General features: G+C 67.8%; 50 protein-coding genes and 2 tRNA genes (1 of these 52 cut by a window edge). 39 read left to right on the forward strand and 13 right to left on the reverse strand.

Going from position 1 to position 57,238, the window contains the following annotated elements:
- The coding region (locus K8556_RS30170; protein WP_223743568.1) for a DEAD/DEAH box helicase family protein at nt 1–1,600 on the reverse strand (1,600 nt) is incomplete at its 3' end.
- A gap of 248 nt (nt 1,601–1,848) precedes the next feature.
- Nucleotides 1,849–3,231: a PD-(D/E)XK nuclease family protein gene (locus K8556_RS30175; RefSeq protein ID WP_223743569.1), complete on the reverse strand. Its 1,383-nt coding sequence runs from the start codon at nt 3,229–3,231 to the stop codon at nt 1,849–1,851.
- A 151-nt stretch (nt 3,232–3,382) separates the two neighbouring features.
- Here K8556_RS30175 and K8556_RS30180 point away from each other — a divergent pair, with 151 nt between their 5' ends.
- Nucleotides 3,383–5,500, forward strand: a complete 2,118-nt coding sequence (locus tag K8556_RS30180; RefSeq protein WP_223743570.1) for a hypothetical protein — start codon at nt 3,383–3,385, stop codon at nt 5,498–5,500.
- A 24-nt stretch (nt 5,501–5,524) separates the two neighbouring features.
- Here K8556_RS30180 and K8556_RS30185 read toward each other — a convergent pair whose 3' ends face one another.
- The gene (locus K8556_RS30185) at nt 5,525–7,816 is read right to left on the reverse strand and encodes a virulence-associated E family protein (RefSeq protein WP_223743571.1); all 2,292 of its coding nucleotides are present in this window, start codon (nt 7,814–7,816) and stop codon (nt 5,525–5,527) included.
- Nucleotides 7,817–8,511: 695 nt separating this feature from the next.
- Between K8556_RS30185 and K8556_RS30190 the strand changes: the two genes are divergently transcribed.
- Both K8556_RS30190 and K8556_RS30195 read left to right on the forward strand, forming a co-directional pair.
- Nucleotides 8,512–9,183, forward strand: coding sequence for a sigma-70 family RNA polymerase sigma factor (locus K8556_RS30190; protein ID WP_223743572.1), 672 nt, complete (start codon nt 8,512–8,514; stop codon nt 9,181–9,183).
- On the forward strand, nt 9,183–9,506 hold the full coding sequence (locus K8556_RS30195; protein WP_223743573.1) for a hypothetical protein: 324 nt from the start codon (nt 9,183–9,185) through the stop codon (nt 9,504–9,506). Before K8556_RS30190 ends, K8556_RS30195 begins: the two co-directional genes overlap by 1 nt.
- Before the next feature lie 250 nt (nt 9,507–9,756).
- On the opposite strand, the gene K8556_RS30200 is transcribed toward K8556_RS30195, so the two are convergent.
- Nucleotides 9,757–10,263, reverse strand: a complete 507-nt coding sequence (locus K8556_RS30200) for a hypothetical protein (protein ID WP_223743574.1) — start codon at nt 10,261–10,263, stop codon at nt 9,757–9,759.
- A 197-nt stretch (nt 10,264–10,460) separates the two neighbouring features.
- On the opposite strand from K8556_RS30200, the gene K8556_RS30205 reads away from it, so the two are divergent.
- The 3 genes from K8556_RS30205 to K8556_RS30215 are packed head-to-tail and all read left to right on the forward strand — an operon-like array spanning nt 10,461 to nt 13,637.
- A complete protein-coding gene (locus K8556_RS30205; RefSeq protein WP_223743575.1) occupies nt 10,461–10,916 on the forward strand; it encodes a hypothetical protein in 456 nt (151 codons plus the stop codon).
- Nucleotides 10,906–12,315 (forward strand): terminase large subunit domain-containing protein, encoded by a 1,410-nt coding sequence (locus K8556_RS30210; protein WP_223743576.1) that lies wholly within the window; start codon nt 10,906–10,908, stop codon nt 12,313–12,315. The genes K8556_RS30205 and K8556_RS30210 overlap by 11 nt, the downstream gene beginning before the upstream one ends.
- Nucleotides 12,316–12,326: 11 nt before the next feature.
- A complete protein-coding gene (locus K8556_RS30215) occupies nt 12,327–13,637 on the forward strand; it encodes a phage portal protein (protein ID WP_223743577.1) in 1,311 nt (436 codons plus the stop codon).
- Nucleotides 13,638–13,657: 20 nt separating this feature from the next.
- On the opposite strand, the gene K8556_RS30220 is transcribed toward K8556_RS30215, so the two are convergent.
- Entirely contained in the window at nt 13,658–14,575 is a 918-nt protein-coding gene (locus tag K8556_RS30220; protein ID WP_223743578.1) for a hypothetical protein, read from the reverse strand.
- A 113-nt stretch (nt 14,576–14,688) separates the two neighbouring features.
- Between K8556_RS30220 and K8556_RS30225 the strand changes: the two genes are divergently transcribed.
- The 16 genes from K8556_RS30225 (at nt 14,689) to K8556_RS30300 (ending at nt 29,809) form a co-directional block, all read left to right on the forward strand.
- Nucleotides 14,689–15,375 (forward strand): HK97 family phage prohead protease, encoded by a 687-nt coding sequence (locus tag K8556_RS30225; protein ID WP_223743579.1) that lies wholly within the window; start codon nt 14,689–14,691, stop codon nt 15,373–15,375.
- The gene (locus tag K8556_RS30230) at nt 15,372–16,595 is read left to right on the forward strand and encodes a phage major capsid protein (protein WP_223743580.1); all 1,224 of its coding nucleotides are present in this window, start codon (nt 15,372–15,374) and stop codon (nt 16,593–16,595) included. The genes K8556_RS30225 and K8556_RS30230 overlap by 4 nt, the downstream gene beginning before the upstream one ends.
- Nucleotides 16,596–16,623: 28 nt before the next feature.
- Nucleotides 16,624–17,058, forward strand: a complete 435-nt coding sequence (locus K8556_RS30235; RefSeq protein ID WP_223743581.1) for a hypothetical protein — start codon at nt 16,624–16,626, stop codon at nt 17,056–17,058.
- 4 nt (nt 17,059–17,062) lie between these two features.
- Complete coding sequence (locus tag K8556_RS30240) at nt 17,063–17,722, forward strand: hypothetical protein (RefSeq protein WP_223743582.1); 660 nt, start codon at nt 17,063–17,065, stop codon at nt 17,720–17,722.
- Nucleotides 17,722–18,045 (forward strand): hypothetical protein, encoded by a 324-nt coding sequence (locus K8556_RS30245; RefSeq protein ID WP_223743583.1) that lies wholly within the window; start codon nt 17,722–17,724, stop codon nt 18,043–18,045. Before K8556_RS30240 ends, K8556_RS30245 begins: the two co-directional genes overlap by 1 nt.
- A gap of 363 nt (nt 18,046–18,408) precedes the next feature.
- Nucleotides 18,409–19,620, forward strand: coding sequence for an HNH endonuclease (locus K8556_RS30250; RefSeq protein ID WP_223743584.1), 1,212 nt, complete (start codon nt 18,409–18,411; stop codon nt 19,618–19,620).
- 107 nt (nt 19,621–19,727) lie between these two features.
- Nucleotides 19,728–20,129 (forward strand): minor capsid protein, encoded by a 402-nt coding sequence (locus K8556_RS30255; protein ID WP_223743585.1) that lies wholly within the window; start codon nt 19,728–19,730, stop codon nt 20,127–20,129.
- A 14-nt stretch (nt 20,130–20,143) separates the two neighbouring features.
- Nucleotides 20,144–20,569 carry a phage tail tube protein gene (locus tag K8556_RS30260; RefSeq protein WP_223743586.1) on the forward strand — a complete coding sequence of 142 codons (426 nt, stop codon included), beginning with the start codon at nt 20,144–20,146 and terminating at the stop codon, nt 20,567–20,569.
- 36 nt (nt 20,570–20,605) lie between these two features.
- Nucleotides 20,606–20,989 (forward strand): phage tail protein, encoded by a 384-nt coding sequence (locus K8556_RS30265; protein WP_223743587.1) that lies wholly within the window; start codon nt 20,606–20,608, stop codon nt 20,987–20,989.
- 203 nt (nt 20,990–21,192) lie between these two features.
- Nucleotides 21,193–23,859 carry a hypothetical protein gene (locus tag K8556_RS30270; RefSeq protein ID WP_223743588.1) on the forward strand — a complete coding sequence of 889 codons (2,667 nt, stop codon included), beginning with the start codon at nt 21,193–21,195 and terminating at the stop codon, nt 23,857–23,859.
- A 41-nt stretch (nt 23,860–23,900) separates the two neighbouring features.
- Nucleotides 23,901–24,683: a hypothetical protein gene (locus K8556_RS30275; RefSeq protein WP_223743589.1), complete on the forward strand. Its 783-nt coding sequence runs from the start codon at nt 23,901–23,903 to the stop codon at nt 24,681–24,683.
- 3 nt (nt 24,684–24,686) lie between these two features.
- Nucleotides 24,687–27,089, forward strand: coding sequence for a fibronectin type III domain-containing protein (locus K8556_RS30280; RefSeq protein ID WP_223743590.1), 2,403 nt, complete (start codon nt 24,687–24,689; stop codon nt 27,087–27,089).
- A 40-nt stretch (nt 27,090–27,129) separates the two neighbouring features.
- A complete protein-coding gene (locus K8556_RS30285) occupies nt 27,130–27,696 on the forward strand; it encodes a M15 family metallopeptidase (protein WP_223743591.1) in 567 nt (188 codons plus the stop codon).
- A gap of 48 nt (nt 27,697–27,744) precedes the next feature.
- Entirely contained in the window at nt 27,745–28,248 is a 504-nt protein-coding gene (locus K8556_RS30290) for a hypothetical protein (protein WP_223743592.1), read from the forward strand.
- Nucleotides 28,245–28,541 (forward strand): hypothetical protein, encoded by a 297-nt coding sequence (locus K8556_RS30295; protein WP_223743593.1) that lies wholly within the window; start codon nt 28,245–28,247, stop codon nt 28,539–28,541. Before K8556_RS30290 ends, K8556_RS30295 begins: the two co-directional genes overlap by 4 nt.
- A 98-nt stretch (nt 28,542–28,639) precedes the next feature.
- On the forward strand, nt 28,640–29,809 hold the full coding sequence (locus tag K8556_RS30300; protein ID WP_223743594.1) for a serine/threonine-protein kinase: 1,170 nt from the start codon (nt 28,640–28,642) through the stop codon (nt 29,807–29,809).
- Between the two features lie 4 nt (nt 29,810–29,813).
- Here the strand turns inward: K8556_RS30300 and K8556_RS30305 are convergent, their stop codons facing one another.
- A complete protein-coding gene (locus K8556_RS30305) occupies nt 29,814–30,173 on the reverse strand; it encodes a helix-turn-helix transcriptional regulator (RefSeq protein WP_223743595.1) in 360 nt (119 codons plus the stop codon).
- Between the two features lie 414 nt (nt 30,174–30,587).
- Between K8556_RS30305 and K8556_RS30310 the strand changes: the two genes are divergently transcribed.
- Nucleotides 30,588–32,396 carry a serine/threonine-protein kinase gene (locus K8556_RS30310; protein ID WP_370639985.1) on the forward strand — a complete coding sequence of 603 codons (1,809 nt, stop codon included), beginning with the start codon at nt 30,588–30,590 and terminating at the stop codon, nt 32,394–32,396.
- A gap of 43 nt (nt 32,397–32,439) precedes the next feature.
- Nucleotides 32,440–33,330, forward strand: coding sequence for a DUF2381 family protein (locus K8556_RS30315; protein ID WP_223743688.1), 891 nt, complete (start codon nt 32,440–32,442; stop codon nt 33,328–33,330).
- Between the two features lie 218 nt (nt 33,331–33,548).
- Here K8556_RS30315 and K8556_RS30320 read toward each other — a convergent pair.
- Both K8556_RS30320 and K8556_RS30325 read right to left on the reverse strand, forming a co-directional pair.
- Nucleotides 33,549–33,621 (reverse strand) — tRNA-Glu (locus K8556_RS30320).
- Nucleotides 33,622–33,633: 12 nt separating this feature from the next.
- A tRNA-Lys gene (locus tag K8556_RS30325) sits at nt 33,634–33,706 on the reverse strand.
- 185 nt (nt 33,707–33,891) lie between these two features.
- Between K8556_RS30325 and greB the strand changes: the two genes are divergently transcribed.
- The 5 genes from greB to K8556_RS30350 all read left to right on the forward strand — a co-directional run bounded on the left by greB (nt 33,892) and on the right by K8556_RS30350 (nt 38,147).
- Nucleotides 33,892–34,431, forward strand: coding sequence for a transcription elongation factor GreB (greB, locus tag K8556_RS30330; protein ID WP_223743596.1), 540 nt, complete (start codon nt 33,892–33,894; stop codon nt 34,429–34,431).
- A 9-nt stretch (nt 34,432–34,440) separates the two neighbouring features.
- On the forward strand, nt 34,441–35,436 hold the full coding sequence (locus K8556_RS30335; RefSeq protein ID WP_223743597.1) for a deacetylase: 996 nt from the start codon (nt 34,441–34,443) through the stop codon (nt 35,434–35,436).
- Between the two features lie 190 nt (nt 35,437–35,626).
- Nucleotides 35,627–36,946: a PhoH family protein gene (locus tag K8556_RS30340; protein ID WP_223743598.1), complete on the forward strand. Its 1,320-nt coding sequence runs from the start codon at nt 35,627–35,629 to the stop codon at nt 36,944–36,946.
- Nucleotides 36,947–36,980: 34 nt separating this feature from the next.
- Entirely contained in the window at nt 36,981–37,298 is a 318-nt protein-coding gene (locus K8556_RS30345; RefSeq protein ID WP_223743599.1) for a YbeD family protein, read from the forward strand.
- Nucleotides 37,299–37,385: 87 nt separating this feature from the next.
- A complete protein-coding gene (locus tag K8556_RS30350) occupies nt 37,386–38,147 on the forward strand; it encodes a cyclopropane-fatty-acyl-phospholipid synthase family protein (protein ID WP_223743600.1) in 762 nt (253 codons plus the stop codon).
- 66 nt (nt 38,148–38,213) lie between these two features.
- Here K8556_RS30350 and K8556_RS30355 read toward each other — a convergent pair whose 3' ends face one another.
- Nucleotides 38,214–39,302, reverse strand: a complete 1,089-nt coding sequence (locus tag K8556_RS30355; RefSeq protein WP_223743601.1) for a diacylglycerol kinase family protein — start codon at nt 39,300–39,302, stop codon at nt 38,214–38,216.
- A gap of 405 nt (nt 39,303–39,707) precedes the next feature.
- Here K8556_RS30355 and dnaK point away from each other — a divergent pair, with 405 nt between their 5' ends.
- The 6 genes from dnaK to K8556_RS30385 all read left to right on the forward strand — a co-directional run bounded on the left by dnaK (nt 39,708) and on the right by K8556_RS30385 (nt 48,629).
- A complete protein-coding gene (dnaK, locus tag K8556_RS30360; protein ID WP_223743602.1) occupies nt 39,708–41,621 on the forward strand; it encodes a molecular chaperone DnaK in 1,914 nt (637 codons plus the stop codon).
- A 220-nt stretch (nt 41,622–41,841) separates the two neighbouring features.
- Entirely contained in the window at nt 41,842–42,702 is an 861-nt protein-coding gene (locus K8556_RS30365; RefSeq protein ID WP_223743603.1) for a hypothetical protein, read from the forward strand.
- A gap of 28 nt (nt 42,703–42,730) precedes the next feature.
- The gene (locus tag K8556_RS30370) at nt 42,731–43,138 is read left to right on the forward strand and encodes a thiol-disulfide oxidoreductase DCC family protein (RefSeq protein ID WP_206883843.1); all 408 of its coding nucleotides are present in this window, start codon (nt 42,731–42,733) and stop codon (nt 43,136–43,138) included.
- Between the two features lie 54 nt (nt 43,139–43,192).
- Nucleotides 43,193–45,724, forward strand: a complete 2,532-nt coding sequence (locus K8556_RS30375) for an AAA family ATPase (protein WP_223743604.1) — start codon at nt 43,193–43,195, stop codon at nt 45,722–45,724.
- Nucleotides 45,725–45,759: 35 nt separating this feature from the next.
- Nucleotides 45,760–48,042, forward strand: a complete 2,283-nt coding sequence (locus tag K8556_RS30380) for a vWA domain-containing protein (RefSeq protein ID WP_223743605.1) — start codon at nt 45,760–45,762, stop codon at nt 48,040–48,042.
- Nucleotides 48,043–48,059: 17 nt separating this feature from the next.
- Nucleotides 48,060–48,629, forward strand: a complete 570-nt coding sequence (locus tag K8556_RS30385; protein WP_223743606.1) for a PspA/IM30 family protein — start codon at nt 48,060–48,062, stop codon at nt 48,627–48,629.
- Between the two features lie 14 nt (nt 48,630–48,643).
- Here the strand turns inward: K8556_RS30385 and K8556_RS30390 are convergent, their stop codons facing one another.
- A complete protein-coding gene (locus K8556_RS30390) occupies nt 48,644–49,525 on the reverse strand; it encodes a diadenylate cyclase (RefSeq protein WP_223743607.1) in 882 nt (293 codons plus the stop codon).
- Nucleotides 49,526–49,652: 127 nt separating this feature from the next.
- Between K8556_RS30390 and K8556_RS30395 the strand changes: the two genes are divergently transcribed.
- Nucleotides 49,653–50,015, forward strand: a complete 363-nt coding sequence (locus K8556_RS30395) for a TraR/DksA C4-type zinc finger protein (RefSeq protein ID WP_014395767.1) — start codon at nt 49,653–49,655, stop codon at nt 50,013–50,015.
- A gap of 75 nt (nt 50,016–50,090) precedes the next feature.
- Here K8556_RS30395 and K8556_RS30400 read toward each other — a convergent pair whose 3' ends face one another.
- Nucleotides 50,091–50,858 (reverse strand): FHA domain-containing protein, encoded by a 768-nt coding sequence (locus K8556_RS30400; protein WP_223743608.1) that lies wholly within the window; start codon nt 50,856–50,858, stop codon nt 50,091–50,093.
- A 112-nt stretch (nt 50,859–50,970) separates the two neighbouring features.
- Between K8556_RS30400 and K8556_RS30405 the strand changes: the two genes are divergently transcribed.
- On the forward strand, nt 50,971–52,647 hold the full coding sequence (locus K8556_RS30405) for a serine/threonine-protein kinase (protein ID WP_223743609.1): 1,677 nt from the start codon (nt 50,971–50,973) through the stop codon (nt 52,645–52,647).
- A 49-nt stretch (nt 52,648–52,696) separates the two neighbouring features.
- Here K8556_RS30405 and K8556_RS30410 read toward each other — a convergent pair whose 3' ends face one another.
- On the reverse strand, nt 52,697–53,878 hold the full coding sequence (locus K8556_RS30410; protein WP_223743610.1) for an FHA domain-containing protein: 1,182 nt from the start codon (nt 53,876–53,878) through the stop codon (nt 52,697–52,699).
- Nucleotides 53,879–54,037: 159 nt separating this feature from the next.
- On the opposite strand from K8556_RS30410, the gene K8556_RS30415 reads away from it, so the two are divergent.
- Both K8556_RS30415 and K8556_RS30420 read left to right on the forward strand, forming a co-directional pair.
- Nucleotides 54,038–56,251 (forward strand): bifunctional (p)ppGpp synthetase/guanosine-3',5'-bis(diphosphate) 3'-pyrophosphohydrolase, encoded by a 2,214-nt coding sequence (locus K8556_RS30415; RefSeq protein WP_223743611.1) that lies wholly within the window; start codon nt 54,038–54,040, stop codon nt 56,249–56,251.
- 81 nt (nt 56,252–56,332) lie between these two features.
- Entirely contained in the window at nt 56,333–56,719 is a 387-nt protein-coding gene (locus K8556_RS30420) for a RidA family protein (RefSeq protein WP_255652515.1), read from the forward strand.
- Nucleotides 56,720–56,805: 86 nt separating this feature from the next.
- Here the strand turns inward: K8556_RS30420 and K8556_RS30425 are convergent, their stop codons facing one another.
- A protein-coding gene (locus K8556_RS30425) for a thioredoxin domain-containing protein (protein ID WP_223743613.1) crosses the window boundary here: on the reverse strand, nt 56,806–57,238 show its end. The gene runs 1,523 nt beyond the window's last position; the window shows 433 of its 1,956 coding nt (coding positions 1,524–1,956); its start codon lies beyond the right edge, outside the window; the stop codon is at nt 56,806–56,808.

A 57,238-nucleotide genomic window follows, 5' to 3' on the forward strand; every position in this document is an offset into this window, starting at 1 on the left:
GTGATTGCTGGTGTGCGTTTGAGTGCAGGAGCTTTTGCGGTTGTCCATCTGTTTGCTGGATGAACTGGGCGCGCCCCTGCGCGGTCGCGAATGCTCCCGCGTAATCCTGCGTGTGTAGGCACACATCCACCGCGACGCGCGCCGCCTGCTGCCCAGGGCGGTGCGTGCGCGCGAGGAGCTGCTCCCAGAGGGCGCCATCCGAGGGCGGCGTCACCACAAGGTTGCGGCAGAACTGCTGGAGGTTCTTCCCCGTCGCATGGGCCTTGATGCTCGCGACGATGGAACGGCGTCCGCTCTCCTGGAGGATGGCTTCGGACGCGGCGCGCCCCCCGCCGTAGAAGGGCACGCCTGCTGCGCGGGCAATGCGTTCCCCCAACTCCGGGAACTCCACCCAGACGATTCCCACCTGGGTCCGCGCCCACTCCGCCGCGTCCTGAACCAGGAAGCCTGACACCCACACGGCTTGAGGCTCAGGCTGCACCGCGTCGTAAATCTCCGCCCAGTCCTTCCACGTTGCCGCCTGCCACACCGGCTTATCCCCCTTGTAGGGCGGCGACATGTGCGCGCGGATGGCGGCCTTGGTGAGCAGCCCCGGCGAGTCCAGGTGCTCGCGACGCTCTCCCTTCAGTTCCTCCCATACTTCCTTGTTCCAGGCCTTCCGCTTCGCGAACCACTCCTCGATCAGCTCCAGTGGCTCGCCCCGGGGGTAGCGCCAGCGATGGTAGAAGCCGGCCGAAAGCTGTCGCGCGCAGGCCATGGCCTGGAGCTGCTCCTGGAACTGCTCTCCGTCGGGACGCTCGCCACCGTGCGCCAGTTCGATGAGCGCCAGCAGCTCATCAGGCACCGGCCCCGGGTAGCGGGGGCGGATAATGAGTGGCTTGTCCAAGGCGCTCTCGTCCGTGGCCACGACGCCGCTCGTGTCGTTGCGGCGGCGCCGGAAGCCCTCTCGGACGTGCTCTTCGGGCTCGCACAGCCGCTCCAGTGCACCAGGTGGGGCAATCACCTTGCCGGGGTCCAGCGCCGTGCCCCATTCCTCCACGACGTGGTGGGCCAGCGGGAGGGGCGAGCCCTCGCGTAGCGCCAGCCGCGACAGGTGTGCGTAGTCCTTGATGCTCTTGGACGCGAACGTCCCGGACAGGGCCACGAGCCGCGTCTCCGGACGCTTCTCGAAGTAGCGGAGGAAGCGGCCGGTGCGCGAGGCCTTCGGGTCCTTGAGGTTGTGCGCCTCGTTGAGGATGACGAGGTCCGGGCGGATGCGCTCCAGCAGGTCCGTGGCTTCCTGGCTGGAGAGCTTGTTGTAGGTGATGACGTGCAGCACCGGCAGCCCAGGCCGGAACCAGCGTCCGCCGGCGAGGTTGGGCAGGCGCCAGTGCGCGCCGTAGTAGTCCCACTCCGCCGTGAACTGGGGCAGCAGGTTGGCCGGGATGAAGAGGCAGGCCACGCGGCATGCCGGCATCGCCATGGGCATGAGGAAGGTGGTCAGTTCCTTGCCGTGGCCCGTGCCGATTGGCCCCAGTAGCCCGCCCACGCGTGACGCTTCCAGCAGCGCCAGGGCCTGGATGCGCCGCAGCCGCGTGGGGCACGGACGGGCAGGGGACATGGCCGCGCAGCCACACGGGCCCGCTAGGGAGCGCAGCTGGGCCTCCAGCGCCGCGACGTCCGCCGTTGTGTAGGAAGCGGCTAGGTCGCGGCGGGGCAGGGCGAGGATGCGGGTCAGGTCCGAGGACCAGCCCACGGGCGAGCGGCCAGTGCGTGAGTAGTTCTCGGCTACCTGGGGTACGTCACTCGGGAGCAGGGACGGCGGCAGGGGCACGCCAAGGCGCTGGAGGAGCTTCACGGCGGCCCTCGCTACCGGACGCCCCGGACGAAGTGCCCCGTGCCGCACAGCGGCTCCAGGGCCTCCACGGCCACCTGCATCAGCTCGCTGCCGGCCACGCCCAGGGCGGCGTAGGTACCGGGCTCGGGCGGCTCGGCGCGGATTGTGGCGGCCAGCACGCCCTTCCACCTCCCGTAGGCGAGGGGCGAGTCGTTGGGGGCGACGCGGATGTCCACGACGCCGCACTCCTGCTCAATCTTCGCCACCATGCGGCCGACGTAGCCGGCCAGCGGCTCGGCGGGGCAGTTGGGCACGCAGTCCACGAACAGGGACAGGCTGGCCTCGGCGGGCGGCGCGGACTCGGCGGCGCGGACGGCCTCCATCTCCGCCTTTGTCCGGCGCTTGCGGCGCGGGGATTCGTCGCTGGCCGCCTGGCTGGGCTGCTCAGGCGTGGCGACGGACGCCAGGACCGGGTTGCTCTTGGGCGCGTCCGGAGGCAGCACCGCCGCCAGCTCCAGCTCCGGAGCGGCCTGGGCGGGGGTGGGCGGCGTGGGGGCCGTCGCGGGTGCGGACGCGGCGGGCTGCGCGGGCGGAGTCTGGGGCTTCAGGATGCGATCCATCAGGGCCATGGGCTTGCTTCCTTGCGACTGCGAGTTGAGGCACTGCGCCTGGAAGGAGCACCCGCCGTACTTCTGGCAGGCGCTCCAGGTGGGTTTGACGTGGCTGGGGGATGTGGCCCGCGCGACGTCGCTCATGCGGCGCGCCAGCGGCTCGACGTGCGTGTGCCATTCGTCGCGGACGTGCTCGACGCTGACGGTGGCGACGACGGAGCGGGCGAGCTTCGCGCCGTGGGTCTGAAAGTAGAGGTGCTCCAGTTCCAGCCGCTTCAGTCCCGGGAAGCGCTCAGCGGCGAGGACGGCCCAGTAGCCGTAGCCCACCATCTGGATGCCGGCGTCGTGCGCGGCGGAGGCGAGTTGCTCAGGCGTGGCGGCGTAGCTGGCGATGGACTTCGTCGTCTTGTGGTCCGTGACGCGCAGCACGCCCTCGGCGAGTCGTCGCGGGTTGACGAGGTCGATGTAGCCGGTGAGCGGGATGCCGTCCGCGAAGAGCGGCGAGGGCTGGCCGAAGTGCTCCTCCACGAAGAGGTCCGGGCCAGGAACGGGCAGCAGGTGCTTGCCAGCCGCCGCGAGAGGGCCCAGCACGTCCTCTCCCGTGCGTAGGTAGTGCTCCAACTGGGCATGGACGGCGGTGCCAAGGTCCCGGGCCTTGGAGGGCCGCTCAGGCAGCAGGAGGACCTTGGCGAAGAACCACGCGCGCTCGCAGAGGGCGAACTTCCGTAGCTGCGAGACGGACAGTTTGCGGAGGATGCCGCCTTCGACCGCATGCTGCGTGAGCCCGGTGTCAGGTAAATTCACTCTCTATTCGATGGGGGCATTATCTGAACGCCGGATTTCTTTCAGATGGAGCAGATTGATGTTTTTCGATAGGTCTGTGCTTTTGCGGTGCCCTGAAAATAAGGCGGCGGTTCCCTCTTAAACTCGTTCAGCCCCCATAGGTGGTCGACACATGATCTCTGACGAGGAAGTTGCGGTAGCCATAAAGGCAGTTTTAGAAGCTCTGTCTCGGAATGACGGCGTCGCCATTCATGAGGGACTGCGAAAGTTGGCAGTGTATGGTCCAGAAGACTGGGTTGGGCAATTTTTAAGAAAGGGAGGGATGTCTAGCCCTGATTCGAAAGATTTTAGGCCTCGACTGGCGGCAATTCTCGGATCTCTTGGCAGGCTTCTCGAAGAGGAAGAGGAGTTTGATACCGATAAGGGTCTTGAGATTCTTGGATTGGTCAACGGCTTGATGTGCATTGCGGCAATGATGAGCTTCCTTAGGGAGAAATTGGATTCCTTGGAATTTTGGAAGCAGTCTCGACTGACCCGCATTTGGCGTCTTGCATGCTACGTCGAAACGCAAAGCATCTATGCGCGCCGGACCCTTGGTGAGCAGGCTATTGCTCAAGGCGCGTTCAATCCGATTGCCGCAATTCAATCCAACCAACATGTGCTGGGAGGAGAGGGTGCAGGGACTGTGAGCGTGGATCTTGCGCTTGAATCAGTTGTTGATGCAACAGAGCAGGTTCTTCGCCTGATGTTTCACAGGAGTTCGGATTCCGCAGGTGGGTTTGAGATTATAAGCCCCTATTTAGAGCAGGACTTTAGGAGCCTTATTACGATTTCAAGTACATGGCGGAGATATGTCGACTTGTGGAATCGTATCAAATTTAGTGGGTGGCTGCCTTCGCATCGGCCCGAAGGGGTTGTTTGGGAGCCTCCCTCAAGAGAGGATTACATGCGCGGCGAAGTCGGCAATGTTCGCGAGCGACTGTATGTTCAGCAGGCGTTTGTGCCGTATATTGTGCGGCCAGTGTCTGAGCTGGAGGCTGCGCGCAAGAAGATGTCTGATCTTGTTTCGAGTATTGTGATTCCTGAGCCTGGGGTCACATGGGGTTTGAATGTTGACTTTGAAGCCCTGCGTGGCCTGATGAGCCTCAATCGCTATGTGGAGGCCACGGAAGTCTATGTGAAGAGACGGCATTTGGGGGCTATCTTAAATGCGATATCCGATCGAACAGGCATTCCTTGGGATAAGCGGATGGCTATTATGCGAGCTCTGCATGTGCTGGCAGAAGGGCTCCAGGATGTGGCTCAGCATAATCTTGAGAGATCGGACAACGCCGATTGGGCCAAGACTGTAGTGGCTGTTGATAAGAAAAAACTAACCAATTTGCTTGCTTCGGCGACGGGGATTGAGTCGGAGGTCTGCGGGCGCTATGTGGATGGGGTGGTTTTTAATGAGAAGAGAAAGGGGCTCGAACTATGGGATCAACACTTGATTCCAATCGATTCAGAACGAGTTGTGCTGATTCCTTCGATCGTTACGATGGCACACCCGGTTAGAACGATTGAGCACTTGGCTTCCGAACTGTCTAACCGAATGTTTGACGTGCGTGGGACTCCATATGAGAAATCGGTTGCGGAGAGATTGGCGCATCTGACTGGCGCAACGGTTGCTCGCGGGATTAAGTTTGGTGCCTCTGATGGGCGTGAAGTTCAGTATGATGTCGCTGTTTTCTGGGGCGGGCATGCATTTCTCCTGGAATTGAAGTGTCTTAAATGGGTTACGTCTCCTGTTGATGAGTATGGAGCCCGGGAGGAGATTGATCGTGCTTTGGGGCAAGTGGAGCGTCGGCGACGATTGCTCAGAACTGATTGGAAGCAGTTTTGCGCCAAGGCCAATAATCAAGATCTCCCGACTGAGCCCCCAGAGGATGATGCTATCCATATGGTTGCCTTAACGAACATCATGAACTTCACCGGCATGAGTTCGGCAGGGGTGGCTGTTGTCGATGATTCAGTGCTGTTTAGGTATTTCGGTGATCCGCTAGTTGAGTTCGCCTTTGTGGGGCCGGACTCCGTAGAGATGAAGCCCCCGCTAATGCGTATTCGCGAAGATGGTTCTCCAGATCCGGTTGGGTTCTGGCGGTACCTCTGCGCACCGCCTCAGTTGTCTTGGATTCGTGAGCGCATAAGTTTGCAAGTGCAGCCAATCTTGGTTGCGTCTAAGATTCCGCAGCAGTACCGCATTGTTTCGGCATTTAATGATGTTGGGTCGAAGGTTCGGAGTGAAATGTAGCGGAATGCTTTGCATGTCGTAAGTTCAGCGGTGGCCATACTGGAGGCTTGGCGCTGGTGTTTGTGACGACGAGGGCTGCTCTTCGGCAGCGAGTCGCAACGATTCTGGTACCACCCAAACTCGTCGTCGAACAGTCGCCACGCTTTGAATTCGTTTTCTGAATCCGAGGTCGCGCAGGACGCTGGCAATTTCCCGGTCTGTGGCCGCGTTAAGGTTGCCCTTCAGAACGCCCAGCGCCTCCTCCGCCACCGTCAGCAGGGGCACGTCTACGGGCCGCCGTGCAGGCGGCATACGCAGGAGCCACTGGACGATGGCGTCCCGCTTCCCGTCGTTGGGTGTCTCGCTTCGCTCCTTGGCCTGAGACTCTGCGCGAGGGACTTCTTCCTCCGACAGCCACCACTTCTCACCCTGACGAAGCCGTGCCACGGCCTCCGCCCAGAGCTGCGCGCGGTCGGCCTTCAGTGCCTCGATGTCGATCGATGTGCATCGCACCGGCCACCAGCGCCGGTAGCCGCTCGGGTCGTTGCGCAGGTACTCCTCGCTGTTGGTGGTGCCGACGAAGACGCACCGCCGCGCCGTGCGCACCGTCACTCGCCCATAGGGCGGCCGGTAGGTGTCCTCGCTGCGTGACACGTAGGCCTTGAGTGCCTGGACGTCCGCCGCACGCCGGACGGCGTCCAACTCCGCCAGTTCAATGATCCAGAACTGAGAGGCGAGCGCGGCGGAGTCCTTGTGGCCGATGTCCAGCGTGGCGTCGCTGAACCACTCTCCTGCCAGCACGCGGAAGGCCGTGGACTTCCGCAAGCCCTGCGCGCCCTCCAGGATGAGCACGGTGTCCACCTTGCAGCCCGGCCGGAGCGCACGTGCCACGGCGCTGATGAGCCACTTGGGGCCGATGGTGCGCAGGTGCGTCACGTCGCCCGTGGCGCCCAGGTAGCGCTCCAGGAACGTGTCGATGCGCGGCCTGCCGTCCCAGACGAGGCCCTCCAGGTAGTCCCGGAGCGGGTCGTAGGCGTTGGCGTGGGCCACCTGGCGAAGCACGTCGCGGACCTGGGCAGGGCGGGGCATGAGGCCCAGGCGCCCGTAGCTGCTGCCCTGGACCCAGACAGCAATCTCCGTGTCCAGGTCGTCCTGTCGCACGTCCGCGCGCAGGGGGCTGCCCGAGAACTCGATTTCCTTCGAGGCCTCGTTGAATCGCAACGTGCCCCGCCACTCGGGCGAGCGCAGCAGCACCATGGACAGGTTGGCCTCGCAGTTGCGCAGCTTTTTCTCTCCGTCCCGCGTCTCGTAGGTGAGCAACTCCTTGCCCCAGGCCTCCGGTGTCTCCAGTCCCTCATCCACGGGCGGCAGCTTCTCGGCGGATGTCGGGGCACCTACAGGCGTGCCCAGCAGTGCCACGAGGTCATGGTTTGCCGCGAGCCGCTTCGCGTCGCGCTCCGCTTTGCGTGCACGGGCCCGGTGCAGCTTCTTCAGCGCCTCCGCCACCAGGTGCTCAGTCCCCTGGCCCCAGTCCGTCGCGGCCAAGCACGGGCGCAGCAGCTCCACGATGGCTGCGTCCGGCGTGTCGTTGGGCAGGCAGAAGGCCACGGTGCTCATGAGCTGCTGCAGGGACGTGTCCTGGCTGCCGCGCGGGGCCAGCGGCTCGCCGCGAAGTGCCCGGCCCACGAGCGGCTTGTTCTCCGGACGCGCATGTCGGCGCAGCAGCGTGGCAAGGTGCTGCATGTCCACGGTGGCCAGCAGCGGCGCCGGCGCAACGCTCGCGCGTGACGACCTCAGCAGTGCCTCCACGTCCAGTGGCTTGCCCTCCGCGCTCTCCGCGAAGCACTCGGCACCCTCGGGCGCGTCGGGCAAGTAGTAGAGCCGCGACAGGTCCTTGGTGGCAGGGTCGGCCGGAATGCGCAGCATGGCCAGGGCAGCGGCTCGCACGGCTGGCCACTCGCGCGGAAGCACGGGGCGGCTCAGCGGCATGACAAGCCGCATGCAGAAGTCTGGTGGCCGGTGGCTGTGCGTGGTGTGCAAGGCGTAGGCGTAGCCATCGCGCTCCAGCACTTCGAGCGGCGCCAGTTGCTCCGCCGCCAGGTGGTCCAAGTCAAAGACGGCAAGCGTGACGGCGTGCACGAAGTCGTTGCCGCGTCGCTCGCCGATGTCCACGGGGCTCCAGGCGGGGCCATTCTTCGCGGGGCACCGGCCAGGGCAGGGCGTCTGAGGGCATTTGCTGTGGCGATGCGTGGTGAGCAGTGCGCGCAGCGGCGTCCAGTCCCAGTCCTCGACGCGGGGCGTGTTGTCCTGGGCGGATTCGTAGAATGCGACCTTCATGGGTGATGTGTGCTCCAGCCGTGCGCGGCAGCGGGCGCGCCCAGCACGGACGACGCCCTTCGCTGTCTCAATGGGGGCACTTTCCACGGGTGGCGGTGCAGCGGCAGGGGCAGCCGAGTCACACGGCAACACCACACACAGGGGTCGTTGTCCTATCTCCTATTGGTTCTCGCGCGTATATATGTAGTTCTCTCTCAAGCTCTCTATGAAAGAGAGAGAACGAGAGTGATAGGTGTGTGGCGGGTGTGTTGGGCTCTCCGCCCTGCCTTGCAGTGCCGCTTCCATCGCCTGCGACGAAACACCCGCGAAAAGCCACGGCCAGAGTTCGCCCCCATTTGCAGGGGAGGGGCTGGAGAACCTGCCGGGTGATGGCGGCACGCGGCGCCGTGTCAGACGGCGATGCTACTCCCCAGGTCTTAGCCGTTGGAGGCAACCATGCGGGTCCATTCGGACACAACAAGCCGGCGCGCCCTGTATCCCGCCATGTCACAAGTGCGTGGATGTTTCACGCATAGCGGAGGCATGCCCTCCCTGCGTGACATGGCAGGTGTCTTGCTGGGGCTGCGCACATTGTCGCATGGGAAACGACGTTTCTCGACGCACGAGAGGGGCAAGGCGTGAAGAAGGGCAGTGCAGCGAAGCGGGAGTCTCATGTTTCACGTAGCGGAGCGTCGCGGCCGAGCCCGGATGAGCTGGTGAGCGAGATTCACAGGCGTCATGCGTCGGGCGAGTCCGGGCGGGCCCGGCAGCTGGTGGACGCACTGCTACGCCTGCTGGAGCCCCAGCTGCGGCGGCAGGCCCGTGGCTACGAGAAACTCAGCGGGTCGCTGCTGGAGGACGACCTCGTCCAGGTGGCGCTCCTTGAAGCGCTCAAGGCCGTGGAGACGTACAAGCCCGAGAAGCGCGGCCGGCAGACGTTCTCCACCTGGGTGGAGTGGCGAGCGCGCCGGGCCATCATGGAGCAGATCCGCCTGCACTACGCGGACGTCCGTCCCTCGGACGCCGCCCAGCGCGGGCGCAAGGGCCAGCCGAAGACGCGGCCCATGCCGCTGGTGAGTCGTGATGACGCGGCCGAGTCGCTGCCCGGCTCGCTGACGCAGATGCATGACGCAGCCCTGGCGCTGGAGGTGGCCACCGTCGAGGAGCTGTACGCTCTGCGCGAGGAGTGCGCTCGTCTCCGGCGCGAGGTGCTGCGGCTGGACCCGAAGCTGCGTGAGCTGGTGACCCGCGTCCACGGCCTGGGGCAGGCGCCGTGCGGCATCCGCGACGTGGCCGAGGACTGGAACGAGCCACGCAGCCGGCTGGACGTGCTGCTGGCCCGCGCCCACGAGCAGCTCCGCGAGCGCCTGTCGGACATGGGCGACTGATGCCCGTCCTCGTCGCCCAGCGTGGCGGCCCCTGTGCCGCATGCGGCGCGCTCGTGCTGAAGGGCGAGCGCATCGAGTACACGCTGGGGACGGGGCCGCGTCACCTCGCGTGCGCTGACAAGGCGCCGACGCTGCGCCGCAACCAGCACCAAGCGTCGTGCGTCCTGTGCGGCGTCAATGTGCCGAGGGGCGCCGGAGCCCTGTCCGTCACGGAAACGTGCGAGGGCGGGGCGTATACGCGGCGCTGGTCGGTGTCCTGCGTGGACTTCCTGGCCTGCCACGAGCGCATCGTGGCGGCTCTGCCCGGATTGCAGTCACGTTGAACATGGCTTGAGGCCCCCCCGGGTCCAAATTTGGGACGGTCGTCCCGTTCCTGCCTTGCTCGGCGGGCCCCCACGCTCGAAAAATTCTGGAAAAATCCAGATGCAGTATCAGCGGAGAGGTAGTTGGCACGGGTTTGCTCGCCATTCAGGGCATCCAGTTCCACCCTAGTAATTGACCTGGGTTCGTTGGAACTCGCCCATAGTCGTGAAGCGTCATTGATGACGGCGTTAGATCGCCCCACCAGGGGTCTCAAGCTAGGTAGGCGTCGATACCCAGCGCCCGCATCTTCTTATCCTCTGCGCTGAGTTCGAAGTTTGGGCGCCACCCACCGTCGAGTTGACCGCGAACATGGGTGGGCAATGCGTCGTATGCCACCGAGAAATGCTCGAAGTACGTCACCTTTGACACATCGCGCTTCCAGGCGAGTTCGTAGGTCGGGTCGTACCTCTCTTCCCCGACGATCAGCCACGCATGGGTGAGCCACTGCTTGGAGGGCGGCGTGTACCAATCCGCTGGCGGCATCGCAACGCCGTAGGCGATTCGCGCGAGGATGCCCTTCTTGGCCAAGGCCCACATCACAAGTAGGCAGTTGCTCTCACACCACTTCATTTTTGGCTGCTGGTAGTCGTCCGGTTTGTCCGGAGTTGGCTTGCCTGTCAACGTGTGAATCGCTTGGTGCACGGGCTCCGACAGTGGGGCGGGGAAGACTCGAATCAGCCCAGCATCAGCAGGGTCGGTATGGGACGGTTCTTTCATGTTCTGCTCCTTACTTAGAGCTAGCCCTGTATCGAGCTGATCATTTGCTTGGTCGCCAGCATCGAGACCAGCAGTGGGCGCAATCCTGGGACTATGCCCGAAGCCGTAACGGCGTGATATGCGGGCGGCGGACGCCAGAGTAATGCAGGGCGTAAGGCCGAAATCTTCAGCGAAACCGCCCCCATTTTGCATGGGAGATGGCGCGTCCCTCCAAGCTGACCCCCGAGTTACAGGCACTTATCTGCGGCCATCTGGAGCGCGGCCTCTTCCGGCGCGCCGTGGCTGGCCTCGTTGGCATCAACGAACAGACCCTCTCGCGCTGGTTTCATCGCGGTGCGGGAGAGGAACGGGGCCGCTTCCACGATTTTTTCCTCGCGGTGAGCGCGGCTGAAGCGCGCTTCATGCAGTCCGCCACGGACATGCTGATGGCGGCTGCCGCGCACAACCCGAAGCACGTCCAGTGGCTTCTTTCGCGACGTTTTCCGGAACTCTATGGCAGGCGGGACAACGTCTCGGAGGTGGCGCCCGAGGACAAGGCCGCCGACGAGCGCGCGCTGCGCGAGCTGCTGATGGACCGGCTGGGGCGCCTGTTGCCGGACGCTCCCGAGGCGACGGCCGGGACCAGCAGCAGCGGGGGCGACGATGCGCCGTGAGCGCCTCCCCTTCGCGGGGATGCTAGAGCAACTCGCCCCGGACGAGTCCCCGGCCGCCTTCATGGTGCGCCAGGCCGGCACCCGACAGGGCCTCGCGCGCCTCTTTGGGCGGATGACCCATCCCGAGGTGGAAACCCTCGTCCACGACCTGGACTTCTGGGCGCGCCGAGAACAAGTCCCCCCGGCGTCCTTCTCCACCTGCTTCATCATGGCGGGACGGGGCTTCGGGAAGACGTGGAGCGGGGCCCGGTGGGTCATCCAGAAGGCTCGGGAAGCGAAGTCCATCGGTGCCCTCATCGGGCCCACGGCGGCCGACGTGCGCGACACCATGATCCGTGGCACCAGCGGCATCCTGGCCCTGTCGCCGCCCTGGTTCATGCCCGTCTACGAGCCAAGCAAGCGCCGGGTGACGTGGCCCAACGGCGTCTACGCAATCTGCTACTCGGCGGATAAGCCCGACCGGCTGCGAGGCCCGAACTGCGGCTGGGCCTGGGGCGATGAGCCCGCTTCCTGGAAGCACGAGATGGCGGCCCTGGACCAGCTTCCCATGGTGCTGCGCATCGGCACCGCAGCGCACCCGCCCCAGCTGCTGCTCACCGGGACGCCCCGGCCGCTGAAGAAGCTGGAGGATCTCCTCTTCGCGGATGCAGAGGCGAAGACGCTGCGGCCGGGCGTTGTGCTGCGCACGGGCTCCTCGCTGGCCAACCGCGCCAACCTGGCGCCCAGCGCAGTCGCCACCATGCGCGCCCTCATGAACACGCGCTGGGGCCAGCAGGAGGTCCTGGGCCGGCTGCTCATGGACGTGCCGGGCGCCATCTTCGGCTCGGCGAAGTGGGGCAGGGTGGAAGCGGATGTCCACGAGTACGCGCGGGGGTTGGACCGTCGCATTGTGTCCGTGGACCCGGCGCCCACCAGCGAGACGGGCTCGGATGAGACGGGCATCGTCGTCCAGGGCGTGAGAAGCAGTCCGCTTGTCGGGACGGATGGCGCGCCGCTCAAGCGCGTGTCTGTGCTCAAGGATGCGAGCCTCCGGGGCTCGCCGCGTGAGTGGGCCGCCGCCGCAATCCGCGAGTACCTGGCCTTCGGCTGCGACGCCCTGGTGGCGGAGGTGAACTCGGGCGGAGAGATGGTGGAGACGACCATCCAGACCGTGGCCTCGGAGATGGGCGTGCAGGTCAACGTGAAGCCGGTGCGTGCGCGGGAGGCGAAGTCGAAGCGGGCCGAGCCGGTGAGCGCTTTGGCAGAGACAGGCCGCATCGAGCTGGTGGGCACCTTCCCGAAGCTGGAGGCTCAGCTCTCCAAATTTAGCGGCCTCAATGGCCGCCGCGATGACCGGGTGGATGCCTTGCTGTGGGGCGTTCACGAGCTGGTGTTCGCTGACTCGTTCTTCTGTCTGTGAGGGTGGACGCGATGGGTTTGTGGGACCGGATGAAGGCGGCGGTGGCACGTCCTCCGCGCCAGGGGACAGGGCTGGAGCTGGCTCGCTGGCAGCAGGCACCGCCGCGCCGGGGGACGGCGCAGCTCCTGGCGGCGTACCGCGAAATGCCATGGCTGCGAGCTGTCGTGGACGTGGTCGCGGACTCCGTGGCCGGGGTGAACTGGCGCGTGTACCGCCGCGTCTCGAAGGACGGGCACCCAGTGAAGGACTACGCGCTGCGGAGCGCAACGCGCGAGGTCCGTGCCATGCGGCTGAAGTCCATGCTGGACGCGGGCGAAGTCCAGGAGATGCCGGACCATCCCATTCTGCGGATGCTCGCCGACCCCAACGACTACCTGACGGGCCGCTCCGTGACGAAGCTGGTGCAGGTGTACCTGGACCTCGTCGGCGAGGCCTTCCTGGTGCTGGAGCGCGTGGCTGGATTCCCAGTGGGCTTCTGGCCGGTGCCTCCCAACCTCGTCACGCGCCTGCCGGCGCTGGACGTGCCACGCGAACAGCGCACGTTCACGGTCGCAGTGGGCGGCGTGATGCGGGAGATACCAGCGGTGGACGTGCTCCACCTTCGCAACCTGGACCCGGAGGATCCGCTTGGGCGCGGAGTCGGTCCCGCCTTCGCTCTTGGGGACGAACTAGACACGGACGAGTTCGTGGCGCGGTTCCTCCGGGCGAGCTTCTGGAACAACATGCTGCCGCCAGCCATCGCATCCATCGAAGGGTTGACGGATGCGAACAGCGCAGGGGCGAAGGCCTTCAAGGAGTCGCTGGCCCGCGAGCATCAGGGGCCGGACAAGGCGGGCAAGCTACTCCTTACCAGTGGCCGCGTGACGTTCGCGCGCCTCGATACGAGCTTCCGCGACATGCAGTTGGTGGAGTTGAGGAAGTTCCTCATGAGCTTCGTGCGGATGACGTACCGCGTGCCGCCCGAAATCGTGGGCGACATCTCCAGTTCGAACAAGGCGACGGCCTTCGCTGCACGGGAAAACCTCGCTGAGCAAGCGACGTTTCCCCGTATGGAGTTCCTCCGCACCGAGTACCAAATGCGGCTGATGCCGCTGTTCGGTGATGGGGATGCCATCCTTGATTACGACAGCCCTGTTCCTGCGGATCGCGAGCACCAACTCCGCGTTATGAGCACCATGCCGGAAGCCTTCAGCTATGACGAATGGAGGGATCTAGCGGGCTTCAAGCCGGACCCGAAGCGACAAGGGTACCCCCTGCCGCTTCCTGGGCAGGTTCACGGGCGAGCCCCCGATGCGTCAATGCAGCCTGCGAGTGAGCCTTAAGGCCCCAGGAGTCGTGGCTTTCAAGGTTTCTTTGTCGGTGGAGGCTGCGAGGTCAGCTTTTGTACTGTGTAGATTTTATACAGAAGAGGAGGGAGGCCCTGGGTGCCACGAGCGCCTGGGAAGACTTCAAGCTTGTCAAGACTCTGGTCTTGAATGCAATGTTCAATATTGTCCATGGCGCGGGAGAAAATGCCCATTGCGATCTCGGCTTCTTTTGCGCGTCTGGCGGCAAATTCGGGCAAATGGGATGAGCGCACTATGTCGATGGTTGTAATATGCCGCCTTGATTCTGCACCTCTCCAGTGAATGCGTGCGGAGTTAACTGGGTGCAGTTCCATTTCCCCTGATTCTTCCGACAAAAAAGTCTCAAATATTTCTCCGTCAACAACAATGCATGGGAGGGCTATGCATGCCGTGTCTGGAAAGCCATTTTCTCGGTTGTAGCTTGGCTTGTCGTATTTCTCTAGTAGTTTCGATGTGGTTGTTGTGATGGATTGCATCGCGTTGTAGGCTTGATCGTTTTTTGAGAAGCACTGTTTTGCCGTAAAGCCTGGTCGTTCGGGTGCCTCGAACATTGATAGGTCATACAGTTCGTTTTTGCCTGCAAGCGTCCAGAGGATGGCTCTTCCGTATGAATCGCCCATGGTTTGATTGATGCATGCGCTCGGCGCCATTCGGGCGTCTTGTGAGGTGAAGACAACCCATGGCTTGTCCTTAGACCACTTGCATTCGATGGTATGAGTTATTCTGAGGAATCCATCGTTTTTTGTGCGACTTATGTCTGCGGAGACGTCGATTTCACGGACGGAATTGTTGGACGGATCGTGGACGTGATAGCCCTGCCGTGTTTTGAATCCGGCGTCTCTAAGGGATTTTGCTGTTTTGAATTCAAGAGGATAGCCTTCTGAGTTTAGCCAGTCTCTTATTTTTTCTTTCATTTGCGTGCTCGCGGAAATGTGCTGCCGTGGGGTCGGGGTTGCGGATGTTGGACGCTCTTACTTGGTTTGGGGCTCTGCGCCAGTCCAGAAAGTTACCCCCATTGAAGAGGTGAATGCCCAAACCTCTTCAGCGCGCTCGTCGTTTCGTCGCCCACAAGGACGTCTCTTCTGCCAGTGAATGCCGGCCGAAGATTTTTACCTTCCGTGCCAACGATGCCGACTTTGACCGCTATGACGACCGTTTGGCCGTCCACGGCTGGAGGCTCGATGCCTATGCCGCGAACCCTGTTGTCCTCTACATGCACGATGATGGCTCCGGCGGGATGTTCGGTGCAGGTCGCACGGACATCCTACCAATCGGCAAGGGCCGGGCCTATGTCCAGGGTGACGCCCTGCTTGTGGACATCGAGTTCGACCAGGACGACGAGTTCGCCCGGCGCGTCGAGTCCAAGGTCGAGAAGGGCATCCTCAACGCGGTGAGCGTCCGCTACCGCATGCTGCGCTACCACGAGAATGAGCGTGGCGGTTACGACTGCGACGAGCAGGAACTTCTCGAAATCTCCGTCGTCACGATTCCCGGCAACCAGCGCGCGGTGCGGCTGAAGAAGCATGCCGACGATCGCGTCGCCCTCATTCGCGACATTGCGGACGCGGTGGTGAAGGCGCTGGGCCACAAGGGCCGGAAGAAGCGCAAGGCCGCGCCGCCTGCCGCACCTCCCCCCCTTTCCGAGTCCGACACCCACGCCCTTGCCGCTCATACGGCCCGGGCTCTGTTGCAGCACCTCCAGGAGAAGGCATGACCCCCGAGCAGATGCAGGAAATGGCGAAGTCGCTGGGCCCGCTGGTGGCCGCGCAGCTGGTGGAGCAGTCTAAGGGAAACCGTGACAGCTATGCGGCTCTGCTGGGCTCCAAGGCGGCCGACACCGCGCCCGAGGAGCCCCGCCGCGCGCCGATTACCGGCAAGCACATGACGGAGGGCACGGGCCTCAACCTCATCCGCTTCGTGAAGGCGAAGGCCGTCGCTCGCATGGACGGGCGCAACGTGGTGGATGTGCTGAAGGGCTGGGGCGACGAGGTGGTGAGCAAGGCTCTCTCCCAGGGCAACTACTCGGGCCTGGGCTCCCTGGTGCATCCCCAGTTCGCCTCCGAGTTCATCGAGCTGCTGCGCAACAAGGCCGTGGTGCGGCAGGCCGGCGCCCGTGTCATCCCCATCGGCGCCTCGCTCACCTTCGACCGGCAGTCCAGCACGGGCACGGCCTTCTATGGCGGAGAGACAAGCACCATCCAGGAGTCGGAGCCGGGGACGGACACGGTGTCCCTGTCCGAGAAGAAGCTCACGGCGCTGACGGCGGTGCCCAACGACCTCATCCGCAATGCGTCCGTCAACGCCGAGGAGTTCATCCGCAACGACCTACTGAACGTCATGGCACTGCGGGAGGACATGGCCTTCCTGCGAGGCAGCGGCACGCAGCTGGAGCCGCGCGGCATCCGCAACCAGGTGGACGCGGCCCACGTCTACGCGGAGACGGTGACCACGGCGGGTGCTCCCACGTTGGGCGAGATGAAGAAGGAGCTGAACAAGGCGAAGAAGAAGCTGAAGAAGGCCAACGTGCCCATGGTGCAGCCGGTGTGGCTGATGTCCCCCAACGCGGAGACGGCCATTCTCGATGCTCCGGGCCCTGGCGGGGAGGGGACCAACGCCCTGGAGCGGGAGATGGTGGAGCGCGGCACGCTGCGCAACGTGCCCTTCTTCGTGACCAACCAGATTCCGGAGACGCTCGGCTCGGGCAAGAACTGCTCGGAGCTCTATCTCGTGGACATGGCCGAGGTGCTCATCGGCGAGTCCATGGCGCTGGAAATCGACGTCTTCCCCAACGGCGCCTTCACGCGCGGCGGCCAGGTGGTGTCCGGCATCTCCACGGACCAGACGGTGCTGCGCGCCATCACCAAGCACGACCTGGCCATGCGCCACCGGCAGTCCGGCGTCGTGGTGAAGGACCTGAGCTGGGGCAGCAACTGACCGGGGCGATGCCCCACGAAAGGACATCATGAGCGCACCGCACATCAGTCAGATCGGCGCCTTCATTGCCGCTCGCCTGGGCACGCTGCCCGCCGCGACGCCCGCTGGAACCCGTCAGGGGACGGGCTACGACCGGCTCCTCCTGGGCGAGAGCTGCGTCCTCGTCGCAGCTACGGGCGCGGTGACGGGCGGCCCCACCGCGCAGGGCTATGAGGTGAAGCTCCAGCACTCCAGCGACAATGGAGCGGATGACGCCTGGACGGACTTCGCGCCGGCCGGGCCGGGTTCGGCCTCCGTGCAACTCGCTGCGGCGAACGCCTTCGCGGAGAAGGACGTGGACCTCGGCGCGGCGAAGCGGTTCGTCCGCGTGGCGGAGTCCACGACGCTGACAGGCGGGACTTCGCCCAGCCTCCAGGTATGCGCCTTCGTCGTCTTCGGCGGCGCCATGACGTTGCCGGTGTGAGGCCATGGCGAGTCCTGCTGACCTATGCCTTGCCGCCACCGTTGCGGATGACCTGGGCGTGGCGGTGACGCCGCGCCTGGAGTCCCTCGTCACGGCGGCGAGCCGGGCCGTTGCTGGCTACTGCGGCCGGGTCATCGAGCACGGTCAGGGGCTCGTGGAGTACCCGGCGGGCTACGGGCGTCCGTTGTTGCTGCTGGAGCGCCCGCCCGTTGTCCTGGTGGTAGGCGTTTGGGAGGGCGGTGCCCTTGTTCCGGCCGAGGAGTACGAGTGCCACGGGAAGATAGCGGACGCCGGCATGCTGTACCGCAAGCGCGGCGCGTGGCGGGAGACGGCGCGCTTGGGTGGGCTGGTGGTGGATGCAGTGGACAGCTACCAGGGCAGCGAAGACGGCATCCGTGTCGTCTACGACGGGGGCTTCGTGACGCCGGGGCAGCGAGCCCTGGACGTGTCGCGTGTGGTGACGTTGCCGGAGGACGTGCAGGAGGCCGCCGTTCTCACGGCGGTGCAGCTGTACCGCTCGCGCGGTGTGGACTCGATGGTCGCTAGCGAGTCCATCGGGGATTGGTCTGTCAGCTACTTCGCTGCGAAGGCAGAGGGGAAGAGTCCCATCCCCGGTGTCGCGCAGGCGCTGCTCGCGCCCTACGTCATTCATCGGGTGAGCTGATGGCCTCGCCCACGGACACCTTCCGGCAGTCGATCACCTATGCCGTGTTGACGGGACGGGACGCCTACGGCAAGCCGGTGCTCGGGCCCCAGGCGACGGCGCGGGCTCGTGTGCAGCCGTCCCGACGGCTCATCCGTGATGCCAACGGCAACGAGCATCTGGCCGCGCACGTCGTCTACACAGGTGCGCCCATCACTTTGCAGCACCGCGTGTGGCTGCCGGGGGAGGACGTGGCGGACTTCAACCGCGCGCGGCGCCCCGTCGCCGTGGATGAGAGCGTCGACGGTTTGGGTGTCGTCCGCTTCCGGAAGGTGTGGTTCTAATGCGTGACGTCGCTTCTGAACTTGCGGTTCTCCTAGAGAGCGTTGGGCTAGGACTTGTTCGTCCGCCAGCTCCAGGCGCCAATCTCTTTACTGCGCCAATGCCCGAGGCGGATGGAGGCGTACCAGATATGGCCGTGGCTCTTATGGTGACGGGCGGCGCGGAGCCGCTTCCGTACCTGGGGCGGAGTAGTGTGGCATTTCTTGCGCCAAGCGTCCAGGTGCGCATTCGCTCTAGGCGCGAGGATTTTGCAGGTGGGCAACGCCTCGCTAACGATGTCTTGGACGTTGTCGCGCTGACATCGCTTACGCCAAATATCCATGTTCTTGCGGCAACCTGCGCTCCTCACTACGCTGGCGCAGACAATGAGGGTCGACATCGCTGGAGCATCGATATTTCGTTTGGGTATGCTTACAGAAAGGATGCGATCTAGGGTTCTGAGGGTGCTTTGTATGTTGAGGAAATTCGGTAAGCTGCTGATGGGGCTGTTTCCTTGGGTGCGGTCGAGAAATGGCCGACCTGGAAGTGTAGTGCCAGTTTTCGGCACAAATGAAGAGTGTCCATATTGCACCGTTGCTCTTCGAGATGTTGATTTTGGCGGGGATCATATTTTCCCGGAATTCATGGGCGGAAGCAAGAAGGTTCCTGCCTGCGATGTCTGTAATCACGGTTTTGGTGGAGCGTTCGAGGGCGTTGTTGCTCGTCAATTTCAGATGTTGGACGTGTTCCTTGCTGCGAATGGGCTGCGTCCGAAGCACCCAATTAGGACATGGAGTCGCGCCTACACTTACGACGGCTTGCCATATGATCTTGTGCCTTTGGAGGACGGCAGGCTGCGGCCGGAGCTTTCGCACACTGTTATCGAAGAGCGAGATGCAGATGGGGTGGTGCGGAAAGCCACCTTTAAGAGTCGTCGCGAAGCCAAGGGCTTCGAGCGAAAGCTTTCGGCAAAGGGGTGGAAGGTTGTTATTGAGTATGAGCCAGGAGTGCCGCACGAGGTAGCTGATTTGGGGGTTGGCCTGACGTTTGGGTCGGAAATGCAGGAGCTCGCGCTTAAGATCTGTTTGTCTGCCTGCACAGGGCTTGTTGGCCTTGAACACGAGCGGCTTTCGGCTGCGAGGAGAGTCCTTTGCGGGGAGCCTCCCGAGGAACCCATTGTTTTCTTGGACTTCTCTGAACGCGCGGAGATTGATGCGCGACGTAAGCCTCTTAGCCATGTTGTTTATGTGGAGCAGACTCCGCAGCGAGTGTACGGTGTGGTTCAGTTTTATGGCTCTTTTCAGTATTATTGCTACTTGAGTGATGCTCCAGGGGCTGCTCGTTCGTCAGCGCTGATTGGATGCCTTGACGTGCTCACTGGTGATGAGCGGTTTGAACTGTTGAGGCCGCTGGATTTGAGTGGCGCCCCGAGCGGACTGGAATGCAGTCGGCCGGAGGAGCCATATGTTGAGCTGCTCTCCCGTTTTGAGGAACAGGCCAAGCAGAGGGGCGCTAGTCATCTTGACCTCAGCCTGACGAACTTGACTTTCGGTGCTACCGAAGAGAGCAAGGGACGGCAGGAGGATGATGGTTCATGAGCGATGGGCCATGAGTTGATCGAACAGAAGATGCTTTCCCTGCCATTAGGGGGGGCGGCTAGGTGCTTCTGCGTTACCTGCGAAGAGTGCCCCCATTGAAGTAGGGGATGCCTGTCCGAGTCAAAGTCGATGCGATGAGGCTGGAGCGCCTGCGCCGCTCGCCCGTCGAGGTGCTGCGCGCGCTGGATGCGCCATGTCGGGAAATTGCGCGCCTCGCCTTGGACTACTCTCTCTTCTTTGTGCCAGTGGGCACGGGCCACCTGCGCGATAGCGCCTTCCTGAGCGGCCCCCTCCACAACCTGAGCCAACGCCTCTCCACGACGTGGACCGCAGGCTACGCGCACGCCTCTGCCGGTCCCATTCATGAGGGTTGGCACTGGGGCGCACAGCTCTTCACCCCGCCGCCGCACTTCCTTCGCAAGTCCTTCCGTCGTGCCCGTGGCAGCGCTCGCCGTCGCGTCGCTGCCGTCCTGAAGGACTTCCTGGCGCAGCGCTTCCCCTCCCAATGACTGGAACCACCACCATGCCCGAACCCCGAGAGGCCTTCTTCGACAAGCTCTACATCCGCGCCACGGACACCGCGCCCGTGGAAGCGGATGCGCTGGATGGTGTCCTGGAGGCGCCCGTCAACCGCGCGAAGGACACCGTGGACGCCAATTACTTTGGCGGAGACGGGTACAAGCGCACGAAGGGCACCTGGAAGTCCTTCTCCATCCCGTTGTCTGGCCACGTCTTCAAGGGCAGTGCCCCGCAGCAGGTGCTGCGTGATGCCTTCGAGAGCGATGCCACCGTATTTTTCACCATCGTGGAGGACGAGACCGCGTCCGTGGGCACGCAGGGCTTCCGCTACCCGGTGAAGGTGACGTCCTACGAGGAGGGCCGCAGTTCCACGGACGTCGTCACCTTTTCCGCCACCCTTGCCGGCCAGGGCGCGCCCATCGCGGTGTAGCCGCTTGCTTGCCCACTTCACACCCGAGGCCTCACCATGACCGCACCCACCACGCTCCGAAAGCCCCTCGGCACCCGTCGCAAGTTGCACCAGCGCGTCACGTTGGACGGCGCCGACTACGACATCTGCCAGCCACCACTGGGCGAGAAGCTTGAGCTGCTCGCCGCCGCGAAGGCCGCCAAGGAACTGGGGCCGGACCGGAAGCCCGTGGATGAGTTCGCGGGGATGGCGATGATCGCCCGCATCGCCGTCCTCTGCCTCTACCACCCGGACACCGCCATCCGTGTCTTCGATGAGTCGGAGGTTGGCCAGGTGAAGCGCGAGCCCTGGCTGGAGGAGATTCAGGACGACTTGGCCCGGGCCTTCGCGGGACCGACGCTGGAGGAGGCGAAGGGAAACTCCGGCACCACCCCGAGCTGAGGGCGCTGCACGCGGTGGTGAAGCTGACGGGCCAGTCGCCCGAGGAAGTGCGCGGCTGGGCCTGGGAGGACGTCGTCCATCTCCTGGCCCACTGCGCCCTGGAGGCCGAGGAGGTGCGCGGAATGCACGCTCCAGGCCCCACCTCTCATGCCGGCCCGCTGACGACGACAACGGTTTTCAGGAAGCGTCCCAAGAGGTGAAGCATGGCCGGAGGCCTGCGCGTAGGCGACCTGTATGTGGCGGTGACAGCCTCGGTGGGCGAGGCCTTGTCCAACCTGGGCAAGGTGGTGGAAGCCGTCGAAAAGGCCGCCAAGCAGGTGAAGGAGAAGTCCAAAGGCCTGGGGGAGATTGGCGCGGCGGTGGCGGCGGGGATTGCCGGTGCCGTCGCGGCGGCGTCCAAGTCCAACGCAGCCATGGCGCGCGAGACGGAGCGGATGACGTCGCTCCTCTACACGCTGGCGGCGGACGTCGGCGACGCCTTCCTGCCGGTAGTGCAGCGCATCGCAGACGGCGTCGAGTGCGTGGTGGCGAGCTTCCAGTCCCTTTCTCCAGAGATGAAGGCCGCCGCGTCGGACGTGCTGGTGTGGGTCGCCGCAGCGGGCCTTGCCGTTGGAGCGTTGGGGAAGGTGGCGAACGTAGTGGAAGGCGTGGCTACGGGCGCTGGCGGGCTGGTGAAGGTGCTGGGCCTGCTCAACAAGTCCGTGGCCCTGGCCTCCCTGGCCGCTTCCATGGACAAGGTGACGGCCTCAATGGGCGGAATGGTGGCGAGCACGCCGTCTGTCACCGGCAGCCTGGGGCGCCTGGCCCTCTCCACCGGAAGCCTGCTGGTGCCGCTCGCGGCGGTAGCCGCAGCCGTTGCGGCGCTGGTGCTGCTGGCGGGCAGCGTCTACGCCGCCTGGGAGGACAGCAGCACGGGCCTCGCGGACTTCTTCCGGGACATGGGCGACCAGCTGGCGACGTGGGCGGGCCGCATCGCGGACGGCTTCTCCCGTGCCTTCCTGGCGCTGGGCGACTTCGTGAAGGGGGCGGCCCTTTCCGTCCTGGACGGCGTCGCTGCGCTGGTGCGCGGCGTCTCTCGCCTCTTGGAGCCGGTGGCGCGGCAGGCGGGCTTCCCGGAACTGGCCGCCACCTTCCGGCAGGTGTCCACCGTCACGGGCCGGGAGCTGCTGGAGACGCTGGGGCAGGGCGCCCAGGTGCTCTGGGACGGCGCACGGCAGACGGCGGTGGCGGTGGGGGACGCGGTGGCCGGTGCGGGGCGTGAGCTGGAGGAGAGCGTCGCCTATGGCCTGCGCACCAGCGCGGCGGGCGCGAAGCGCCTTGGCGCGGACCTCGCCCGGGCCCTCAACCTGGAGGGCGTCACATCGCAGATTCATGCCCTCCTGGCGAAGCTGACAGGTGGGGGCGCAGCACAGGGCAAGGCGCGCATCCGCAAGCCCACGGACAAGGCCGCCCTGGAGGCCGCCCAGAAGCAGGAGGCGGCGGAGCAGGCCGCCATGGCGAAGCTCCAGGCCCAGGCCAACGAAGAGTCGCGCAAGGAGTACTTGGCCAGCATCCGTGCGGAGGAAGCCGCCGGCGCCGCTGCCTTCCACGAGATGCGCCTGGAGGCGGAGAGCCTCGCCGCTGAAGCGGAAGCGGCCATGGAGGCTGCCAGGGAGTCGCTAGTGGACCGATTCATCGGCGGCCTGGGCCAGCTGGGCGACCTCATCAACGCGGGCGTCCAGGGCATGGAGGCGGGCGGTGTCTACGGCGCCATCATCGCCGTGGTGGGCGAGTTGCTCATGCAGTCCGAAGGCTTCAAGGGCGTCATCGAGTCCGTCAACACGCTCATCCAGAAGGTGGCCGACTCGCTGGGCACGCTGCTGGAGCCGCTCCAGCCCCTGCTCAACGCGGTGACGATGGTGGTGGACGGCTTCCTCTCCGCACTGACGCCTGTCTTCGAGATGCTGGGGGAGGCGATTGAACCGCTGGTGCCGCCGCTGGTGGTGCTGGGCGACATCCTGAAGGGCCTGGCGCCCCTCTTCGAGGTGCTGGGCCGCACCTTCCTGCTGATTCAGCAGCCGCTCAGCATCCTGGGCGGACCCGTCATGAAGGCCCTTTTCACGGCGCTGAAGTTCGTCGGCAGCGTCGTCCTCACCATCGCGAAGGCCATCAGCGAAGTCTGGAATGCCGTCATCGGCGCGGTGCAGGCCGTCATTCGCGCCATCTCCAGCCTCATCGACTGGACGGGCTTTGACGGGCTGAAGAAGTTCGCGCGCTCGCTCAACAAGCTGAAGGTGGACACCGACAGCATGGACGACTCCCTGCGCGTGCTGGAGGACACGACGTGGGACTCGGCGAAGGCGCGTGCCGAGGAAACCGCCCAGGTGGAGGAGCACACGAAAGCCGTGGCCCGAGCCACAGCGGCCCTCTCCAATGTGCCAGCCGCGTGGAAGGTGGCGCTGCGCCGCTTCGAGGCCGAAGACACGCAGGATGGCCCCACGGTGCCGTCCAAGCCGAAGCCCTCACCCGAGGCGCCTGATGCCGGGGAGCCGGAAGAGGGCGCCCCGTCCTTGCCCAGCGGACCGGTGCCGGGATGGCTCCTCGGCATGTTCCCGCCCGCCATTCAGCAACTCCTCTTGGGGCAGGTGCCCGCGACGCCTGCGGTGCCGGGATGGCTCGGCAGCTTCCTGCCTCCTGGCTTCAGTGGGGGAGGGCAGGTGCGTGCGCCGGAGACGGGCAACGTCTCCGCCATGGCCGCGCCCGTCACCTACAACATCACCGGCTACGACATCGACGCCGCCATGGAAGCGACGCGGCGGGACGAGTCGCTGCGCCAGCAGCGCGCGAGCATCCGCGTGGCTGGCAGCCGCGTGCGCCTCTCCGCCTTCTGAGGACCCCCATGCCGCCCGCCCTGGCCCTTTCTGGAATCCCTTTGCCCGTCTCGGCGGAGCGGGGCCTGACGTACACGCCGACGCTGCTGGGCGAGCACCGCCGCACCTTCTCCGGGTGGCTGCGCAGCAGTGAGCGGCGCGAAGTCTTCACCCTGGCGGGCAACACCGGGCCCCTGACGCAGGAGGAAGCCCGCGCGTACCGGGGGCTCCTCAAGGGCGAGGGCCAGGTGTGGAGCTTCGAGGACGGGCTGCGCAGCCAGGCCTTCCTCTCGCCGAGCGCCATGGTGGGCAACGTGTGGGCGGTGGAGGCCATGGGCCGCTTCGGCGGGTGCCTGCTTATGGATGCGGAGGCCAGCGTCACTTTCCCCACGAGCTTCGGAGCGAAGTGGACGGTGGCCTACTGGTGGAAGCGCCAGGGGACGAAGGACAGGTGGCTCCACCACATCCACCGCGCGGGCGTGGGCCTCAGCGTCAACGGAGTGCCAAGCACCAAGCCCCACGCGGACGGCTTCCTCGTCGTGGACGGCGCGGGCCAGTTGCCCCAGGGCGCGGTGACGCTCGGTAACGCGGGGGCTGAGGGCGAGCTGCTGGTGGATGAGCTGGTGGTGCTGCCGTGGGTGGCGCCCGCGTCGTGGGTGGCCCCCTGGTTCGCTGCCGGCGAGTCCTTCGGCGCGCCGTACCCGTACCACCGGGCTTCGGGCGCTGCCCTCTACGAACCGCTGCCCGTGCTGGGCCGGGTAGGGACTGGACGCGCGGTGCAGTGGTGGGAGGGCGGAGTCCTCGTCCTCGGGCAGGAGTTCGACTTCGAGTTGCAGGAGCGCTGACGCATGCGGCCCCTCTCTTCCTTCCAGGCGGCCCTGCTGGGCAGCCGCTCCGGCTATTCCACCCACCCGCGCGTCTGGGTGCGCGACGCGGCAGGGGCGTGGCGCGGCCTACACACCCTCCTGGGCTTCGACTGGGTGCTGGGCGTGCGCGTCAACGACAAGGTGGACGCGCCCGTGGCCGAAGCGGAGGTGTCTCTGTTGCGCAGCAGCGCCGCTGGAGCACGTCTCTCCCTTTCACCCCTGGTGGTGCAGTCGCTTGCCAACACGTCGGACGCGGGCACTTTCGCGCCGCTGCTGGTGGAGGGCGCCTACTTCCGCGTGGAGCTGGGCCTGGCGCCGCTCGCCACCACGCCGAAGGAGGCGGACTACTTCGAGGTCTTCCGAGGCCGCATCGATGAGGTGGACGCCGGGCCTGACGAGCTGCGCGTCATTGGCCGCGACCTGGGCGGCCTGCTGCAGGACACCTTCATCGAAGTGGAGCGCGAATACGGCAACGACACGGTGGGCGTGGCGGTGCAGTCCATCATCCAGTCGCTGCTGGACGACAACGGCTTGGCGTCCTTCGCGCTCTTCACGCCAGTGGACCCCATGTCCCAGCGCGGCCGGTATGTGCAGAAGGTGGAGCCGGTGCTGGACGCGGCGCGCACTCTGGCGCAGCGGATTGGCTGGGACTGCCGCATGCGCTGGCAGCCTGCCGCGAGCGCCTATGCGCTGACGCTCGCCGCACCCAACCGCCTCCAGCCGGAAGAGGACTGGGCCTATGGCCCGGACGAGTACGGCAACCTCGATGGCGTGACGCGGCAGCTGGCGGACATCCGCACGGACGTGGAGGTCGTCTACAGCGACAAGTTTGACTTAGACGCCTCGGGCACGCCGAAGCGGAAGACTGTGACGGCCAGCAACCCCACGGCGCGTGCGCAGGTGGGACGTCGCTGGATGCAGGTCGCGAACGACGCCCTCGACAACATCGACACGGAGCCCGAAGCCCAGCGACTGGCGGACGCGGCCATCGCGGACCTCTCCGTCTCACCCCTGACCGTCACCATGACGGTGGATCCGCACCCCGGCCTGGAGCTGGCGGACCTGGTGCTCGTGCTGCCGGATGGCGTGCGCCTGGACACAGCGCAGCGGCTCGCGGTGCAGGAACTGGAGCACCAGTGCGCCACGGACGGCACGGCACGCATGAAGCTGGTGCTGCGTGGCCAGCCCTCTACGTCGCTGCGTGAGTGGCTGGAGCGCGACAGCCGGCCGGGCATTGCCCCCAGCGCCACCTTCACGGGCCCGGCCGCGCCGCAGGAGGTGAGGGCGACGCCGACCGTCAACGGGTGCGTGGTGACGTGGACCCCCGCCACCACGGGGCCGGCCTGGGACGAGTACGAGGTACACGCGTCGCGCACGCCGGGCTTCCAGCCCTCGGAGGCCACCTTCCAGGGACGTGCCTCGGCGACGCGGTTCCCGCTTCCCGACTTGCGTCCCGGTGCCACGTACTACTGCCGGGTCGTGGGCCGCGACGCCTCGGGCAACCTGGGCGCGCCATCCGCCGAGGTGTCCGTCACCACGGCCTATGTGACGCCCGCCACGTTGCAGCCCGCCGTGGCTTTCGGGGAGTCCCCACCCAACCCCGACTTCGAGGCGCACTCCTTCGAGGAGCTGCCGCCAGACGCCTGGACGATGGGCGTGGGGCTCTGGGGCGCGCATGCCCAGGTGACGGCGGACGCGTACACGGGCGCGCGTGCCGTCCGGCTGGTGGCGAACGGCACGCGGCTGGACGCCCAAGCGATGATTGCGCGGCCTGGCGACAGGTACAGCGTGGATGCCCTCGCGAGGGCGTCACAGGTAGGGACGGCCTTCTCCGTCCAACTTGTCTGGTACGGCGGCGCCTTCAACGTGTTGGGTACGGTGAGCACGACAAAGATGCTGCCGACGAGTGGCTGGGAGCGGATGACAGGCTTCCACAACGCGCCTGCCGGGACGCGCTACGTCCAGGTACGCCTGCTGGCCCTGGCGACGCAGGGCGCGCCGTGGGTGTACGTCGATTCGGTGCGCGTGGACCGCATTGGCGGCCTCGTCGAGCCGTGGGCGGCCATCCGCACCGGGCAGATTAGCGACCTGTCGAATGGCTGGGTGGCATGGGATGCCGCCAACTGGCCCCTGGGCTTCTACAAAAATAGCGACAACGAGGTGTCCGCACGCGGCCTCATCTGCCCTGGGACAGTGGGCTACGTGAACGCGTACCGCTTCCCGGTGGGCTATCGGGCCAGCTCCAACCGAATCCTGGCACTGCCGACGAGCCACGGCTTCGCCATGGGACAGCTCAACGTGGACGGTGGCCTCCAGGTCTTCAGCATGCCCACGGGCGCGGCCTGGGTGAGCCTCGACGGAGTACGATTCCGCGCGGAAGGGTGATGCACGCCACATGTCGAAACTCGCCCCCATTCAGTGGGGGATGATTCCCAATCCTGACCTCTTCTCCCGCATCGACTTGCAGTCCCTCTACCCGCCTTTCGCGGCGGTGATGGGGGAAGTCATCGCCCGTTGCCGAGCGCGCGGCGCGGACTACGTCGCCACGCGCGGCTACGCCACCTTCGCTGAGCAGCGCGCGTTGCACCTGCGCTACCTGAAGGGGGAGGGCGGACGCGCGGCGCCGGAGGGCCTCTCCGCGCACAACTACGGCCTGGCGAACGACTTCTGCCGCGATGCGGACGTGGACCGCCCGGGACTCCAGCCGCGCTGGGACGGGCCGGCCTACGCCATTCTGGGCGAGGAGACGCGCCGCGCGGGCCTCGCCTGGGGCGGCTCCTTTGGGGACGCGCCGCACTGCCAGTGGCCGGGCCTCGTGAGCGGCAGCCAGTTGGAGCCCGTGCGCGGCCTCTTCCACTCGGAGCCAAGGGGTAGCACGGACGCGCAGCGGCTCGCCGCCGTCTGGCGCTTCCTCGACACGGTGCGCTCGCTGCCGGAGTGGCGCGCCATGCACCCGGCGCTTGCCGCCTCGCTGGCGCGACTCGGCTTCTGACTTCCCGTGCGGCGCTTCCGCCGCACCTCACCCACGAAAGGCATGCCCATGCTGCGACGTCTCGCCGTCCTCTCCCTTTGCCTCGTCTTCCCCTCCGTCGCCTTCGCGCAGGCGAGCGGCACGCCCGACCCGGGCAACATGGAGGCCTTCGCGCGCCTCATCCTCGACGCGGTGACGGCCCGCAACTGGGCCCTCGTCGCGTCCCTGGCCGTCATCGCCCTCGTCTACGTGCTGCGCCGCTTCGTGGGGGCGTGGTGGCCGGTGCTGCGGACGGCGCGGGCGGGCGCGGTGCTGGCGCTGCTGCTGTCCGTCGCGGGTGCGGTGTCCAACTCGCTTCTGGCGGGCGAGTCCTTCACGGTGGCCCTGCTGCTGAAGGCCATCGCCATTGGCCTGAGCGCGGCGGGTGGCTTCACCGTCATGAAGACGCTCCTCTTCGGGGACGCCGTGGAGGACGCGGTGCGCGAGGCGGGAGAAGTGGCGGCCGGGGAGATTGCCGGCAAGGCGGCGGCGGTGGCCGCCCTCAGCGCACTCCAGCTGGGCGACAAGCGGTGAGGGGCCTGGTGCTGGCGCTGGCCCTGCTGGTGGCGGGGCGTGCGCGTGCGGAAGGCGAAGTGCTGGACGTGGTGCGCGCCACCGTGACGCTTCAGGACGGGCGCACGGTGACCGTCTCCGAGGGCTGCTGGCTGTCCACGGAGCGCTGCATCCTCACGGCTCGCGAGCTGCGCCGCCTCCAGGCGGAGAACGAGGTGCTACGCCAGCAGCCGCGCCCCGTTCCTGTCCTGGCTGTGGTGCTGGCGGTGGTACTCGGCGCCGGGGCAGGCTTCGCCCTCGCGCAGGTGCGGTGATTGCCCTTTAGAGTCCGTGATTGTGGACTTTAAAAGTTAACTGCGCTCAAACTCCTCGGGTGGCGCCGCCGCGCCTTTCTCCCGCCTCCCGAGGAGCCATGTCCGACACGACGACCGATGACCTGGCGCGCACCGAAGCCTCCGCGCGCCGCAGGCAGCTTCCGCCGACGCCTGCGCGGCCCCTGCACCTCTTCACCATCGACGGCATCCGCTACGAGGCCGTCCGCGAACTGGTGCTGATGCAGACGGGGGAGTTGCTGATGCTCGCTCAGCGCTTCACGGAGCGCGGCAACAAGCTGCCCGGCTTCTGTTTCGTGCGGCGACTGGCGAACCCCTCCACCTTCATGCAGCGCACGCGGCTGGGGGAGGAGATTCAGCTGGCCTTTCGTTTGCGCCATCCGGCCATTGCCACGGTCTTCCACCGCAAGGTGCATCAGGGCGCGCTGCACGTCGTCATGGAGTACGTGGATGGCCCCTCGCTGGAGACGCTAGTGAGTGCGGGTGTTGCGCGCGGCCGGCCTGTCTCCGAGGCCTTCGCCCTCTACGTCGGCGCGGAAATCGCGGAGGCCCTGCACCACGCGCACACGCTGACGGACACGGACGGCAAGGCGCTGGGCGTCATCCACCGCGACGTCAACCCCCGGCACGTCTACGTGGGGACGCAAGGCGAGGTGAAGCTGACGAACTTCGGCGCGGCGTACTCGTTGGTGGTAGGGCGCGAGGAGTCGCCCGCGAGCCTCGTCCGAGGCGACGTGGCGTATGCCTCGCCGGAGTACCTGACGCGGCAGCCATTGACGCCGCGCTCCGACGTCTTCGGCCTGGGCGTGCTGCTGGTGGAACTCTTCACTGGCAAGCACCTCTTCGACGTGGAGGACGTGCCGGGCCCACTCCAGGGAATGGCCCCCCTCCAGCCGGAAATCATCCCCTCCCTGCCGCTGACGCAAATGCGGGTGCTGCTGGCGAGCTTCGGTCCGGAGGACGTCGAGGAGGCCGTGGCCTCACTCTCTCCGGACGTGAAGTCCATGCTGCATGTCGCGCTGCGCGCCAACCCCGAGGAGAGATTCGCCACGGCGGCGGACATGCGCGACGCGATGCGCGTCGCCCTGGCGAGGCGGCACCCGGGCTACGGTCGGCAGGAGGCCGCAGCGGAGTGGGCCCAGGTGCTCGCGGAGGGCAGCGTCCTTCGCGACGAGGTGGAGTTCGGAGAGGAAGGCTTCTTCCCCGAGGGATTGGACACCCACGAGTTGGAGGGCTTGAAGCGGGAGTAAGGCTTCAGCGCGCCAGGGCCGTGGCGACGTGGAGGAGAGCCGCGAGGTCCTCCGCATCCAGCTTGCGCGCGAGGTGGAGGAGGCGCCGCAGCTCCGGGGCGTCCTCTTCCTTGGGCTTGGTCTTCGTGCCCTTGCGCACTTCACCCGTCGCGGTGAGCCCCATCAGCTTCTCGGGGGACACCTGCAACTCCCGGCAGAGGCGGTAGAGGGAGGGGACGCTGGGGAGCATCTTCCCGCGCTCCAGGCGGTTATAGACGGGGTGCACCAGCCCGATGCGCTCCGCGACTTCGGCCTGCGTCAGGCCCAGGTGCTGGCGGGCGGCGCGGGCCTCCGTGCCGATGGTGATGCCGAGTTCCTCATTCATGGCGGGCGCAGCGTAGCCGAGGGCGCGCACGGCCGGGCCGCTTACCGGGACTCGGAAGGAGAAGGAGCAGCGCCCGCACCAGGGGCTCGTCCAACTGGCGCACGCGATGGAGGAGTTGGTGCCGCGCAGGAAAGTCGTCGGAAGGAGCGTGTGGCTCATCAACTCGTCCGGCGTGACGCCCAGTGCGCAGCACAATGGTCGGCCAAAGGTGAATGCTAGAGGTGGGGTGGAGTTGGATGGACTCCATGAGTCCTTTCTGGTGGGCGCTGCCAGAGGGAGGGATTCCCGGGCTTCTCACGCTTCTGGTAGGGTCCGCGCCCCGCTGGGAGGACGCATGCGAGAGGCCTGGGAGCCCGAAGGAAGGACGCGATGATGCGGGGGCCACCTCCGGCCGTGCTGTCTCCTGGGGCCCAATTGCTGGGCTACACGGTGGAGCGCCAACTGGGGCAGGGCGGCTTCGGCACGGTGTATCTCGCGCACTGCGACGGCCAGCGCTTCGCCCTGAAGCTGCTGCACCTGCCGCGCGTAGGGGAGAGGGCGGAGCGTGAAGTCTCCATCCTCACTCGCCTGCACTTCCCCAACGTGGTGCGGATTCTGGGCCATGGCTACTGGCCGGTGGCCCAGCCGCAATTCGCCGTCATCGCCATGGAGTACGTGGAAGGGCGTCAACTGGACGCGTGGGCCGACGCGGAGAACCCCACGGCGCGGCAGGCGGCGCGCGCGCTGCTGGGTGTGGCACGGGCGCTCGCCGCTGCCCACGCGGAAGGGGTGGTGCACCGGGACGTGAAGGAGGCCAACGTCATGGTGCGCGCCTCGGACGGCCTGGCCAAACTGGTGGACTTCGGCATCGGCGACTACACGGGCGCGCGTGAGCTGACGGCGGACATCCTGCCGCCCGGGACGGTGGACTACCGCTCTCCGGAGGCGTGGCGCTTCCTGCGCGCTCACCTTGAGGCACGGGACGCCCGTTACACAGCAGGCCCGGCGGACGATTTGTGGGCGCTGGGGCTCGTCTCTTACCGGCTGCTGACGGGGCGGTTTCCCTTCGATGGCGAGGATGGCGCCAGCTTGACGGAGGCGATTCTCTCCAGCGCGCCCACGCCGCCGCACGAGGAGAACGAGCGGGTGCCCCAGGCGCTGAGCGACGTGTGCATGCAGCTCCTGGAGAAGACGCCCGAGGCTCGCACTCCGAGCGCCCAGGCGCTCTGCGAGACGCTGGAGCAGGCGCTGCGCGGTGCGGATGCGACGTGGGATGTGCCGCTCTGCGACGCCTACGACGAGGACTCCGCGACGACGGAAGGGGAGGACATCGACAGCTTCGAGCAGTGGCGGCACGAGCCCCGGCACCGCCCTCGTCGAGGCAAACGCATTCCCCGGGAACAAGCGCCGGCAATGGGCGTAGCTGCGGTGGCGAGCGAGGTGCCGCCTCCTGCGACGACTGTGCGTATGCCGTCTGCGCGGCGTGCATCCTTCCGCGCCTGGGCGGCGCTCGCAGCGGTGCTCGTCCTGACGGGGGCAGCGTGGGGCTTCGGGACGTCGCGCGTCGCGCGGCCTGTCCCCACCCGTCAGGAAGTAGCGCCCTCTGGCAAGTCGTCTCAAGCTGACCGCGCCGCAGCTCCCACCGGGCCGGAGGCCACCGCTGCGGCCGTCGCTCTCCCCGCGACGCTCCAGGAGGTTTCAGCCACCGTGACGACGCAGCCGAAAGAGACGCAGCCCCTTCAGCTCCCCTCGAAGCCCACGAAGAAGGGCATGAGCGTCATGGCCCGTACTGTCGGAATGGCGGCGGCGTGCACGGCGCTCGGCTGTCCAGGGCCGCAGGTGCGTCCTGCGCCTCCGCCCGAACCGTGCCCGGCCGGTGCAGAGAAAGCCATGCGGAAGCTTGGAGTCCGAGAAGGATCAAGCCATCCGATTACTTTCGTCTTGAAGGGCAGCCCTAGAGTGATTTCGATCGGGGAAGGCCCTGTAGAAGTGATGTTGGTGGCCGACTGGTTTGGCATGCCGGACGGCACAATGCTCGCGGGGCGGAGCATCGTGCGTGACCGTGTCTACGTTCGGCTCAATTGGGCAACAACTCCGCAAGGCGACAGCTTTCCCGTATGCCTGGATGTTGTAGGCGGGAATGACTCCGACAGGGGCCTTGCGCGGGAACCGGGAGATAACTCTCCCTCTCGTGCCCGCATCTATTCGAGCAATTACGCGGAAGCCGTCAGCGAATTCAAATAGCGGTCAGGCAGGGAGTCATTTCTGAGTGTATTCGCCAACCTGGGTGGTCCCTCTTCTGTGCCTTGTTGTTGGAGGAACGGCGCTAGCGCAGGCGGAACGAGAGGATGGCGTTCAGACAACACGTCGGATTGAGTTGGCTGAGACAAGCGATACGATTCCGGAGGTGCAGATCAGTGCGGGACTCTCGTCAGTCCTGCTCTTTGATTCGGAGCTTGCTCGCGAAGGAGTCGAGCTAGACGGGCGGGAGCACTTTTCGCTCTTGGAGGTTGGCCAGACGGTCATCCGGCTCGTCCCCTCGCCGTATCAACGCCCTGGTGAACGAGTTCGCCTGACTGTGCGCTTCCGAGATGGCGCGGCACCTCGGCAGGCAATTTTCCTTCTCAAGGTTCATCCTGTTCGGGCCGAGGCGATTGTCGAAGTGTATCGACAGAAGCGAACGCTGGAGACCTACCAACAGGAGCTTCGAGAAGCCCGCGCAGCGGCGCTCCAGTGCCAGAACGAAAATACGCGGCTGCTCGCCGAGCGCGACCTGCCTGCGGGGCTGATCGGTCTCCTGGCAACAGGCATCATGGACCGGAAAGGTGCGGCGGGGCGCGACCTGCGCGTGACCATCCGTCAGGGAGCCGAAAGAGGGGTCGAGGTGATCACCGTAGGCGCGTATCGAGCCGCCTCACGGGTTGCGGTGGACGCCTTCATCGAAGTCCCTGAAGGGCAGCAACCGTGGACTGCCACCGGCGCCACCCTCAAGAGCAAGGTGGGAAGGGAGCTGAAGGTTCTGCGGGTGTGGCAACAAGGGCCAATTGCACCAGCAAGTCGAGGGCGGGTGATCGTGGAGGCGGAAGGGCCTCCTGATGTTGCGGATCACGTCTTCTCGCTTCGGCTTTGGGAAGAAGGACCACGCGACATCACGCTGGGGAACGTGTCGTTCCCGTAGTCGGGCAGGTGCCGCCAGCGAGCCCCAAACTCCATCCGCACTAAGGTGGATTGAGGAGAAGGCCCAACTGTACGGGCCGACACTGGGGACTGCGACCGCTAAGGGACCGACGAACCAGAGTGCGTTACGCGGCATCGGTAACGCAGTGGTAACGCCACCGAGCGGTCAGAAACGAACGGGGTTGGACGGTTTGACCCGTCCAACCCCGCGTTTTTACTTGTCCCCGACGGGATTCGAACCCGTGTTACCGGCTTGAAAGGCCAGCGTCCTGGGCCTCTAGACGACGGGGACGTCGTCACTGCTTGAGTCGCGGGGGGCTCGAACCCCCGACCCTCGGCTTAAAAGGCCGGTGCTCTACCAGCTGAGCTAGCGACTCGCTATTCTTTTTTGCACCGGCTGCGGATCCGCCAGCGGCCCCGCGAGGCGCTTCCTACCAGCAGCGCCCGGGGAGTTCCACTGGCGATCGCAGGCGCCCCTTCCTGACACCGTCCGTCCTGGCCCTGGTGAACATCCGCCCCCAGCGCCCCTCCGCCCGTCAGGGCTCGGCGCTATACAAGGGGTATGTCCCAGGAAGTCTCCGAACCGCCCGACGACAGCCCCGAGGACGAAGAGGCAGGGGAGCAGGCCCCGTTCCGCCGCTACCTCACCCGCGCGGGCGCCGAGCGCATGCACCGCGAGCTGCTCCAGCTCCTCAACGAGGCCCGCCCCAAGGTCACCGCCGAGGTCTCCGCCGCCGCCGCCCAGGGCGACCGTTCAGAAAACGCCGAATACATCTACGGCAAGAAGCGCCTGAGGGAGATCGACCGGCGCATCCGCTTCCTCTCGAAGCGTCTGGATACCGCCACCATCGTCACCCCCTCGGAACAGGGGGATCGCTCGAAAGTCTACTTCGGCGCCACCGTGACCCTGGAGGACGAGGCCGGAATTCGCAGCACGTACCAGATTGTCGGTTCGGACGAGATCGACGCCTCCGGAGGCCGCATCAGCGTCGAGTCACCCATGGGCCGCGCGCTCCTTCGCAAGGCCCTGGGCGACACCGTGGAGGTGCGGCGCCCACGGGGTGAGATTGAACTCACCCTGGTGGACATCCGCTACGACTAGGACGCCCCCATGCCCCGGCCCCCCGAGCTCAGCGCCCATGCCCGCCGCACCTATTCGCGCCTGAACAGCGCGGACCTGGCCGCGTCCGCGGAGGAGTCCCTGTCCCTGGATGACCTGGGCCTGGAGGCCGGTGGCGACCGCGTGAGCCTGGCGTTCGGCACCTACAGCCGCGAGGGCCTGGAGCACGCCCTCCAGGCCTACGGCTTCGCGCAGCGCCTGGAAGAGCGCGTGGGCCCCGTCGAGCTGCGCCTGTCCTGCCAGGACCCGTTCCAGCCGCGCATCACCGTCCTGAGCCGCCGCTACCACTCGCCCGTCGTGGACCTGTCCCTGCGCCAGGCCGCGGGCGCGGAGGTCGGCTTCACCCGCACGGCCGCGGAGGCCCGGCTGCTCTTCGTGGACAGCCTCCTGCTGCAACACCCGGGGCGCCCCTTCGACTGGAACCGCCCGCCGCTCCCCGGGCAGCTCCACCCCGGACTCTCCCTGTCGCGCGACCTGCTGGAGCTCCTGCACCTCATGGCCCGCCGCATCGGCGCGGAGGGCGTGGCGCTGATGCCCGCGACCTTCTCCGCCGCGTGCGTCTACGAGCGGAGCTTCACCTTCGCGGACGGCGCCGCGCAGGGGCACTTCAGCGCCCTTCGCCGCGCGGGCCGAGGCTGGCCCCGCTGGCTCCTGGCGTGGGCGGTGGAGCTGGGCTGCATGCGCGACGCCCAGGGCCAGCCGGCCCTCTTCACGCCCAAGCCGATGATCAGCCCCCTGTCCCGGCGGGTGGCCCGGCGGCTCGACACGCGCGGCTGGCAGCGCGCATGGCGCCTCCACTCGAAGCAGGTCCTGTCGCTGGACGAAGAGTCGCTCCAGGCGCGCTTCCCCTGGGCCCGCATGCCCCCCGGCCCTCCGCCGGAGAGGGTGGTGGAGGTCCTGGGGTATGATCCGCTGGCGCCCGCGTCGCCGTACCAGGACGCCTGCGAGCCCGCGCCCGCTCCGCTGCGCACGGCCGCGACCTCCTGAGGGCCCGCTGTAGCGCCCTGTTCCCCTCGCCGGAACGGCCGTGCTGTTTCGGACGGACCTTCGCGCTTTCAGACGGGAATGCGGCTGGTGGCCCCTCGTTCGGTGCCTATATTGAGCGGCGTTGGTCCTCCATGGTCGTCGCTCGCCGTCAGCAATCGCACCCGAACCAGGTCAGGTCGCGAAGCCCTCGATGCGAAAGAACTTCATCCTCGACACGAACGTCCTCCTCCATGACCCCCGCAGCATCTACGGGTTCAAGGACAACAACGTCATCATCCCCATCTACGTCATCGAGGAGATCGATCAGTTCAAGCGCGATCTCTCCGAGCTGGGGCGCAACGCGCGGCTGGTGGCGCGCTACCTGGACTCCTTCCGCGCCGAGGGCTCCTTGAAGGAGGGCGTCCCGCTGCCGCACGGCGGGATGCTCCGCGTGGCCTTCACCGACCGTTCGCTGCCGTCCTCCATGGCGGACGGCAACCTGGTGGACAACCGCATCCTCGCGGTGGCCCTGGACATGATGGAGACCGAGCCGGAGACCCAGGCCGTCTTCATCACCAAGGACACCAACCTGCGCATCCGCGCCGACGCCCTGGGCCTGTCCGCCCAGGACTTCGACACCGAGCGCGTGGAGATCACCGACCTCTACACCGGCTTCACGGAGCTGCTCGTCCCCACGGAGATGGTGGATCAGCTCTACAAGCCCGGCGGCGAGGTGGAGGTGCCCGCCCAGGACCGGCTCTTCCCCAACCAGTTGGTGCTGCTCAAGGACGAGCTCAACCCGTCCCACACCGCCATGGCCCGCTTCAACGGCGCCAAGGCGCGGCTCGTGCCGCTCGCGCGCAACAGCAAGGAAGGCACCTGGGGCATCCGGCCGCGCAACATGGAGCAGGCCTTCTGCCTGGACCTGCTGCTCAATGACGACATCAAGCTCGTGACGATCGTCGGCAAGGCGGGCACGGGCAAGACGCTGCTCGCCATCGCCGCGGGCCTGCAGAAGGTGACGGAGGAGGGGCTGTACCACAAGCTGCTGGTCAGCCGTCCCATCTTCCCCCTGGGCCGGGACATCGGCTACCTGCCCGGCAGCGTCGAGGAGAAGCTCAACCCCTGGATGCAGCCCATCTTCGACAACGTCGAGTTCCTCATGAACCTGAGCCGCGCGGACAAGAAGGCCGGGCGCGGCCACCATGAGCTCATCGACCTGGGGCTGATGGAGATCGAACCGCTCACGTACATCCGCGGGCGCAGCATCCCCAACCAGTTCATCATCGTGGACGAGGCGCAGAACCTCACCCCGCACGAGGTGAAGACCATCCTCACCCGCGTGGGCGACAACACGAAGATCATCCTCACCGGCGACCCGTTCCAGATCGACAACCCGTACGTGGACTCCACGAACAACGGGCTCGTCCACGTGGTCAACCGCTTCAAGAACGAGAAGATCGCCGGCCACATCACCATGGCCAAGGGCGAGCGCAGCATGCTGGCCGAGTTGGCGGCCAACCTGCTGTAGAGCGCCGAAGGCCCTCGCCTGATAGAGACGTGTCATGACCCAGGACGGCACCGACAAGCCCGACACCCCCGCCGAGGAGAAGAAGCCCCTCGTCGAGTACCCCTCCGTCTACGAGTACAAGGTGATGGGCAAGGCGACGGTCGAGGAGACGCCCGGCTTCGAGGAGCACGTGCGCTCGATCTTCCGGCGGAAGCTCGGCTCGGAGGTCTCCCCGGACTCCATCCACGTGCAGCACAGCCGCAAGGGGAAGTTCGTGTCCCTGAGCGTGTCCGTGCTGCTCCTGTCCGAGGAGCAGCGCCGGGCCATCTACGCCGAGCTGCACCAGGATCCGCGCATCGTCTACTACCTGTGAGGCAGGCGGTGCACGGGCGGATGCCCCAGGGTGCCCGGAGGCCGCCGGCGGCTGGAAGTCCGGCCGGGGTGCGTATATGAGGGTGGAATGAGTCCCGCCGAGCACTTCCCGCTGTACCACCCGCCGGGGGCGCAGCGCGCGTTCGGATCAGACGACGCCACGCGCCGCTTCGCCAAGGTGGCCCAGTTGGAGCAGGGCTCCCGCGTGCTGGTGCTCGGGTGTGGTCCGGAGGGCCACGCCGCCGTGCTGCTGGCCCAGGAGCTCAAGTGCTCCGTGGTGGCCGTGGACACGGACGAGGCCCTGGTGTCTCCCATCCGCGAGCGCGTGCGCACCCAGGGCCTGGCGGACCGCATTGAAGTGCGCCGCGTGGCGCCGGACGCGCTGGGCATGCTGGACGGTCCCTTCCACGGCATCCTCGTGCCGGGGCGCGTGCAGTACCCGCTGGACGTGGCGCTGCGCACGTTCCGCCCGCTGTTGGGCAAGCGCGGCCGCGTGGGCTTCACCTTCCCGGCGCGCGTGGGCCGCTTCACGCCCAAGCCCGTGCTGGACTTCTGGGAGAAGCGCCTGGGCGCGCCGCTGCTGTTGCCGCGCGAGCTGCTCCAGGCGCTGGAGAACGCCGGCTTCGAGCCGGAGTCCGTGGAGTCGCTGCACGACACGGAGCTGGACGCGCTCTACAAGGACATGGAAGCGCACCTGCCGGAAGGCGCCGCGCCGGAGAGCGCCACCTTCCGCGAGGAGCTGGCCCTGCACCGCGAGCACAACCAGAAGCCGGGCGTCAGCTACGCGTTCGCCGTGGGCCGCCGCAAGGAGCCGGGCGAGAAGCCCCCGGCGTCGCGCGACCGCGGCTGAAGTCCGCTGGAGTCTTGATGCGTGGGGGAGGGCCCGGGATGCCTGGGCCCTTCAACCGCCAGGGGACTACTGCACGCCGTTGAAGTCGAGCAGCTCGATGGACTCGGGCGCCACGGACAGGGTGACCTGCTCGCGGTAGCCGGCCGCGTCGCCGCCGACCTGGAAGGGCATGGGGCGCGCGAAGCGGATGGTGACCTCGCGGGCGTGGAAGTCGTGCAGCCCTTCCGGAGCCCAGCGGCCGTTCCAGAGGCGGGGCAGGTTGGCCAGCACCTGTGTGGGCGACACCTGGCCCAGGCGCAACTGCAGGAAGCCCCGGCGGTCATTCGCGTGGGGGAACATGCGGAAGCCGTAGCCGTAGAAGGGCATGGTGCCCGCGGCGGCCATCATCAGCTTGCCCCGGAAGAGCACCGCGCCCGGCGCCAGCGGCGCGCCCACCGTCTGGCCCTCCGCGCCCAGGCGGTAGGCCTCCGACGCGCCGTTGACGACCTCGCACTCCACCAGCACGGAGCTGGTGAGGTAGTGCGGCACCGTCTTGAAGGCCACCGCGGAGAAGTAGCCGCCACCGCCGGACATGACCCGCTTGAACATGCCCTTGCCCAGCGACTCCTTCACGGAGATGTAGTCGTTGAGCACCTTGCCATCCACGCCCAGGCCCGCGAAGGGCGCGCGCTGGCCGTCCACCTGCACCAGGTCCATGGTGCGCACGCTGGGGAACTCCGCCGCGCGGGCGCGCACCACGTCGTTGAGGATGCCGTCGCCCCGGGTGCTGGAGGCGTTGACGAACGCCGCGATGCCGTTGCCCGTGCCCAGCTTGAGGATGCCGAAGCGCGGCGCGGCCTGGCCGGCGAACTTCCCGCGCGGGCCCACCTGCTGCAGCACCTCGTTGACGAAGCCCATGAAGGTGCCGTCGCCGCCGCCGGTGAAGACGGTGGGGTAGCCCCGCTCCAGCACCGTCTGCGCGATGCGCCGCGCGTCCAGCGGCGAGCGCGACAGGAACAGGTCCTCCTCCGGCACCACGTGCGACAGCAGCTTGACGACCCGGGCGTCCACCTTGCGGGCGTTCGCGTTCAGCAGCACCGCGACCTTCGGTTCGGCGGACGGGAGCGCCGCGGGGGAGCGGCGGAAGTCCGTGGAACGCAGGGGCTGAACCAGCATGGACGACTCCAGAGGGGCGGGGAGCGGTATGACAGCGATGACGCGGTTCAGACTGTGCACTTTTCTCGCCAACCCCTGACGCGGGGTGTCAGGGCGGCGGGTTGAAGTGATTCCGAGGGGTTGAACGGTCCGCTGGTGTCCAAAATGCCCGCCCGGTTGCTACCGCGGGGTGACGGCGGTGTAGAGCGCGTTACGCACCCGTGGCGTCCGGATGGCGTTCAGGTGACGCGGGGGCGGCCGGGCCTGCGCACTGCGCTACGCAGCAGCCGTCATCACCTTTGCGCTGGGTGCCCGGGCCTACGGGGAAACCCGCCCTCGCGTTTGACAGGCCGGGGGGGGTGGTTACGTTGGGCTTACATCGGGATTTCGCAGGAAAAACGCAGTCTTTTCCAGAGGATGGGAACCGTGGGCAAGATTATCGGAATCGACCTGGGCACCACGAACAGCGTGGTGGCGATCATGGAGGGTCGCGAGCCCAAGGTCATCGTCAACGAAGAGGGAGCTCCCACCACGCCTTCGGTCGTCGCGTTCACGAAGGATGGGGAGCGCCTGGTCGGTCAGGTGGCGAAGCGCCAGGCCATCACCAACCCGGAGCAGACCGTCTACTCGGTGAAGCGCTTCATGGGCCGCCGTTTCGAGGAGACGACCGAGGAGGCGAAGCTCGTCCCCTACAAGGTGGGCCGGGGCCCCAACGGCGACGCGCGCGTGGACATCGCCGGCAAGCAGTACAGCGCGCCGGAGATCAGCGCGCAGGTGCTGCTGAAGCTCAAGCGCGCCGCGGAGAACTACCTGGGTGAGAAGGTCACGGAGGCGGTCATCACCGTCCCGGCGTACTTCAACGACGCCCAGCGCCAGGCCACGAAGGACGCCGGTGAGATCGCCGGCCTGAACGTGCGCCGCATCGTGAACGAGCCCACCGCGGCCGCGCTCGCGTACGGCATGGACAAGAAGAAGGATGAGAAGATCGCCGTCTACGACTTCGGCGGCGGCACCTTCGACGTGTCCATCCTGGAGGTGGGCGAGAGCGTCGTGGACGTGCTCGCGACCAACGGCGACACGCACCTGGGCGGCGACAACATCGACCTGGAGATCATGAACTGGCTGATCAGCGAGTTCAAGAAGGACACCGGGCTCGACGTCAGCAAGGACAAGATGGTCATCCAGCGCCTGAAGGAGGCGGCGGAGAAGGCCAAGATCGAGCTGTCCAGCGCGACGCAGACGGAGATCAACCTGCCGTTCCTCACGGCGGACGCGTCCGGTCCGAAGCACCTGAACGTGAAGCTCACGCGCGCCAAGTTCGAGCAGATGATTGGCCCGCTGGTGGAGCGTTCGCTGGAGCCGTGCCGCAAGTGCCTGAAGGACGCGGGGTTGGACCCCAAGGACCTCAACGAGGTCGTGCTGGTGGGCGGCACCACGCGCATCCCCATGGTGCAGGAGGCCGTGAAGCGGCTGTTCGGCAAGGAGCCCAACCGCTCCGTGAACCCGGACGAGGTCGTGGCGGTGGGCGCCGCGGTGCAGGCGGGCGTGCTCTCCGGCGAGGTGAAGGACATCCTCCTGCTGGACGTGACGCCGCTGTCCCTGGGCGTGGAGACGCTGGGCGGCGTGATGACGAAGCTCATCGAGCGCAACACCACCATCCCCACGCGCAAGTCGGAGACCTTCTCCACGGCGGCGGACGGCCAGACGCAGGTGGAGATCCACGTGCTGCAGGGTGAGCGCGAGATGGCGGGTGACAACCGCAGCCTCGGCCGCTTCCACCTGACCGGCATGCCCCCGGCGCCGCGCGGCGTGCCGCAGATTGAAGTGACGTTCGACATCGACGCGAACGGCATCCTCAACGTCAGCGCGAAGGACAAGGCGACCGGCAAGGAGCAGAAGGTCACCATCAGCCACTCGTCCGGTCTGTCGAAGGACGAAGTGACCAAGATGGTGGACGACGCGCGCAGCAACGAGGCCGCGGACAAGGCGCGCCGCGAGCTGGTGGAGGTGAAGAACCAGGCGGAGAGCCAGGCCTACGCCGCGGAGAAGATGATCAAGGAGAACAAGGACAAGCTCACCCCCGACGTGGCGAAGGCCATCGAGGACGGTGTCGCGGAGCTGAACAAGGTCCGCGAGGGGCAGGACAAGGACGCCATCAAGGCGGCCCTCGATAAGCTCCAGCAGGCCAGCTACAAGGCGGCGGAGGAGATGTACCGGGCCACCGGCGGCGCGCCGGGCGCCACGCCTCCTCCGGGCGCCGAGCCCTCCGCGGCTCCGGGCTCCAGCGCCCAGCCGTCCGCGAAGGACGACGTGGTGGACGCCGAGTTCCGCCAGTCGTAACGACGTGAGCCTCCCGCCCCTCGGCGGGGGCTGAAGTCCCAAGGGCCGGTGCTCCGACGAGGGGCGCCGGCCTTCTTCTTTTCTCCGCGGCGGTGGACGGGTGTGCCGCGCGCGGGATGAGGGCCGGGAGCAACCCCGCGAATTCACGCGGGCCCGGGGTGGCGGAGGCGCTGCAAGGGGTGGGCGGGTTCCTCGAAGTCCACCGCGAAGGTGTCCCGCCATGTCCCGCATCGACTCCCTGCTGTCCGGCGTCCTCCCTGAACTCGTCGCGCCCGAGGGCGCATCGCTTCCCCTGGCCCCGCGCTCGGAGGCGCCTTCACGGACGTCGGCCGCTCCGGCCAACTCCGTGGAGGTGTTTCGGGGGACCGGCGCGCCGGCCACCGCGACCTCCACGCGGGCGGCGCAGGTGGCGCCCCGGGCGCGGGAGGGCAACGGCTTCGACTTCGGCGTGGGCGGCGCGTTCCCGCCGAAGCCCACGGGCTCCATCCAGGAGCAACTGAAGCAGGGGGCGCGGCTCCTGGAGCAGACCCAGGCCGCCGCCTTCAGCGTGACGTTGGACAAGGGCGCCTCGATGGACGCCTACGCGCGCAAGCAACTGGGGCACCTGGACCCGAGCCCGCCCATCGCGGGGGCTCCCACGGCGCTCACCGACTACACCAGCACCATCCCCGGCGTGTCCGCGAGGGACGCCTTCGAGGCCTTCGTCAGCAACCCGGAGCTGCTCTTCGGCGCGGCGGGCATCTCGCTGCGGCCGGCGGCGAGCGCCCTGACGGATGGCGCCCGGCTGTTCCTGGAGGAGCAGGGGCCTCCGCCGGTGTGGGCGCCCATCACCGTGAAGCTCAACGAGACGGAGCGCGTCGTCCACATCACCACCCTGGACGGACACCCGCTGCGCGGCACCAACCAGTTCGTCTTCGACGACGACGGCAACGGCGGCACGCGCATCCGACAGTATTCGGCCTTCCAGGGCAGCTCCCCGGCGACGTCGGTGGGCCTGGCGCTGATGGATCCTATTGAACGGCAGCACGACATCTGGCGCAGCGTGCACGGGCAACTGCATGAGATGCTCAAGCCGCGTTGACATACTGGGTGTAAGGGGGAGGTGACTCATGACGACGCTCCAGACGACACCGCCGGGCCATGACGTGGTGCTCTACGACAGCCACTGCCGCGTGTGCAGCGGCGCCGCGCGGGAGATGCGCAAGCTGGTGGGAGGGCAGGGCACGGAGCTGCTCTCGTTCCGCGACGAGGGCGTGCTGGACGCCTTCCCGGGGGTGAGCTTCGAGCGGTGTGAGAAGGCCATGCAGCTCATCCAGGCGGACGGCCGGGTCCTGGAGGGCGCGGAGGCCATTGTCCGCGCGCTGGGCCGGCGGCCGTTGGGGCGGCTGCTCTACGTGTACTACGTCCCGGGACTGCGGCAGTTGGCGGACGCGGTGTACGGCGTGGTGGCCCGCTACCGCTTCCGCATCGCGGGTCGCAACTGCCCCGACGGGGCCTGCGCGGTGCACTTCAAATAGGGGGAGGGGCGCGGGTAGCATGCGGCCTTCCCCGCATCCTCCTCTGGCCCTTTCGTGACTTCGCCTCCTCCCAACCTTCAGGCCGCCCAGTCCTTTCGCCGCTTCTTCGGGGAGCTGAGAGAGACGTACCTGGAGCGGGAAGCGCTGTTCACGCAGATCGAGCTGGCGCTGCTCTGCCGCGAGCACGTGCTGGTGGTGGGGCCGCCCGGGACGGCGAAGAGCGCGGTCGCCAGCGCCGTCCTGGGGCGCATCACCGACGAGGTGTCCGGGCTGCCGTCGCTGTTCTCCAAGCAGATCGCGGAGACGACGCTGCAGACGGACCTCATCGGTCCGGTGGACTTCAAGGTGCTCACGGAGACGGGGCGCACCGAGTACCTCACCGACGAGGGCATGCTGGGCGCGGTGCACGCGTTCCTGGACGAGGTCTTCGACGGCCGGGACATGCTGCTGCGCTCCATCCTCAACGTGATGTACGAGCGGGAGCTGAAGCACGGCCGCAAGGTGACGGCCGGCCGCACCGAGTGCGTGGTGATGACGAGCAACCGGTACCTCACGGAGGTGCTCGCGCGCTCGCCGGAGCTGCTCCTGGCGTTCGCGGACCGGCTGAGCTTCATCAGCTTCGTGCCCAAGGCGTTCGCCCGGCGGGAGAGCCGGGCCGCCATGCTGCACCGCTTCGTGCACGGGACGCGGCCGGACCTGCGCGCCACGCTGACGCTCCAGCAGTTGGACCTGCTCCAGGACGCGGTGGCCCAGGTGAAGGTGCCCGGCCACGTGCTGGAGGGCGTGGAGATGCTCACGGACGCGCTGGAGCGCGCGCTCGTGGCGCAGGTGTCGAAGCTGCCAGACTACGTGCCCACGAAGTACTTCTCCCAGCGCTCCGTGGTGAAGGCGCTCTGGACGCTGAAGGCGGCGGTGGTGCGCGATCAGATCTACCGCCGTCCGGACCGGCCGCTCGAGGCGACGGTGGAGGACCTGGACGCGCTGCGCTGGTTCTTCCTGCTGGGCGGCCCGCCGGCGGCGGAGGCGGACGCGCTGCTCAAGGCGGCGGTGGACCCGCGCGAGCGGGCGCAGTTGGAGATCGTCCGGCTGGAGCAGCGCACCTTCGACGAGGTGCTGGGCAAGGTGCGGCAGGAGCTGGGCGGCGGCGTGGAGCGCGAGGCGACGACGCTCGCGGCCGCGGACGACGTGAACGCGGCGGAGGGCCTGAGCCGCAACTGGCAGGCGGGCGTGGTGTCCACCACCGCGCGCGGCGTGCTGGGCAAGCTGGTGCCCGGGCCTCGCCACGGCCAGAACCGGGCGCCGCTGCTGGTGGCGGCGCGCGCGCTGGTGGCGGCCCTGGAGCAGCGGTTGTCGCGGGGCATGGCGGCGGGGCAGGGCGAGGGGCGCGGCGGCGTGGCGCTGCTCATCGCCATCCGCGACGTCCTGGAGCTGAGCCGGTCCGTGCCGGAGCTGAAGCCGGGCTACCCCGCGCTGTGCGAGTCGGCGGCGCGGTTCCTGGAGCAGGCGCTGGAGATGAGCGCTTCCGCGGCGGAGGGGCTCGCGTTCGAGGACAGCGTCAAGATGGAGTGGCTGGTCGGGCTCGCGGAGAACCTGGAGGAGGAGCTGGGCGTGATGGGCTCGCTGGCGGCGATGCTCAGCGAGGCCGTGCCCTCCCTCCACGCGCGGCTTCGTGAGGCGGACCAGGACACGCGCCGCCGGGTGGTGGCCGCGCTCCGGCGCCGCGTGTCGGCGGCGTTCCCCGCGCAGGCGCCCCGGGGCCGCAAGGATCCGCTGGACGCGCTGTCCGCGGACTCGCGGCGGCTCACCCAACTGGAGAACGCCCTGACGGCGTTGGACCCGTCCCAGGCGGGGCTGAAGCAGGAGCTGCTCCGGCCGCTGAGCGTGGCGTACGCGCGCGAGGTGCTGGGGGCGACCCCGTTCGAGCGCATCGAGCAGTACGGCCGCGCGGTGCAGGCGGTGGCGGAGAACCTGCGGCGCGAGGGCGTGACGGCGGAGCCGGTGCTCGCCGAGTGCCGCGACCTGATGGAGCACCGCCTGCGCGAGCATGCCCGCGTGCTGTCTCGCGAGGTGGCCAGCCCGCCGCCGGCCCCCAACGCCGTGCTCAACGGCGACGCGTACACCTACTACCGGGGCGAGCTGTCCGCGCAGGCCCCCGACGGCGAGCTGTCCGCGCTCGTGGGCCTGGACGGGCAGTTGATGGCGGCGCGTCCCCCGTCCGCCTCCGCGTTCCTCTCCGACACGGTGCGCGCGGCCGTGGCCGAGGCGGAGCTGTCCTTCCTCCTGTCGCGCATCAAGTACCTGCGCAGTTGGCTGACCCAGCTCCTGTCCGCGCTGCCCGCCCCGGAGGCGCTCAACGGCCGGGCCGACGCGGAGCGCACCTTCGAGCGGCTGGTGCGCAGCCGCTTTCCCCAGCTCGCGCTCAAGGAGGGGGAGCTCGTGCGGCTCAAGTCCTCGCTGGGCATGCTGGAGACGCTCCCGGGCGAGCTTGGGGAGAGCGCGCGCAGGCTGTCCGCCCAGCTTCGCGGCATCGACGAGGACTTCGGACACTTCAGCCGGCAGGTGCTGGAGCGGCGGACCGCGCCGTGAGCGCGGGGGCCCCGGCCGGAAGGCGGCGCTGAGGCGTGCTGGCGCGTCGGCTCACTCCCCTGCGGCAGCGCCTGGATGCGCTCCGCCAGCCCGCGGCGGCCCGGGGGGGCGCGTGGTCCTGGCCCTTCGGCCGCAAGCTGAAGGGGCCGGAGGACCTGGGCCTGCCGGTGCTCGTGGCGCTCGACCGCGAGCTGGATCGCGTGGGCATCCACACCGCCGCGGATGCCCGGCTGCTGCTCGCGCTGGGCACCCAGCGGGGCAGGGCGGGGGCGCTCGCGCAGGGGCTCGCCACGCGCGCGAACCAGGCCCTGGAGGAGTACGAGGAGTGCCTGCGCCTCGTGGAGAAGGCGCACCGCTCCGGAGAGATGCCTTCGGGGGCCCTCACCGCGCTGGACCGCGGCTTCGTGCGGCTGGCCCGCGCGGTGAAGGTGGCGGATCTCTTCAGCCGCCCACTGGAGGCCGGGGGCGGTGAGGACGCGCCATTCGAGATCTTCGAGCGCCCGGCGGGGACGACCCGGGAGCGTCCGCCGGCCAACGCGCGCCTGGCCGTCGCGGAGCTGCTGGCCGCTCGTGCGCGGGACAACGTCATCGACCTGGTGCAGAAGCGGCGCGACCTGGACCTGGCCCACGAGATGCTGCTGCGCCTGGGCACCACGGACGCGGACCGCGCGCGGAGCATGGCGCTGCGCAACGACGTGGCGGAGGCCCGCGAGCGGGTGCGAGAGGTGCCTCCCACGCGCTCCCTGGAGGCGCTGGTGCGCGGCGTGCGGGAGACCGCCCAGAAGGACCCTCGGGGCGCCTACCGTTCGTTGCAGGGCCTCTACGAGCGCGCCATCGAAGCGGGGGACGCGGAGCTGGCCTCGGCGGCGCGGCGCGCGTTGACGCCGCTGCTCCCTGCGGAGTCCCGGCTGACGCGGATGGTGGAGGAGGCGGAGGCGGGCACGCGGCTGCAGTGGCTGGGGGAGGCGGATGCCGAGGCGGACTCCGGGCGTCAGGCGGAAGATTCGCCGGATGAGCAGCTCGCGGACCTGGCGTTCTCCCTGAAGCCGGAGCAACTGGCCACGTTCGACCTGGCGGCGGGGTGCGCGCGCTACTTCGACGTGGAGGACTCGCTATCGGAGGAGATCGTCGAGAAGGACGCCGCCGCCGCGCGGGCCGTCCCCCGGCAGGTGCCCTACCCGACGCAGACCATGTCGTTCGCCACGACGGGCAGCCTGGATGAGGTCCACCACTTCGTCATCACGGATCCCCGGCGCCTGCTCCAGGACCTCGCGGGGCACCGGCAGCTCGTGCGCACGTACCTGGACGACGCGCCGCCCCCCAAGCCGCGCAAGGTGAAGCGCACCGCCGTGCGCGTCTACGTCTGTGACGCCTCCGGCTCCATGCACGGCGCGCGGGCGCGCTTCCGCGACGCGTTGATCATCGCGGAGCTGAACAACCTGCGCGTGAAGGCGCGGCGCGGAGAGACCTTCGATCCGCTCTACTTCAGCTTCTTCAACGACGTGCCCACGGAGCTCGCCCGCGTGGACACCGCCGCGGAGGCGACCCGGCAGATCGAGAAGCTCTTCCGGGACTCGCCCGCGGAGGGGCAGACGGACATCTCCCTGGCCCTGCTGTCCGCCTTCGACTCCATCCGCGCCGCGCAGGGGCGCGACCCGTACCTCGCGCGCGCCACGGTGGTGTTGATCACCGACGGCGAGGACCGCGTGGACCTGGACCTCATCCGCCGCACGCGCGCGCCCATGGGGGCCCTGGACATCGCGCTGAGCTTCATCTCGCTGGGCGAGGAGAACCCGGACCTCAAGTCCCTGGTGCTGGAGCAGCGCGCCGCCGGAGGCCGCGCCTTCTACCACCCGCTCTCCGACGAGGAGATCCGCTGGGCGCGCACGGAGTTCGACACGCCCTGGCGCACGCTCCTGCCCCGCGACGTGCCGGCCTCGCTGGAGGCCCTGGAGGCCCTGGCCCCGCACCTGGACGCGCTGGAGGCGGTGGCCGCGGGCCGCGCGCCCGGGACGGGCGTGGCCGTGGAGGCCTCCTTCGACGCGCTCTTCCCGTCCACGCCCGCGGCGTCCACCGTGCCGGAGACGCCCGGCGCGGAGCTCGTGGCGCGGGTGACGGACATCCTGGAGGCGGTGGGCGAGGCCGCGTCGCTCGCCTCCACGGACCGCCGCGCGACGGAGAGCGTGGTGCTGCTGCAGCACCTGCTGTCCGTCTACGGACTCACGCCCGCGCGCTACCTGGCCGTGCTGTCCGGCGGCGGGCGTCCGGTGGCCGAGGCGCTGGAACGGGTGCGGCTGCTCTGCCGCCCGTTCGGGTAGGCTTCGGGGCACGCGCCATGTTCGGCTTCCTCAAACGCAAGAAGGCACCCGCCGCGCCCGTGGACCCGCTGGCCACGTTCGACCGGCTCATCGAGGACCTGGAGCGGCAGGCGGCCGAGGTGCGCAAGTCCGCCGCCACGCTGCTGGCCCTCAAGGGCGAGCTCTCCCGCGCCGCGGCGCGCTACACGGCCCGCCTGGGCGACATCGCCGGACGGCGCCAGACAGCGCATGACCGGGGGGACGCGAAGGGCGTGGGCGTGCTGGAGCGCGACCGCGTGCAGACCGAACGCCTGCTGGAGTCCACGCGGGAATCGCTGCGGCGCGCGGAGCGGGACTCGGAGCTGCTGCTCGGCGCGGCCGGCGAGCTGGGCGAGCGCGTGGCGGACCTGCGCATCGAGCGGGAGAGCGCGTCCGCGCGCATGGCCGCGGGCGGCGTCGTCACGGAGGCGCTGCGCGAGCAGGTGGAGCGCTTCGACCGGGTGATGGCGCTGGAGGCCGCGCGTGATGAAGTGGAGAAGGCGCACGCCCTGGCGGACATCTACCGCGAGGAGCAGCAGCCCCACGCCGCGCCCGAGCGCGTGAAGTAGGGCAGGGCGCTCTGTCAGGTCCGCCGCGCCGTCTGGTGCAGCTCCAGCACGATGTTGCCGCCCTTGAAGAGCCGCACCGCGCCGGACGTCTGGCTCACCGTGAGCGCGATGCAGTGCGTGGTGGACGTGATGCCCGCGGAGGCAGCGTGGCGAGCGCCCAGCCCCAGCGGAATCTTCACCGTGTCGTCGTTGGAGGACAGGTAGCGTCCGGCGGACAGCACCACGCCGTCCTCGCGGATGACGAACGCGCCGTCCAGCACGGAGAAGTTCTTGATGGCGTCGCGGATCTTCGGGTCGAGCACGTTGCGCTCGGACTCCGACAGGCCCTGGAACGGGTTGATGGTGAGCTGCCGGCTCTTCTCCAGCACGCTCGTGTGGTCGCCAATCGTGATGATGGTCCCGATGGGGTGGCCCTCGAAGCCCTCCTGGCCAATCTGCAGCGCCAGTTGGATGAGCGCGTCCACCACCTGCGAGTTGAACTCCTCGCCCAGCTTCACGCCCTCGATGGCCAGCCGGTCGTCCAGCGACCCGCCGATGCGCATCTGCATCAGCGTGTCCGGCGCGCGGCCCACCTTGCCCGTCATGCAGAGGACCAGGTCGCCCTCCTTGAACGCGCCCTGGGACAGCGCGGACACGAGCGCCACCTTCACCCGCTCCGTGCGCGAGTAGTCGTACGCGGGGATGACCAGCGCGCGGACCTTCTTGCGCAGGAGCTCCTGCGCCAGCGGCTCCAACGTCACCGCGTACACCAGCTTCTTGCGCGCGGGCTTACCCCGGAGGTCCTCCGGCGCGATGGGCGTGTCGCAGATGTAGAGGAAGTGGTCGACCTCGCTCTTGGCGGCCAGGGAGAGCGCCGAGCGTAAGAATTCCCGATCGAACTTCGTGTTGTCGCTCAAGGCGCCCCTCGTGCACCCTTCGTTTTAAAGCAGGTCAGCTTGACACTGGGAACTGCATGAATAAAGCTTTCGGGCCCTTTTTTTCGGGGGCAGGCCCCCTCTACCCGTCCAACTGGAGCCGCAGGCTGTGAACCAGAAAGATCTCAAGCGTTACAAGAAGATGCTCGAGGACAGCAAAGCGAGCCTGCTCGAAAGCGCGAAGAAGACCCTGGTGGAGGAGTCGTCCTTCGACACGGACGACCTGCCTGACGAAATCGATCAGGCCGCCTCCGAGTACACCCAGTCCATGGTCTTCCGCCTGAGGGATCGCGAGAAGTTCCTGCTGCAGAAGATCGACGGTGCGCTCAAGCGCGTGGAGGACGGCACCTTCGGCATCTGCGAGCGTTGCGAGGAGGACATCTCCCCCAAGCGCCTGGATGCGCGTCCGGTGACGACGCTCTGCATCCGCTGCAAGGAAGAGCAGGAGAAGAAGGAGAAGTCCTACGGCTGAGGCCGTGGCTTCACCGGGCCGCACGGGGCTCCCATGCCCGTGCGGTCCGCGTCTCGGAGGCGAAGGGCCGCTGCTTCAGGCCGCCACGGGCTGGATCTCCACCCGCAGCAGTTGCCGGCCGATGAGGAAGTGATCGCCGTTGTCGACGAAGGTCGGCCCCGCCAGGCGGATGAAGGTGCCGTTGGACGAGCCCACGTCGCGCACCATCAGCCGGTCCCCCCGCACCTGCAGGAGCGCATGCCGCCCGGACACGAAGCCGTCCGTGGGGAAGGCGATGTCGCCCTGCTCGCGACCCAGCAGGTTGTCGCCGTCCTTGAGCGGGTAGGCCGCGCCGCGCAGGCCGCCCTCCAGGAGCTGGATGAGCCGCAGCCGGTAGCCGGGATCCGGCGAGCCCCACACCTGCGTGCCGCCGGGCCCCAGCGCCGCGGCGGGGATGGGCTCCAGCACCAGGCGCTGGCGGCCCAGGCGCAGCTCTCCGCCGGCGGGCAGCTCGCGCTCGTTGCGCAGGCGCACGAAGACGCCGTTGGCGCCGCCCACGTCCTCGACGGCGAGCCTGGCGCCGGAGAAGAAGAAGCGCGCCTGCACGGGCATGATGAAGGGGTCGTCCGTGAGCGCGATGTCCGCCTGCTGGCCGCAGGTGAGCGTGTCGCGCTGCATGCGCACGAGCGCCTCGGGGCCGCCGTCCGCGCGCACCACGCGGATGGACACCTGCGGGCGCGACGAGATGTGCGCCACGGCCATCACCATGGTCCCGGAGCGCAGCGCCGAGCCGCAAGCTCGGCAGACAGTGGCATCCCGGGAATTCTCGGTGTCACAGCGGGGGCAATAGTCCACGGCGTCCATGCGAGCGTCCCTTCTAGCAGGCCCGCGCCGCGTTGGGGGGCCCGACAGCGCACGGCTTGCTCCCCACCCGAAGGGCATGGTGAAGTCCCGCCCCCACTGACTGGACGCTGACGTGTACTGCCCTTCCTGCGGCGCCGACGCCGAAGACTCCTCCCGTTACTGCCCCGCCTGCGGCGCGACGCTCCTGCGCTCGGCGGAGGGCGGCGACGAATACGTGGGCAAGACGATTGCCTCCAAGTACCGGGTGGAAGCCCTCATCGGCGAGGGCGGCATGGGCAAGGTGTACCGCGCCCGTCAGCTCGCGCTGGACAAGGTGGTGGTGCTGAAGGTGCTGCGCCACACGCTGCTGTCGGACGAGCGCACCGTCGCGCGCTTTCAGCGCGAGGCCAAGGCCGCCAGCCGCTTGAACCACCCCAACTCCATCAGCGTGCTGGACTTCGGTCAGGCGGACGACGGCGCGCTCTTCATCGCGATGGAGTACGTGGCCGGGCAGGACCTGCATCAGATCCTCAGCCGCGAGTGGCCGCTGGGCGAGGCGCGCGTGGTGCGCATCGCCCTCCAGATCCTGAGCGCGCTGTCGGACGCGCACGGCGCGGGCGTCATCCACCGGGACCTGAAGCCCGAGAACATCATGGTGGAGCAGCGCCGCAACGAGCCGGACTTCGTGAAGGTGCTGGACTTCGGCATCGCGAAGATCACCGACTCGCAGGACGAGGGCCCGGCCCTCACGCGCGCGGGCTTCGTGTGCGGCACCCCCGAGTACATGTCGCCCGAGCAGGCGCGGGGCGCGGTGCTGGATCACCGCTCGGACCTGTACGCGGTGGGCGTCATCCTCTACCAGCTCATGACGGGCCTGCTCCCCTTCGAGTCCGACTCGGCGGTGGGCTTCGCCACCAAGCACCTCACCGAGGAGCCGCCTCCGCCCACGCGCCGCCGTCCGGACGCGCGCATCTCCCCGGGCATGGAGCGGCTCATCCTCCGCGTCCTGTCCAAGGACCCGGATGACCGGCCGGCCAACGCCGCGGCCTTCAAGGCGGAGCTGCTCGCGGTCGACAAGGAGCGCCGTCGCGGAGGGGCCGCCGCCAACGAGACGAGCGGGCGCCGTCCGCAGGCCTCGGGCGTGCTGGCCCCCATCCCGCGCAAGTCCCAGGCCGCGCAGAACTCCGCGCGCAACAACACGGCCTGGAACGACGTGACCGTGGAGGCCACGGTGCAGGGCCTGCCCCACTCGCGCACGCCGGTGTCCGAAGAGGCCACGCTCGCGCGCGAGGGCACCCAGACCTCAGTGGTCGCGCCCGCCTCCGGTGGCGGCGAGGGCATCATCCTCTTCTTCAAGGCGCTCACCACCGTGCTGGTGCTGGGGGCGGTGGGCTTCTTCGTCTACTACTTCGGCATTGGCGCGGGCAGCGGCTCCGAGGGCAACCAGTACGTGGCGCCGCCCAACGCGCCCCGGCTGCTCACCTCCGGTTCGGATCAGCCGGACTACCTGCGGCAGATCCCCAGCAACGCGCGCAACGTGGACAAGGCGCGCAAGCTGACCCAGGACGGCGACCGCGACGTGCTGGCCGGGGAGCTGGTCCGCGCGACCTCCAGCTACAAGGAGGCCTTCAACTTCAACCCGGAAGCGGAGCTGGCCCTCAAGCTGGGCGAGCTGTACTGGCAGCGCGACAACACCGACGAGGCCCGCGGCTGGTGGGTGCGCCACCTGACCGACATGCCCGACTCGCGTGCGCGCGCCTACATCGAGGTCCGGCTCGGCAGCCCGGTGGCGCGGCCCTCGTCGCCCTGAGTGCCGCCGGTAGCACCCGGCCCGCTCCCTTGAGGCGGGCCGACTGCCGTCAGCCCAGCGTCTCCACCTGCATGACGTGCTGGCCCAGGCGGACGCGGTCACCCGGACGCAGGGGGCGCTCCGTCGCGGGCGGGATGCGCACGAAGGTGCCCAGGCCGCCGGAGAGGTCTCGCAGCATCGCGCCGGTCGCCGTGGGGCTCAGCTCGCAGTGCCGGCCGGCGAGCCCCTCGTCGTTCGGGTACGCCAGGTCGCAGTGGGCCTGTCCGATGGTGAGCAGTGCCGCGGCCGTCACCACCGCGCGGCCCGCCCTGCCGCCCATGTGCACCTCCTCCACGCCGTACAGCGCCTGGCCGAGCGGCACGGGCGAGCCATACGGGGTGGGGCGGCCCGCCACGGGCGCGGGGGCCTCCACGCGGCCGGTGAAGCGGAACAGCCGCTGGCCGGCGCTGAAGAGGGCGCGCGGCGCCAGCGGCTCCGTGCCGGCGAAGGTGACGTAGACGCCCGACGCGCTGGACTCGTCGCGCACGTAGAGGGCGCCGTCCTTCACGAGGAAGGTGGCGTGCAGCGGCGACACGAAGACGTCGTCCGGGAAGAGGATGGCGCCGCGCTGGCGGCCCACCACGCAGCCCGTCACCGGCAGCTTGTAGCGCTGGCCGCGCGTCGTCCCGGCGATCACCGCCAGCCCGAAGCGCGAGGCCACCGGCGCGGGGCGGGCCGTGGCGCCCGTGGGCGCGGGAGGCGTGCCGGGCACCGGGGCCGTGGCCCCCGTCCCGCCGCGAGGGGGCAGGGCGTTGTCCGGCACGGGCGGGGGCGGGCGGGTGTTCGCGGGCGGCAGGGCCGGCCCGTACCCCGCGCGCGGAGGCGGAGGCGTCCCCGCGGGCGGCTGCGCGGCCCGGCGGGCCTCCACCATCAGCCCCTGGGCGGCGGTGGGCGGCGGGGTGCGCGCGGAGGGCTTGAGCCCGGGCGGCACGGCGCTGGGGGGCGGAGGCGGCGTGGGCGGCGTGGTGGGCTCGCCCGGGCGCGGGAAGCTGGCGACGGCGGCGGGACGGCCAGGCCCCGCGGCGGGGGGCGGCGTCACCGGCCGGGGCGGGGTCGCGGCCGCCGGACGGGGGGCGGGGGCAGCCTCTTCCAGCGCCTGGCCGCACAGCACGCAGGTGACCGAGCGTGGCGGGTTGAAGCCGTCACAATTCGGGCAGACCACCGGGAGCGCGGACAGCAGAAGCTGAGACATGGGCGGAGGGCCAATCTAGGGGGGCGTGAAACGCCGGGTCAACGAAAGCCTCGGACCATTTCCGAGGCGCCCGGGCCTCCCGGGGCCCGGCGGGGCACGCGATGTTCCAGGGTAACGTTGCCCCTGCTGTTTGAGGCAGTTACGATTGTCACCGCCTCGATGATTCGCCTGAACGACATCCTGCAGCGGGTTGCGTCGTACCACCCGGACCCCGACCTGGACATCATCAAGAAGGCGTACGTCTACTCGGCCAAGGTCCATCAGGGGCAACTCCGCAAGTCGGGAGAGCCCTACCTCATCCACCCGCTGGAGGTGGCGGGCATCCTGGCGGAGCTGAAGCTGGACGAGGCGTCCATCGTCACCGGGCTCCTCCACGACACCATCGAGGACACGCTCGCCACCGCGGAGGAGCTCACGGAGCTCTTCGGTCCGGAGGTCGCGCAGTTGGTGGACGGCGTGACGAAGCTGTCCAAGTTCTCCGCGTCCGCGACGCTCTCCCAGGAGGAGAAGCAGGCGGAGAACTTCCGCAAGATGATCATCGCGATGGCGCAGGACATCCGCGTCATCCTCGTGAAGCTGGCGGACCGCACGCACAACATGCGGACGCTGGATCACATGTCCGAGGAGAAGCAGGCCCGCATCGGACAGGAGACGCTGGACATCTACGCGCCCCTGGCCAACCGCCTGGGCATCTCCTGGATCAAGACGGAGCTGGAGGACCTGTCCTTCCGCTACGTGAAGCCCCAGGAGTTCTTCGCGCTGGAGGAGCAGCTCAACAAGCGCAAGAAGGAGCGCGAGAAGTACATCGAGGACACCTGCGACCTGATGCGCGAGAAGCTCCAGGAGCGCGGCCTCAAGGGCGACGTCAGCGGGCGCTTCAAGCACGTCTACAGCATCTGGAAGAAGATCAAGTCGCAGGGCATCGACTTCGATCAGATCCACGACATCATCGCGTTCCGCATCATCGCGCCGTCGGTGCCCGCCTGTTACGAGGCGCTGGGCATGGTGCACCAGATGTGGAAGCCGGTGCCCGGGCGCTTCAAGGACTTCATCGCCATCCCGAAGCCCAACATGTACCAGTCCCTGCACACCACGGTGATTGGTCCGTTGAGCGAGCGCGTGGAGGTGCAGATCCGCACCGCGGAGATGCACAAGATCGCGGAAGAGGGCATCGCCGCGCACTGGGCCTACAAGGAAGGCCGCGCGCCCATCTCCAAGGACGACGAGAAGTTCGCCTGGCTGCGCCAGTTGATGGAGTGGCAGCAGGACCTCAAGGACCCCAAGGAGTTCCTGGAGACGGTGAAGGTGGACCTCTTCACCGACGAGGTCTTCGTCTTCACGCCCAAGGGCGACGTGCGCAGCCTGCCGCGCGGCGCGACGCCGGTGGACTTCGCGTACGCCATCCATAGCGACGTGGGCGGCCGGTGCGTGGGCGCCAAGGTGAACGGGAAGATCGTCCCCCTGCGCTACAAGCTGAAGAACGGCGACACGGTGGAGGTGCTCACCAGCCCGCAGGCGCACCCGTCCAAGGACTGGCTCACCTTCGTCAAGACGAGCCGCGCGCAGCAGCGCATCCGCGGCTTCATCAAGCAGCAGCAGCGTGACAAGAGCCTGCAACTGGGCCGCGAGCTGGTGGAGCGCGAGTTCAAGCGCTTCCAGCTCAACTTCAACAAGCTGATGCGCTCCGGCGAGGTGAAGAAGGTCGCCGAGGAACTGGGCTTCCGCGTCGAGGACGACATGCTGGTCGCCATCGGCTACGGGAAGGTGACGCCGCAGCAGTTGGTGCAGCGCATCGTGCCGCAGGAGAAGCTGGCGCAGGCGGAGCCGCGTCCGTCGGACGGCGGTGGGTCGGGCGGCGGGTCGGGGGCGAACGCCTCCATGCTGCCGGGCCTGTCGCGCATGACGGACCTGGCCAAGCGGCTGGTGGGGCGCAACAACCGCAGCGGCGTCCAGATTGGCGGCGTGGACGACGTGCTGGTGCGCTTCGGGCGCTGTTGTAACCCCGTTCCCGGGGACCCCATCGCGGGGTTCATCACCCGGGGGCGGGGTGTGACGGTGCACACGGTGGGGTGTGAGAAGGCCCTGGCCACGGACCCCGAGCGGCGCGTGGACGTGTCCTGGGACGTGAAGGGCGACTTCAAGCGGCCCGTCACGCTGCGCGTGCTGACGGCGGACCGGCCGGGCCTGCTGGCGGACATCACCAACACGTTCTCCAAGAAGAGCGTCAACATCTCCCAGGCGAACTGCCGGGCCACCGGTGACGACCGGGCCGTCAACACCTTCGAGGTCACCATCTCCGACCTCAAGCAGTTGACGGACCTGATGCGCTCCATCGAGCGGTTGACGGGCGTCTACTCGGTCGAGCGAATCTAGCCTCAGGCTGTGCTACAGCGCGCGGCGGACCCGCGGCCCCCGTCCCCTTTGGGGGGGCCGCCTCAACGCGAGGTGTGCTGCATGGCGCGCAAGGCAATCCACTCCGACGACGCCCCCAAGGCGATTGGCCCCTACTCCCAGGCCGTGCAGGTGGACGCCGGGAAGATGACGTTCCTGTCCGGCCAGATTCCCCTGGACCCGAAGACGATGGAGCTGGTCCCCGGTGACGTCGTCGCGCAGGCCGAGCAGGTGATGAAGAACCTCCAGGCCGTGCTCGCCGCCAGCGGCCTGGACTTCAGCCACGTCGTGCGCTGCACCATCTTCCTCACCGACCTGGGCGACTTCGCCAAGGTGAACGAGGTGTACGGCCGCGCCTTCGCGGGCGCCCCGCCGGCCCGCGCCACCGTGCAGGTGTCCGCGCTGCCGCGCGGCTCCAAGGTGGAGATCGACGCCATCGCCGTCTCCTGACGCACGCGGCGGTCGCTGGAAACACGAAGGCCGCCGGTTCCCGCTGTGGGAGCCGACGGCCTTGGTGCTTCAGGAGCGGGGGAGGGCTACTTCGCTTCCGCCGCCATCGCCACGCCGGCCTTCTTCAGCTCCTCGTCGATGACCTTCTTGAAGGCATCGAAGGGCTGCGCACCCACCAGCGTGCGGCCGTTGATGAAGAACGTCGGGGTGCCGTTGGCGCCCTTGGCGGAGCCGTCCGCCATGTCGGACTCGATCTGCTTGTCGAACTTGCCCGAGTCCAGGTCCGCCTTGAACTTGTTCATGTCCAGCTTCAGCTCCTGGGCGTACTTCTCCAGGCTCTCGCGGTCCAGCGCGCGCTGGTTGGCGAAGAGCTTGTCGTGCATCTCCCAGAACTTGCCCTGCTCGTTCGCGGCCATGGAGGCCACGGCGGCGAGCTTCGCGTGCTGGTGGAAGGGCAGGGGCTGGTGCTTGAAGGCGAACTTGACCTTGCCCTTGTAGGCCTTCTCCACCTGCTCGATG

It is taken from the genome of Corallococcus sp. AS-1-12 (assembly GCF_020036995.1).
GTDB lineage: Bacteria > Myxococcota > Myxococcia > Myxococcales > Myxococcaceae > Corallococcus.

Coding starts and splice junctions, on each gene's coding strand:
- K8556_RS30300 (WP_223743594.1), top strand. CDS start 28,640: ATGTCCGACACGACGACCGATGACCTGGCGCGCACCGAAGCCTCCGCG.
- K8556_RS30270 (WP_223743588.1), top strand. CDS start 21,193: ATGGCCGGAGGCCTGCGCGTAGGCGACCTGTATGTGGCGGTGACAGCC.
- K8556_RS30365 (WP_223743603.1), top strand. CDS start 41,842: ATGTCCCGCATCGACTCCCTGCTGTCCGGCGTCCTCCCTGAACTCGTC.
- K8556_RS30420 (WP_255652515.1), top strand. CDS start 56,333: ATGGCGCGCAAGGCAATCCACTCCGACGACGCCCCCAAGGCGATTGGC.
- K8556_RS30350 (WP_223743600.1), top strand. CDS start 37,386: ATGAGTCCCGCCGAGCACTTCCCGCTGTACCACCCGCCGGGGGCGCAG.
- K8556_RS30385 (WP_223743606.1), top strand. CDS start 48,060: ATGTTCGGCTTCCTCAAACGCAAGAAGGCACCCGCCGCGCCCGTGGAC.
- K8556_RS30265 (WP_223743587.1), top strand. CDS start 20,606: ATGACCGCACCCACCACGCTCCGAAAGCCCCTCGGCACCCGTCGCAAG.
- K8556_RS30290 (WP_223743592.1), top strand. CDS start 27,745: ATGCTGCGACGTCTCGCCGTCCTCTCCCTTTGCCTCGTCTTCCCCTCC.
- K8556_RS30225 (WP_223743579.1), top strand. CDS start 14,689: ATGCCCAAACCTCTTCAGCGCGCTCGTCGTTTCGTCGCCCACAAGGAC.
- K8556_RS30340 (WP_223743598.1), top strand. CDS start 35,627: ATGCGAAAGAACTTCATCCTCGACACGAACGTCCTCCTCCATGACCCC.
- K8556_RS30195 (WP_223743573.1), top strand. CDS start 9,183: ATGCCCGTCCTCGTCGCCCAGCGTGGCGGCCCCTGTGCCGCATGCGGC.
- K8556_RS30235 (WP_223743581.1), top strand. CDS start 16,624: ATGAGCGCACCGCACATCAGTCAGATCGGCGCCTTCATTGCCGCTCGC.
- K8556_RS30220 (WP_223743578.1), bottom strand. CDS start 14,575: ATGAAAGAAAAAATAAGAGACTGGCTAAACTCAGAAGGCTATCCTCTT.
- K8556_RS30250 (WP_223743584.1), top strand. CDS start 18,409: ATGAGGGTCGACATCGCTGGAGCATCGATATTTCGTTTGGGTATGCTT.
- K8556_RS30280 (WP_223743590.1), top strand. CDS start 24,687: ATGCGGCCCCTCTCTTCCTTCCAGGCGGCCCTGCTGGGCAGCCGCTCC.
- K8556_RS30185 (WP_223743571.1), bottom strand. CDS start 7,816: ATGAAGGTCGCATTCTACGAATCCGCCCAGGACAACACGCCCCGCGTC.
- K8556_RS30335 (WP_223743597.1), top strand. CDS start 34,441: ATGCCCCGGCCCCCCGAGCTCAGCGCCCATGCCCGCCGCACCTATTCG.
- K8556_RS30200 (WP_223743574.1), bottom strand. CDS start 10,263: ATGAAAGAACCGTCCCATACCGACCCTGCTGATGCTGGGCTGATTCGA.
- K8556_RS30215 (WP_223743577.1), top strand. CDS start 12,327: ATGGGTTTGTGGGACCGGATGAAGGCGGCGGTGGCACGTCCTCCGCGC.
- K8556_RS30415 (WP_223743611.1), top strand. CDS start 54,038: ATGATTCGCCTGAACGACATCCTGCAGCGGGTTGCGTCGTACCACCCG.
- K8556_RS30245 (WP_223743583.1), top strand. CDS start 17,722: ATGGCCTCGCCCACGGACACCTTCCGGCAGTCGATCACCTATGCCGTG.
- K8556_RS30205 (WP_223743575.1), top strand. CDS start 10,461: ATGGCGCGTCCCTCCAAGCTGACCCCCGAGTTACAGGCACTTATCTGC.
- K8556_RS30240 (WP_223743582.1), top strand. CDS start 17,063: ATGGCGAGTCCTGCTGACCTATGCCTTGCCGCCACCGTTGCGGATGAC.
- K8556_RS30255 (WP_223743585.1), top strand. CDS start 19,728: ATGCCTGTCCGAGTCAAAGTCGATGCGATGAGGCTGGAGCGCCTGCGC.
- K8556_RS30305 (WP_223743595.1), bottom strand. CDS start 30,173: ATGAATGAGGAACTCGGCATCACCATCGGCACGGAGGCCCGCGCCGCC.
- K8556_RS30400 (WP_223743608.1), bottom strand. CDS start 50,858: ATGGACGCCGTGGACTATTGCCCCCGCTGTGACACCGAGAATTCCCGG.
- greB (WP_223743596.1), top strand. CDS start 33,892: ATGTCCCAGGAAGTCTCCGAACCGCCCGACGACAGCCCCGAGGACGAA.
- K8556_RS30180 (WP_223743570.1), top strand. CDS start 3,383: ATGATCTCTGACGAGGAAGTTGCGGTAGCCATAAAGGCAGTTTTAGAA.
- K8556_RS30355 (WP_223743601.1), bottom strand. CDS start 39,302: ATGCTGGTTCAGCCCCTGCGTTCCACGGACTTCCGCCGCTCCCCCGCG.
- K8556_RS30410 (WP_223743610.1), bottom strand. CDS start 53,878: ATGTCTCAGCTTCTGCTGTCCGCGCTCCCGGTGGTCTGCCCGAATTGT.
- K8556_RS30345 (WP_223743599.1), top strand. CDS start 36,981: ATGACCCAGGACGGCACCGACAAGCCCGACACCCCCGCCGAGGAGAAG.
- K8556_RS30370 (WP_206883843.1), top strand. CDS start 42,731: ATGACGACGCTCCAGACGACACCGCCGGGCCATGACGTGGTGCTCTAC.
- K8556_RS30230 (WP_223743580.1), top strand. CDS start 15,372: ATGACCCCCGAGCAGATGCAGGAAATGGCGAAGTCGCTGGGCCCGCTG.
- K8556_RS30210 (WP_223743576.1), top strand. CDS start 10,906: ATGCGCCGTGAGCGCCTCCCCTTCGCGGGGATGCTAGAGCAACTCGCC.
- K8556_RS30285 (WP_223743591.1), top strand. CDS start 27,130: ATGATTCCCAATCCTGACCTCTTCTCCCGCATCGACTTGCAGTCCCTC.
- K8556_RS30260 (WP_223743586.1), top strand. CDS start 20,144: ATGCCCGAACCCCGAGAGGCCTTCTTCGACAAGCTCTACATCCGCGCC.